Origin of the sequence: Vibrio sp. OPT18 (assembly GCF_015163615.1) — a bacterium.
Taxonomy (GTDB): Bacteria; Pseudomonadota; Gammaproteobacteria; order Enterobacterales; family Vibrionaceae; genus Vibrio; species Vibrio coralliirubri.
The window spans coordinates 79,626-130,998 of sequence record NZ_JADDYK010000075.1 but is presented as its reverse complement, the minus strand read 5'-3'; the positions used below and the strand labels follow the sequence as shown (position 1 = coordinate 130,998).

The window sequence follows — 51,373 nt, the reverse complement described above, 5'->3', positions numbered from 1 at the left end:
TCATGAATAAGAATAGGCCTAGCAGCCAAACACCAATGGACAAATCCATAATATAGAGTCCTTTTAAAACTTACTTTTTGTTGGGTTCACAAAAAAGATCAAACGTATTCATGACCAAATAGATGAGGATGATAACGGCTGAAATCGGCAATATTGAATACACCGTCGACATCGGTAATTGCAGTGCTGGAGAGAGTTGTTGTGTGGTTCTTCCCATTAAGGCGATGCCACCTTGAAGCATTGCCAGAAATACAAATGCGCCAGAAATCACATTGATGAGTAGATGTAATGCTATGTGCGCTTTACCCTTAAGATAACCATCCAATAATGTTATTGCTAAGTGCCCTTTGATACCGAATAAGTAGCTTGCTCCTAATAATCCAAGCCATACCATCGCATAACGAGCAAGTTCATCAGTCCAGTTACTTGGGTCATTCAAAACATAGCGACTAAAAACCTGCCAAGTGACAGTAACGACAAGTAACATTAATGCAAAAGAAGAGACAAAAAGAATCAACCTATCAAGTAGGTTTCTGAAAGTTGCTAACATGGTGTGATACCTCAAAAAATTTTGCCTTAGCAAAGCCAAGGCAAAATTATATTTTCACTAAGACTGATTAAAGAACTTCAATTTTTTCAATGAATGAAGCTAATTTAGGGTCTTTTTTCGCTTCATCAATCATAGGTTTAACAGCGGCACGGAACGGGGCTTTATCAACTTCAACAAACGTTACGCCTGCTTTCATTCCTTTCTCTTTGTTCATGTCATCAGTTGCGTCCCAGATTTTGATCTGCTCTTCAAGAGACTCTGCTGCTGCTTCTTTTAAGATTTTTTGCTCGTTAGCCGTTAATGAACCCCATTTGTATTCTGAAATGATGATCACGTCAGGTGTCATCATGTGCTGGTCCATAGAGTAAAATTTGGCAACTTCGCTGTGTTTCATTTCAACTAAGCTAGAAATATTATTCTCAGCACCATCAATTACACCTTGTTGCAATGCCGTGTATACCTCATTGAAAGGTACAGGCGTTGCTTTACCACCAAGTAGGTTAACCATTTCCATCATGGTTGGAGAGCCAGGAACTCGAACTTTCATGCCAGCTAGATCTGCTGGTGAGTTGATGGCTTTCTTAGCGTAGAAGCTACGTGTACCTGAGTCATAAAACGTAAGACCGATGAAGCCTTTACCTTCACTTGAAAGCAACATCTCTTGTGCAGCTTCACTTCGCATGAAGGTTCTCATATGTGGAACGTCACGGAATAAGAAAGGCAGTGCATTAACCTTAAACGTTGGTTCAAAAGATTCGGCTAACCCACCATTGATTTTGGCCATATCAATCGCGCCAGTAACAACTTGCTCCGCTTGGTCACGTTCAGAGCCTAATTGACCGTTTGGAAAGATCTTAATCGTAAGGTCACCATTCGATTTTTCTTTTACTTTATCAGCCATGATCACCATGCCTTGGTGAGCTGCGCTTTCTAATGACATTGCATGCCCTAACGTCAAAGTTTTTGCTTGAGCGCCAAATGCCATAAGAATTGAAGCCGCTGCAATCGTCAGTAGGTGTTTTTTCATGTTCTTCTCCAGAATCCATTTTGTAAGAGGTACAGTTTTTATATGCAACGCTATAGCTAAGTTTGAAATCTAACGTTCTATTGCACATCGCTCATAGCAGTAACGTTTCATTACAACATTCTTACCCTCATGAATTTTGTATTACAATACTATGTGTACATTTTGTGAACTAAGGTTTATCTATTGGCCTGAGAACCTAATTGATTGTGATATCAATCATATTTGGGACTAATTGGACCATTAAGCACCCCTACTTTGTATTTTGTGGGAAGTTCGATTACTTTCAACTGCTTTAAGAACAATCTCTTAGCAAAAAATCATCGATATATTCATGTTATTTTAAGACATTAAATTCAGTTATGGAGCACGACAAAGAAGTTCTTCTCGTTCGAACACGCGAGTCGTGAACAGTGCTTTGTGAGGTGATGAAGGCAAGGTTTTCGGCTGGATTCAGGCAACAAAAATAGATAAAGGCAATAGAGAGAAGCTTGAGAGGATGAATTATTTGTAACAAAAATCCGAGCGCCTTACAGCCCTCGGATTTTTGTTTTTGGTGTTCTAATTTTTAGGCGTTAGACGAATTACAAATCAGCGCCATAGATATCAAACGTAAAGTACTTAGCAGCGATCTTGTCGTAAGTACCGTTTGCTCTGATCTCTTCAATCGCGGCATTGAATTGTTTCGCCAATTTTGAATCCTGCTTTCTTAGTGCTAACGCCGTACCCTCACCGATGTAGGCTTTGTCGGTAACTGCTTTGCCTTTGAATTCAAAACCCTCGCCTTCTTTCTTATCTAAGAAAGCCAATGACAGTTGATCTGAGTTGCCGAAGGTTAGATCTAGACGACCGTTTTGCAGATCCAGATACACTTCATCTTGCCCTGTGTAACGCTTAATGTTAGCAACACTGCCAAACTTGTCGGTTACGTAGCGATCGTGAATCGTACCTTGCTGAACACCGATGGTTTTGCCTGCTAAGCCTGCCTCATCGACGCTGAACTCCGCGCTTTTGGCTGCAACAAATACGGCTGGAGTTTGGTAGTACTTATCAGTAAACAAGATCTTACGCTTACGCTCTTCGGTGATACGCATCGACGCCATGATCACATCTGACTTTCTTGCCAATAAGCTTGGAATTAGCGAGTCCCAGCTTTGTGAAACCCAAGTACAATCGAGTTTAGCTTGCTCACACAAGGCATCAGCTATCTCAATATCAAACCCGACAGGCACACCGTCGCTGTTTTTATAGTTGAATGGCGGATACGTAAAGTCCGACGCCAAACGGATTTCTTTCGCCTGTACCGTTGTACCAAGTAAAGCGGCCGCACAAGCGAGTCCTAGTATTATCTTTTTCATCATTGCCATCCTAGATATGATCTTTATCGAGTTGAGATTGAGTTTCTTTATGTTGAACTTGTTGAATTTGTTTGCCTTGTTGACTCTGTTCTAATTCGGTTTGGTAACGTGTTAGTGACGTTATCACTTCTAGCATGCTCTCTTGGCTACCAATACTGATTCGAACACAGTTACGCAAAGCAGGTTCATGGTTTTGGTTCCTTGTCACAATGCCATCCTTCGCCAAGACACTGAACACTTGGTGCCCAGCTTTTTGACGCAGCAAAATGAAGTTTGTAGATGAAGGGTAAACAGACTCGATGAAATCAAACTGCGTTAACTCACAAGCAAACCAGTTACGCAGCTCAACCAGATTCTGCGTCGCGTCTTGCATCACTGAGACTCGCTCATCAGACAACGCGTCTAATACAATTTGAGATGAGCAATCTGGCATCGGATAAGGTGGAATCAGCTTCGCAACATACTGCATCACATTTTGACTCGCTAAGATAAAACCACAACGAACCGCAGCCAATCCAAATGCCTTAGACAAGGTTCTAATCACAACCAAATGTGGATAACGCTCGATAAGGCTAACGGCTGACGTTTGTGGTTCAAATTCGATATACGCTTCATCGACGACCACTAGCGACTTCCCAATCGTGCCTTCCAGTACCTGAATCAAATCCGATTTAGGAATCACATTGCCCGTTGGATTGTTTGGTGAGCAAAGAAACACGATATTCGCCAGCTCTGCCTTATTCACAATATCAGCAACATTAAGACTAAAGTCTTCCTGTAATGGAGAGTCCAAGGTATTAATCGCCAATGCATCAGCGCAAAACTCATACATCGCATACGTTGGAGAGCAGATAAGTATGTTGTCGCACGCCGGTTTACAGAATGTTCTGATCAGCAAATCGATCGCTTCATCTGCACCACGAACAGCGACAGTCGCAGCATCAGTGCCACAGTAATCTTGGTAAGCCTTAGCAATATCTTGTGGTAAGAAGTCTGGGTATCGGTTGTGGCTTGCTTCTCCGAGAAACAGCGAGCTTTCCAATTCATTAGCATTTAGCCAGACACGTCCATCACCACCAATTCTTCTTGCCGATTGATAAGGTATTAATTTTTTTACAGCCTGAGGCACTAAGCTATCAATAAAAGATGTCAAGAAGCTATCCCTTTCACAAAATCACAATGTCTTCATCATTGCCTTCATATTCAAAAAATGTGATTTATACACATATTGAATCACTAATGATGAGTAAGTATTTATATTCAAACAGAACACTATTGATAAATGAATCGAAATAATCACATAATAGCCATGATAAAAAGTCATAGGTAATAATATGAATCGTACACTTCCTTCAACCAAAACCTTGCTCGCGTTTTTGTCTACGGCAAGGCATCTCAACTTTACACGCGCGGCACATGAGCTCAATGTTACGCAAGGTGCAGTGAGTCGTCAGGTATTGTCGTTTGAAGAAAGCCTTGGCTGTGATCTCTTCTACCGCCATGCTCGCGGGTTGTCTTTAACGCCGAAAGGAGAAGAACTGGTTCCTCTTATACAAGGAACGATTCATCAGCTGCAATCGGCTCTAAATCAAGTGGCTAGCTCTCCCTCCAAGATCAAACTCAACGCACCGAGCTGTATTACCTCTTGGCTACTACCTAAGTTGATGTCTTTTCAGCAAGCCTATCCTGAAATTGATGTCGAACTCACGTCGACCATCAAGCACGTCTTCGAACCAAGCTTTGATCCGTTTGACGCCGTAATTACCTATGGTAAGAAGCCAAACCAACAATCGATTATCAGCCAATTATTGTTTAACGAGCAGCTAGCGCCCGTTTGCCAAGCGCAAAGTATTACGCAAAGCCATCTTGTAAGTGACGCGTCGACCATCATCAAGCCACACAAGCTTGCCCAATACACTTGGCTACACGCCAACAATGAGCAGAGTGATTGGCGACTTTGGTTAGAACACATAGGCAGCCACGACCTTTCAAGCAAGAACAACCAACAATTCGCAACACTCGATCAAGCGATGAACGCCGCCATTCAAGGGTTTGGTATTGCAATCGGTGACATCACGCTTGCTAAGCAAGATATTGATTTGGGCAGATTGGTGAAAGTGAGTGAAGGCAGTGTGTTTTCGGGAAATGGATACTTCCTATTACAACCCAAGAACCGTCAGAATGCCTCGCTATCAACCTTAGTCGATTGGCTAGTCGATTAACGGTTATCAAATTGCCAATTCAGGAGCCTTAAAGCTTCAGTAGATCGTCATAATGAGAATTTTATCATTCTCAAAATAAAACTATTTTTCGTCAGCTCCGTATTGGTGTTTAGAGAATAGAACGTACGTTCCTTTAACTAATTGAAAAGAAATTCAATTCTATTTGGTCGGGAATTTGTTCTGTTCAATTGGAAAAAATGGCATTCGAATTGCTTTGTCATAGATAACCCAACCAATATACAGCAGGTTGCATCATTTGAACTGCAGCTTGTCACGGAGGATAGGCTATGACCTTACAAAGACATACGTATTACGGCTTGATTCACCATGGAATTAAAACCCTATTAATGGACAGAATTGGCCACTTCACAGAACGTGAATATCACGAGTATCTCGACTTAACGACCGGTAAATCGACATGTTTTGCCATGAGCGAACAAGAACTCGAAAACACATTAGACAGCTTGAAAAGCGAAGGTTACCTTGAAGACATCAAGAAGCTAATACCTCGCTATCAAACCTCGTCAATGCGATAACCTGCTTAAACTCTTTAAACACGATGAGTGGTTAGATTGAATTAATTGGCACCCAATTGTCTCGGGCTATTTAGCATCGAGACAGTTTTCGTTAGACTGTCAGCAACTCAACTAACTGGATAGTCAGTGTCTCATGAAACAAATTCTTGATTTCATTCCTCTCATTATTTTCTTTGCGCTTTATAAGATGTACGACATCTATACCGCGACCGGTGCTTTGATCGTTGCCTCTGCAGTTCAAATTATTTTGACGTACGTCATCTACAAGAAAGTTGAAAAAATGCAGATCATCACCTTTCTGATGGTTGCCGTATTTGGCGGCATGACCATATTCTTGCACGACGACAACTTCATTAAATGGAAAGTCACCATCGTTTACGCACTGTTTGCGATTGGTCTGACGGTCAGTCACATCATGGGCAAATCAGCGATTAAGGGTATGTTAGGCAAAGAGATCACACTGCCTGATTCGGTATGGGGCAAGATCAACTGGGCATGGACTCTATTCTTTACTCTATGTGCCGTTCTCAACGTTTACGTTGCTTTCAGCCTACCGTTGGATGTTTGGGTTAACTTCAAAGTGTTTGGTTTGCTCATCGCTACCTTGCTCTTCACTTTACTTACGGGTGTATACATCTATAAGCATCTACCAAAAGACCAGCAAAAAGAGTTAACGGATAATAATACCGACGAGAAATAGCCCTTAGGGATGAGTCCTCATACCCTATTTGATACAATTATTATCAATATGCGATTGGCCAATGATACTCGTGATCATTGGCCACTGATTATTTGTGTTCGGTGAAGACGTTAAAAATTCGACCACCGCGAGTCTCGTAAACACATCTATTTTTATATAAAACAATCAATACCATTAAGAGTACGACAATGACTATTCAATCAACTTTGAACCCGATTGGTTCTTTACTTCTTCGCACATTAGCGATGCCTTCTGATACAAATGCAGCGGGCCAGATTTTCGGTGGTTGGATAATGTCTCAGCTTGACCTTGCTGGCGGCATATTGGCAAAAGAGATCTCTAACGGCAAGATAGTCACGGTTTCAGTATCGAGTATCGAGTTCAAACAACCGGTTTCTGTGGGTGATGTTGTGTGCGTTTATGGTGACTGCACTAAGATTGGTCGCAGCTCGATGAATATCGACCTAGAAGTATGGGTTAAGCCTGTACTTGACCACGGTATTGGTGACCGCTACAAGGTATGTGGCGCGACATTCAACTACGTTGCGGTTGATGAAAGTGGTAAACCTCGCCCAATCAATAAATAACACCTTTTATTAAGCGTGTGGATTCGATGGTCTTTAGTTTTTATAAATGAAATTACTAGGGCGTATTGATCTTTCGAGCTGATTTTTGCAGCGAGTTGCTGGGTATTTATACAAGGCAGAGGCGTCGATGTGTAGCTAGCCTACATGAGAAGCCGATAACGTAGTAGAAATGACCAGCAAACGCTGCCCGAAGGGTTCGGCTAAAAGCGTTTTACTCTTTGTTGAGGGAGATTTGCTTAGAATGACTAGGCGACTTCCCCCTCGCCGCGATTAAAACGCTTTTGACTAGGCGTCCCCATCCGAACAAAATTTAACCACGAAAGGTCAACACGCCCTAACGACCATACAACTCTCTCGCACCAATTCACAATTTCTTATCATTAGCCCTTCCAATACCAATTAGTTCGCGTAAATTAGCAAGATAGCGAATTTAAACGCCCCAAATTTAGTGAAGTAAAATAAGGATATCTCAATATGTGGTACGTGATTTTTTCTCAAGACGTCGAAAATTCATTAGAAAAACGCCTAAGTGTTCGCCCACAACATCTAGAACGCCTACAAACACTTCACGATGAAGGCCGACTGTTAACAGCAGGCCCAATGCCAGCTATTGATTCAGACAACCCTGGCGAAGCGGGATTCACAGGTTCAACTGTAATTGCCGAATTTAACTCTTTGGAAGACGCTCAAGCATGGGCAGACGCTGACCCGTACATTGATGCTGGCGTTTACCAAAATGTGATTGTAAAACCATTCAAGAAAGTATTTTAACGTGAAAAAATGGATTATTGGCTCACTGGCTTTAGCTCTGCTTGCAGGCTGTGCTTCAAGTGAGCAAGACGAACAAAGACAGCTAGAGATGATGGCGCAGCACCGAGCTGGCGTTTTATCTGCAGGCCTGCCGATTGAATATGGTCCACTGTCGGTCATGCGCGTGCTAGCAAAAAACACGGTTATCGAAATCATGATGATCTACAACCAAGATGCAAAAGGTGCTAAGCCTTTAAACCAAGTTGTAGACATGAGTGTGAATAGCTACTGCACCAACTCTGAAGTGAGAGCAAACCTCGATATGGGCTTGGCTTACAACATCAAGATTCGCAACACTCGCGGACAACTGATGGTTGAGAAGTTGATCAGCAAAGAGACGTGTCAGAGCAGCAGCTAGATTCGATCGAACAAGTATAAAACCAGAAGGCCTCGCATTTGCGAGGCCTTTGTTTTATGAAGCAATCAAAATCCTAGACTGAATTATGCCTCCGCTGATTCCCACTCTTTACGCAGTGCTTTAGTTGCCGAAACTAAGTTAGTCAGCGCCGCTTCCGTCTCTGCCCAATTACGCGTCTTCAGCCCGCAATCAGGGTTTGCCCACAAACGTTCCGCTGGAATTTTCTCTGCCGCTTTCTTAAGTAAATCAACAATCCACTCTTCTGAAGGAATGTTTGGTGAGTGAATGTCGTAAACGCCAGGTCCAATCGCATTCGGGTAGTTGAACTCTTCAAACGCTTTCAGCAGTTCCATGTTCGAGCGAGAAGTCTCAATGGTAATCACATCGGCATCTAGCGCGGCCACTGAATCAATGATCTCGTTGAACTCGCTGTAACACATGTGGGTATGAATCTGAGTTTCTGGTTTAGCACTTGCCGCTGAGATCTTAAAGGCATCGACCGCCCACTCTAGGTATTCTGCGTGGTCGCGCTTTTTCAGTGGCAAACCTTCACGAATCGCTGGTTCATCGATTTGGATAATGTTGATGCCGGCGTCTTGCAAATCAGACACTTCATCTCGCAGCGCAAATGCCAGTTGATTAGTGATCTCTTTACGTGAGATGTCTTCACGTGGGAATGTCCAACATAAGATAGTTACAGGGCCTGTCAGCATTCCTTTCATCTGTTTCGAGGTCAGAGATTGGGCATAGGTCGACCATTCCACCGTCATTGGTTTTTCTCGTTCAATATCCGCGACCACAATCGCCGGTTTCACGCAGCGTGAGCCATAGCTTTGTACCCAACCAAACTTAGTGGTTTGAAAGCCTGCTAGGTTTTCTGCAAAGTACTCCACCATATCGTTACGCTCGGCTTCACCATGAACAAGTACATCCAAATCTAAAGCTTCTTGGCGCCTAACAGCATCCGCAATATGGCCCTTCAATGCGGTTGTGTATTCCGCTTCACTCATTTTACCAGTGCGGTAAGCGCTACGTTGAACACGGATCTCGCCTGTCTGTGGGAACGAACCAATGGTTGTAGTTGGCAGTAACGGTAAACCCAACACCTCCGACTGATGCGCGGCACGTTCTGCGTATGGAGCAGTGCGCTCTGCTAGCGCTTTGGTAATCGTGCTAAGACGAGCTTGAACTTGCGGCTTGTTCACATGAGTCGCGCTCTTGCGAGCAACAATCGGTTGGCTGTAAGTCTCACACGCTAAAATGGCATTTTGGTCGCCGTCTAACGCCGCACCCAATAAGCTCACCTCTGTCACTTTCTGTTTTGCAAAGGCAAACCAACTCTTCACTTCTTCACTAAGCGTCTCTTCTAACTCAAGGTCAACCGGGCTATGTAGCAGTGAACATGAACTTGCGACCCAAAGTTTATCGCCTAGCTTGTCTTTCACAGGTTGCAGCAACTCAAGCTGCGCGGCTAAGTCAGCTCGCCAAACATTGCGTCCATTGATTGCACCCACAGAAAGCACCCAATCTTCAGGTAGCTTATTCACCACTTCATCGAGTTGCTTCGGTGCGGCAACCAAGTCGATGTGCAAGCCGTTGACGGGCAGTTCTACAATTTTGTCTAACGTATCAGTCACAGAATCAAAGTACGTAGTAAGGAGTAGCTTCACATCGCCTTGAATCACTTGATAAGCCAATTTGAATGAATCAGCCCACTTAGTTTCAAGCTCCAGAGAAAGGATAGGTTCATCGATTTGAACCCACTCAACACCCAACTTGGCCAGTTTTGCCAGAATCGCTTGGTACGCTGTAAGCAAACGTGGAAGCAAGGTTAAACGGTCAAAGCCCTCTTCCACTTCTTTGCCGAGATATAAGTAAGACAGTGGGCCGAGAAGAACTGGCTTCACTTTATGCCCCGCTTTAATCGCTTCACTCACTTCATCGAACAGTTGTGGCCAGCTCACCTCAAACGAATCGTCTTTGCTGAACTCAGGAACAATGTAGTGATAGTTAGTGTTGAACCACTTAGTCATATCTGATGCTGCTGCACCATCTTTAGCGCTTTCAGAGCCGTGTTTACCGCCACAACAAGTGGATTGTGTTTGAGATTGACCGCGACCAACGCGGAACAAGGTATCTAAGTCTGGGAAGGCTTTTTCGTCTTCACTACCACCAGCGTGTCGCTTAGGTACATGACCTAGAAGTAATGTCGTTGTTAGAACATGGTCGTACCATGCGAAGTCACCCGCAGTTGCAAAGCTTAGGTTCGCGTCGGCTTGTACGTTCCAGTTACGATTTCTCAATTCACTGCCGATCTGCTTGAGCTCAGATTGACCAATCTCACCGCGCCAGTACTTCTCAAGTGTGAATTTAAGTTCGCGTTTTTCGCCGATACGTGGGTAGCCAAGAATATGCGTTGTTGTAGTCATGAGCCTGTTCCTTATTCAATAATTATTAGTATCTGTTCAGACTGCCTGTCATGGTTTTTACTTTCACAAAAAGGCGTCTGGATGGCTAAAATATCCACCTAATCTGAACGATGAACAACGTCCAAATATTCATCTTGTTTATTAAAAATATTCATCTTGAACGGAACTAAGATGAACAAACCAAATCCATCTGGACATCTAGACGTTTACAAATGACAAAAAACCCCGTAGGGTGATTATTAAGAAATATTGAATTGGCTTAGGGAATATGAGGAATACTCATGATAGAGCTTAAACACCTTCGAACATTAACGACCTTAAGAGACAGCGGCTCACTGACAGCAACTGCAACCTCTCTTCACCTGACTCAGTCGGCACTTTCTCATCAATTGAAAGACCTAGAGGCACGTATTGGTGGTCAGCTTTTCCTGCGTAAAACTAGGCCAGTGAAGTTCACCTCAGAGGGTGAGATCTTGCTTAAGCTCGCGGATGAGATACAACCGAGAATCGCTAAAGCAGAGAATGAGTTGGCGAGTCTGAAAGAGGATGTGAATGGTCGATTGCACATGGCGATTGAGTGTCACTCATGCTTCCAATGGCTAATGCCTGCTTTGAAGGAATATCAAGTTGCTTGGCCAAGCGTGACCCTAGATTTCTCGTCAGGGTTTGGTTTTGAACCCCTGCCCGCACTAATGGCAGGTGAACTCGACTTGGTGATCACATCAGATATACAACCTCGCTCTGAAGTTCATTACGAACCGCTTTTCGATTTTGAGATGCGTCTTATCACCGCGATCAATTCGCCTTTAGCTGATAAAGCGAGCATTGATCCGCAAGATCTTAGCGATCTCACCATGCTCTCCTATCCTGTTCAAAAACAGCGTTTAGACGTCGTGAAACACTTTTTGCAACCTGCTGGCGTTGAACCAAAGAAATGGAAGCAAGCAGACAACACCTTGATGTTGGTGCAAATGGTATCGGCAGGTTTAGGTGTCGCAGCATTACCCAACTGGGCGATCAGTGAGTTCTCAAGACAAGGTTTGATAGCCAGTAAACCACTAGGTAAAGGGCTTTCAAGAAGACTGTTTGCCGCAGTAAGAAACTCAGAAAAAGATAAACGTTACCTGCAGGCTTTCTTTAGCACAGCAAGACAGCAAAGTAAGAGTCACTTAGATGGCATTGAGGTCGTTTAAGAGGTTCATTATTGGGCTAGCTTAAGCCTGTGTTACATCGGATAGGCAAACGCCAGAAACAAAAAAAGTCACAGATAACCTGTGACTTTTTAGTTTCAGTACCGATAATTTTCGATATCTGTTGATTCGCGAAAATAGACTATCTTGGATAAGACTTAAACTGGTTAGTCAATGGGTCATATTGATAGCCAAGCATATCGAGCTTGCCCACGACACTTTCTATATCCATTTCATACATACTGATCAGCTCTTCAAAGCTATCGCACTCTAGGCGAAGTTTTTCATTCACGATTCCCAGCAAGATAATGCTATCGAAACCTTTGACGTTGCTTAAATCCATCTCGTACTCCTTACGAACACACCGACTAGAATTAAGTTTAGAACGCTTACCAACGCCATGCTAAAAAACTGATCACACTTCTTAAATAGAATACGTGATTAATGAGCGTACGTAATTAATGAAAGTACGCGATTAAAGCGTCCAAACAGGCGTTAAACCCACAGCCGCCGCCAATAACATCAGTAACGAAATCGTCAGTTGCAGCTTTTCCGGGGGTTTAACAAACAGTAAATGCCAACACCACACCACGATAGCTGAGATTAGCAAAGCAAAGCTGAACAGTAGCGTTGAAATCACAGGCTCTAGTTGAGCTTCAGACAGAGAATAAACACTCACGACTGTCGCCAAAACCACCAACATCCCCGTCAGCACACCAACAACGGGCAGAACTCGGTGAAACGCCTGCAAGCGCGTTCTTGCAATCGTCAGTAGCAAATGACCAAACGCTGAGCCTAACAGAGCCACTAGTAATACAGTAGTGATAATACCGACAGTGGTTGCTTGTTCAGTCGCTTGAATAGCCACGTAAGACAATGCCAAACCACAAGCTAAGTACATCACCCAAATAGGGCCAGAATCGCGTGTCTTCTTGGTTTGGACTTGAGAATAGAAATAAAAGGTCGCAAACACGACCAGAAAGGCTTCAATTTTTACTGAAGCGACGGCAAGCCACAGCACGCCAATCGCAGGTAACATCTTGTGGATACGGCCACGCTGCCCTGGACAAATATCCCCTTTCACCAAGATAAGGGTTAAGATCAGTTGGGCTCCTAAAAGCATCGGAGCAAATTGTACTAATAATGTTTCGACCATTGTGGATCTACTTCTTCAGACTTATTTTCGCGAATAATATCAAAAACTGCTGCGAACACTAATCAAAATCACAAATTAGCGACGTTATTCAAGGCTTCAACTATGCTGTTGTATGGCTCTTTTGTCGCCATTTACCGTAAAAAGACGAAAGACACCAGAACTAACAGGGGCATGTTCTACTGGCTAGTCTAGGCTCATGCCGCTATAATTCCCGCCTCAAAAATCAGAGGTTGAAATATGTACAGCGATATCACTCCTATTCACGAACACAAAAAATACTGGGCCGAGTGCTACGGAACTGCACCCTTTTTGCCTACCAGTAGAAAGGAGATGGATGCTCTTGGATGGGATAGCTGTGACATTATTATTGTAACTGGTGACGCGTATGTCGATCACCCGAGCTTTGGTATGGCTATCATCGGCCGTCTGCTTGAAGCTCAAGGTTTCCGCGTGGGCATTATTGCTCAACCAAAGTGGGACAATAAAGACGCCTTCATGAAGCTAGGTAAACCTAACCTATTCTTCGGCATCACAGCGGGTAACATGGACTCCATGATCAACCGCTACACCTCTGATCGCAAATTACGTCACGATGATGCTTACACCCCAAACAATGAAGGTGGCAAGCGTCCTGATCGTGCAACTCTGGTTTATTCTCAACGTTGTCGTGAAGCTTACAAAGGCACGCCAATCGTGCTTGGTGGTATTGAAGCGAGCTTGCGTCGTGTGGCTCATTACGATTACTGGTCAGATAAGGTTCGTCGCTCTGTATTGTTTGATGCAAAAGCTGACATTCTTCTTTTTGGTAACGCTGAGCGTGCACTGGTTGAAGTAGCACACCGCATTGCCGATGGTGAAGACATGTCTACGCTGACCAATATCCGCGGTACTGCTATCAATCTTCCTGCGGCCCCTGAAGGCTTCAAGATCATTGACTCTTCTCGTATCGAAAAGCCGAACAAAGCGTATGTTCCGGTTAACCCGTACGAAGTTGAAACCCAGTGTGATACCAAGAAAGACGAAAAAGAAGAAGTAAAAGCGCAACCTATTACTATTCGCCCTTCTCGTCACGATGCAAAAACTACAGCGGTTCGTATCCCAGGCTACGAAAAGCTAAACAATGACCGTATTCTTTACGCTCACGCTAGCCGTATTCTGCACCTCGAGACAAACCCGTACTCAGGTCGTGCTCTGATTCAACGTCACGGTGATCGCGAGCTTTGGGTTAACCAAGCGCCAATTCCATTGACCACAGAAGAGATGGACTACGTATTTGGCCTTGCTTACAAGCGTGTTCCGCACCCTATGTATGGCAAAGCGAAAATCCCTGCATACGACATGATCAAAACCTCGGTTAACATCATGCGTGGTTGTTTTGGTGGTTGTTCTTTCTGTTCAATCACAGAGCACGAAGGTCGTATCATTCAGAACCGTTCGAAAGAATCTATCTTGGATGAGATCGAAGACATTAAAGATAAAGTACCGGGCTTCACAGGTACTATTTCTGACTTGGGCGGCCCAACGGCGAACATGTACCGTTTAGGTTGTTCAGACCCAAAAGCTGAAATTAACTGTCGTCGTCCATCATGTGTGTTCCCGAAAATCTGTGAAAAGCTAAACACAGACCATCAACACACTATCGACCTGTACCGCTCTGCGAGAAAAGTACCGGGCGTTAAGAAGATCATGATCGCTTCTGGTGTACGTTACGACTTAGCGATTGAATCTCCAGAATACGTTCGTGAGCTTGTGACTCACCACGTGGGTGGTTACTTGAAGATTGCTCCAGAGCATACTGAAAAAGGCCCACTGGACCTGATGATGAAGCCGGGCATGGGCACTTACGACCGTTTCAAAGAGATGTTCGAGAAGTACAGCGCTGAAGCCGGTAAAAAACAGTACCTAATTCCTTACTTCATCTCTGCTCACCCGGGCACAGAAGATGAAGACATGCTTAACCTTGCAATGTGGCTGAAAAAGCACAACTACGAGTGTGACCAAGTACAGAACTTCTACCCATCGCCAATGTGTAATGCAACGTCGATGTACTACTCAGAGACCAACCCTCTGAAACGCGTGAAATATAAAAAGCGTGAAGATGTTCCTGTACCGAAAGGTGATCGTCAACGTCGTCTGCATAAAGCACTGCTTCGTTACCACGATCCTGAAAACTGGAAAATCATCCGTGAAGCACTGATCAGCATGGGTAAACAACACCTAATTGGTGACAAAGCAAACTGCCTAGTACCAGCAGAAGATTTTGATGCGCAAACACCTGCACAACGTCGTAAATCTGGTCGTCACGGTTCACAGCGCTTTGCGACTAAGCACAGTAAATCTCAGCCAGGTCTTGGTGGCGAAAGCCCACGTAACCACTCTGGTAAGAAACCGGGTGGCAAGAAGCCGACTGGTAACGGTAACGGTAACCAAGGCAATGCTAACCAAGGTAGCGGAAAGCAAAACGGTGGCGGTAATGGCAACGCTCGTAAACCAGCAACTGGCTTCATTAAAAAAGGCCCTGGTGGTCAATCACAAGGCAATGGTGGCGGAAACCGCAACAAAGCCGGTAATGGTCAAGGTGGTAAACCTGCAGGTAACGGAAAGAATCGCCAGCGCGCAACACAGCGTTAATATAGCGACCCCATTTACTTGGTTATCATAAAAATACAAAGCGCAGCTATTTAGCTGCGCTTTTTTGTGTCTGCTACTAGGGAGCTTAACGAGCAAACACCCAATACTGACTAAGTAGATAATTACTGACCATTCCCACCAAGATGCCTACCGCCATTGCGATAAACACAGCCCCAGTAAAATTAGGAAGTAACTCCGTCATCAGCTTAAAGCACAGCAAATTAGGTATCGCCGATATCGATGCAGAGAACATGAACTTTTGCCACTGAATCAGCTTTTCGTACCAACTCCCCTGACCTTTGAATTCAAAGGTCAGCACTCGATTTCCAAACCAAGTTGTCGTTGCAGCTACGATGAAAGAACCAATTCGAGCACTCATCAACGGCAGTCCAATAACGTAATGCAGCAATGCAAACACGGCACAATCGACAACAAACCCACCCGCCCCCACCATAGCGAACTTAATCATCTTATGGTGAGGTTGTAGTTTTTGGTTTAGCGCGTCGAACTTGTGGCTAAACAGTCTCGATGACGAGTTAAAATTGAACATCGCCATCACTTCGAATATGGCTCAACGATAGATTTGGTTTGATGTTTTGGCTATGACAACTAAATAGAGCGCGCTTGATCTTCACCGTCGGTTCTAAAATACAGGTCAACGCGTTGTCTTTAATCTTGGTTTCCACTTCCGCTCTTTTACCAATCAGATAGAACTTGTCGATACCATCTAACTGTTCAACATCGAGTAACTTTTTCGCTTGTCCATGACTGTAAAATTGCCCAGAGAATGGTCGTTTACCGACATAAAAGCTCGGCGCTTCATCCGTAATCTGTTCAAAGATAATACGGTCACTTTTCTCGTTCGCTTTACCTAAATTCAAGTAGACCATCGCAATCATTAACAGCACAGGTAGCACCAAAGCCACACTCGAAAACCACTTCTTATCTTTTTCTACCACAAGCATCGCCACCAGCAAGCCAAGGGCTGGAATACCCGGTAGGACGTAAGCTGGAAGAATATTACCCGCCATAGTGAAAAGAATTAGAGGAGAGACTAACCAACACACAAGGAATGAAAATAACCCATTATGTTCAGCGTTAACTTCTGCGATTTTCTTACGACGGGCGAAAGTCAAAATAGGCAACACAATCGACCACGGCGCAGCCGCTTGAAGCCAAAACAGCCAGATCATGCCTCTTGCTTGGTCATGGGCAGAACCGTATAAATCGCCCTCCCAGCCACTCACAACAAAACGCTTAAAGTGCTCGCCAACAATAAAGTAATCGATAAAGCCCGGTGTTGCCATTTCAGCCATGATGTACCAAGGCAAAGCAATCGCCAGCATCACACCTAAGCCAGACAACAGTGGAAAGCGTTGCCATAGCACTTTGAAAGCGCCAAAGAAGCCATGTTGCAATACTAACCAAGGGAAAACAGCGATACCCATAATCACAATCGCTACCGGCCCTTTTGCCAGCAAGCCTAGTGCTAAACCAATGAAACCAACATAACCCCAAGATCGATTAGTCTGCGAACTACCTTCTCCCTTCGAACCCTCTCCTTCTAACCAACATAGGTAGAAACCTAACATGGCAATGGTCATCGCTAACGTTAACGCCATGTCGGTCATCACAGCACCCGCCGCGATAGAGAAAATCCCACATGTCGCCAATACCACAGCCGCCACCAAGGCACTTTGTCCGGTACGCTTGGCCATGTACGCAACCAACAGAATCGTCGCGAAACCGGCTAACCAGTGTGGCGCACGCACAGCAAACTCACTCAAACCAAACAGTTCAATCCCCGCTGCGCTCATCCATGTGAACAACGGTGGTTTACCCCAGAAAGGGATGCCGTAATCAAATTGAGGGGTTAACCAATTGCCGGTTTCTACCATCAAGCGAGCCATTTCACCGTAGCGCGCTTCCGTGGTATCCATTAAAGGGTATGTCGCCAGAGATAAAAGCCTTAGAACCAATGCAAAAGCCAACAAATACCATAGGTGCGTTCGGTTCAGGCTCATGCTGACTCCTCTAATTTAAAATGTGTTTTCAATGCAGGGGTATCAACCACCGATTGGATCAGATACAAAGGACGGTTCTTGGTTTCGATGAAGATACGACCTATGTACTCCCCCATTAAACCAATACTCAGAAGTTGAATGCCGCCAAGGGCAAGTTGAACCACCATCATGGATGGGTAGCCCGTAATAGGCTCACCAAACATCATGGTTTTGAACACGATGAAGACGCCATACACGAAAGCAGTAAGCGCCACTAACCCACCAACGGCCGTCGCAATACGCAGTGGGCGGATAGAGAATGATGTGATGCCATCCATCGCCAATCCGATTAACTTGAGGTAGTTCCACTTGGTCTCGCCACAGAAGCGAGCATCGCGCTTAAACTGAATCGTTGCTTGTCTAAAACCTGGCCATGAAAAGATGCCTTTCATGTAACGGTTACGTTCAGGCAGTTGGTTGATATGGTCGACAACCTCTCGGCTTAACAGTCGGAAATCACCCACATTTTCTGGAACATCGATCTTCGCTGCCACGTTCATGACTTTGTAAAAGCTTGCTGCTGAAAACTTCTTAAACCACGTTTCACCATCACGTTGGCTACGCTGCATATTGACCACGTCATAACCTTCGCGCCATTTGGCAATCATTTGAGGAATCAGCTCGGGTGGATCTTGCAGATCGGCATCGAGCAAGATCACCGCTTGTCCCCGGCAGTGCTCGAGGCCAGCACTCATCGCGGACTCTTTACCAAAGTTACGGCTTAAACCGATCACAGAAATTGAGCTATTGATTGAAGTGAATGAACTCACCAAATCCAAGCTGTTATCTTTGCTACCATCATCGACATAAACAATTTCACTGGTGATGGGTAAGCTATCCAGCACCTTGGTTAAGCGAGAATGAAACTCTTCTAACACCTCTTGTTCATCGTAAAACGGCACAATGATCGATAGTGAAACGGCAGGATTGATCCGTGATGTGGAGACTTTAGGTCGGCTAATATGAAGTTCAGACATAATACGTTCTTCTATTTTTTAATCTGAATCCAATCTACCCCCTCATAAGTGAAAGTTATGTTATTGACATATTTTTCACGCTCACTCAGGATAATGTTACCGTCTATTTCTGTATGAGAATCAAAATGAAACGAGTTCTATTAGTCGAAGATAACCGCGAAATTGCAGGCGTATTATTTGATTATTTTGAGTGCATTGGGATGGATCTCGATTACGCGGACAACGGTGAGCTTGGCCTGCAACTCGCGATGGATAACTCTTTTGATATCATCATATTAGATCTGATGCTGCCAAGAATGGACGGCCTAACGGTTTGTAACAAGCTAAGAGACCAAGGCAATACCACTCCGATCCTGATGCTTACCGCGCTTGATAGCCGTGAAGACATGTTGAAAGGGTTTGAACATGGTGCCGATGATTACCTAACCAAGCCTTTCGATTTGGATATTTTAGAAGCGAGAATGAACGCACTAGTTCGTCGTTACCGCGGAAAAGTGGCGTCTTCTAAATTGCAGTTTGATGAACTCACCATCGACCAAAAAACACGTAAAGCCTACCGTCAAGATAAGCTGCTCGCACTCAATCCAACCACTTACACCATCCTTGAGATGTTGTGCCAAAAAGCACCAGAAGTGGTAACTCGCGAAGATATCTCCTACAAACTCTGGGAAGAAGATGAGCCCAACAATGACGTGTTGCGCAGTCACATCTATCAATTACGTAACCAACTCGATAAGCCTTTTGACACTCAGATGTTGATTACCGTCCCTAAAGTTGGATTCCGTCTGGAGTCATCGAATTGATTTTAAATGTTCTCACGAGCACCAAAACCCTAACCGGCCGCTTGGCGGTTTTCTTTGGGTTAATGGCCGTGATTGTATCGGCCTTTGTCTATTTAGTTTTTGTTGCTGCACTCTACATGTCAGAAGATCGCGTCGGTGAAAGACGCATCCTGATCGACCGTAACTATGCGGTTGGTTTATTCCAAGCAGGCGAAAGCGGTGAGTTAAGAATTGATGACCTGACAATCGCCTACAACGATCTTTCATTGATACCTGCAGAATACCTCAAGTACATTAAAGGCAAAGAAAGCTTTGTTGGCGAGGTGGGTGAAGAGCCTAACTCTCGCATGGTGTATGTAGGTGAGTATTCTGATAAAGGTCAAACCCACCCAATCGTTCTGCTTTCCGAGATCGACCGCGTCGAGTTTGAGATTTACGAACTGGTTTATGCGACCACCTTTGTACTAACGTTACTCTCTATTCTAATTTTTAGCTTTGGTGCTCTGCTCTATCGATTATCTAAACGACTGATTGAACCCTTCAATTCTATTTCCGAACAATTGGAAGCCAACAAGCTTAACCTCAATGAAGAATTTAGTGTCAATGACGATGCAGCGATTGAGTTTCGCCAACTCACAGATCAACTCAATCAATACCGAAGAGAAATCAATTCTTTGCTCAAACGTGAACAAGCGTTTGCTCGTTACTCAAGTCACGAGTTAAGAACACCGTTAACGGTCGCTCGTGGCGCAAATAAATTACTGCTAAGAAGTGAAACCACCGAATTTCAATCTCGTCAAATTGAACGCATTGATGAAGCCATTATTCAGATGTCTGAAATGGTCGATGCCCTGCTTGGTTTAGTGCGTTATGAAAGAAACAGTGACGATGCACCGCTACGCTTATTTAGTCAGCAAGAGCTAGAGACAATCGTTTCGAAAAACTCAGCACAGGCGGATGAGAAAGACGTCGAAATTTCCATGCATGTTCAATCCGAACCCACCATTCAAGCCACCAGCGCGATAATGAATATGTTGGTCGGAAACTTGTTGAGAAATGCCATTGCAGCGACCAATAGTGGCACCGTAACGGTCACTCTGTCCCAAGAGAGTGTTGTGATTGAAGATCAAGGCGAAGGCCTGCAAGAACAGTACAATCCGAATGGGCATGGGTTAGGTTTATTGATTATCGAGGACTTATGTCAACGCTTCCAATGGGGCTTTGAATTGGTCAATCGCAGTTGTGGTGGATGTACCGCTAAAATCACCTTTCAAACCGATCTATCCACATCAATCCCAGAGCAAATGAATTCGTAGTTCGCGGTTCAATATCGAGCTAAAACTTGATTTAGTAGGTTTACAGCGGTCCCTGGCTACTAGATACTCGTTAGTCCTATTTGAACTATAAATGCCGGCTCTTGAGTCAGTATTTTGTCTAAGTGCGATGAAACTAAATAATAGCCCTGTAACTCAACATCAATACAACGACCACACCTTTTTCTTAAAGCGTGACGATCAGCTTCACTCCCACTTTTGCGGCAACAAAGCCAGAAAATTCATGAAGCTACTGGAAGACGAGCACCCAAACACCACCACTCTAATAAGCTATGGTTCGGCTCAAGCTAACTCCTTGCTCTCACTCGCCGCACTTGCAAAAATCAAAGGTTGGACGCTTGAGTTTTACGTCGACCACCTGCCTCAATGGCTACAAGAACGCCCACTCGGCAACTACCGTGGCGCTATCGATCTCGGGGCTAAGGTTATTTCAGTCAAAGAAACAGGCTCTGAGCTTCATCCACAAGAGTATATTGAGCAAGTAAGACAACCTGACTCACAATGCATTGTGTTACCAGAAGGTGGACGCTCTCAGCTTTCTGAATACGGCGTGAAGCAACTGGCGATTGAAATACTCAGCTGGACGCGTTTCGAAAACAAACACGATTTCGTGGTAGCACTCCCCGCAGGGACAGGTAGCACAGCTCTCTATCTTCATAAGCATTTAAAGCTGCACAACATCCCGGTATTAACGTGTGCTTGTGTTGGTGGCAGCGACTATTTAACGCAGCAATTTAATGAGCTAGGTGAAACCGAACATCCACAGATCTTATCGCTCGAAACCAAACACCACTTTGGAAAATTGTATCAACAGGATTATCAAACTTGGTTGGATCTACAAGAGCAAACCGACATCGAGTTTGACCTGCTTTACGACCCATTGATGTGGCAATGCTTAGAACAATGGCAAGAAGATAACCCAACTAAAACCATTATCTACATTCACCAAGGTGGTATCTTAGGTAACGAATCGATGCTGCCACGCTATCAGCGAAAATATCCAGATATGTGCCGTAGCACGACTAACGCTTCCTGGTAATTGCCCCGTCACACCGAGCTCTGGATATTCGAATTTCCGTAATCTGAGAACACCGTCATACAGCCATCACACTTGATCGTGATGGCTGTTTTAGCGTTTCACTTTCATATTTTACCTCTACTCTTACACTTCAAATTAAAGACAAAAATCTGGCGAGAATCATCGCGTTATCTATACTGTCGATTGGAACGTCATTGTCTTCTGAAGGAATAACGCATGCGAAAACTCACTACACTCGGCCTGTTTTCAATCTTACTACCCTTTTCAGCTATTTCTGGAGAAAACGTCACTTACCAAGTCGACGGGATGGACTACGAAGGTTATTGGAGTGAAGCCAGTGACCAAGCGCCTTTGGTACTGCTAATTCACGATTGGGATGGCTTAACCGATTACGAAAAGAAGCGTTCTGAGATGCTCAACGAACTCGGTTACAACGTGTTCGCTATCGACCTGTTTGGTAAAGGCATTCGCCCAACCGAAGTGAAAGATAAAAAGCAACACACAGGCGAGCTGTATAAAGACAGAGAAAAAATGCGTGCGCTACTCAGCGCGGGAGCAATGGAAGCGAAAAGGCTTGGTGGTAACTTAGATAACAACGTGATGATGGGTTATTGTTTTGGTGGCGCAGCCGTTTTAGAAGCCGCTCGTGCGGGTATCCCATCGAAAGCTTATGTCACCTTCCATGGCGGTTTATCAACACCAAAAGGACAAGACTACTCTGAGACAAAAGCTCCTGTTGTCGTGTTCCATGGCACAGCTGACGCCATGATCTCAATGGAAGACTTTGGCAACCTCGCCGCTCAGCTTGAAACAACCAAAGTTCCGCATGAAATGATCACCTACAGTGGTGCGCCGCATGCCTTTACCGTATTCGGCTCAAACAACTATCAACAAGAAGCTGACCAAAAATCATGGGATAGATTTACCCATGTGCTAGAAACCACCACCAGATAATCTTCTCCCTCAGAACCCACAACCCCATCCTAAAGCTTAAGAATGGGGTTGTTTTAATTATCACTGCATCATCTCACTACAAATAGCGGTGGATACTTAAGTCATCAGTTTTAATATCACTAGCTGAGCCACTGACCACGCTTGCCAAAATCTTTCCTGAGCCACATGCCATCGTCCAACCTAGAGTTCCATGGCCCGTATTGGTAAATAGGTTCTTGATAGGCGTCTTTCCTATGATAGGCGTACCATCTGGTGTCATTGGTCTTAACCCAGTCCAGTATTCAGCCTTAGAAAAGTCACCTGTTTGTGGGAAAAGATCTTTAATCACCATATCAATGGTAGCTTTGCGTTTTTCAGGGATAAGGTAATTAAAGCCCGCAAGCTCGGCCGTCCCTGCAATGCGAATACGATCATCAAATCGCGTCATCGCTACCTTGTAAGTTTCATCCATCACAGTCGAGGTTGGTGACTTATCTGCATTCACGATCGGCAGTGTTAGCGAATAGCCTTTCACTGGATAAACCGGGATCGACAAATCGACTTGCTTCAACAGTTCTCGAGAATAACTTCCTGAAGCAACCACGTAAGCATCCGCTTTAAACTCGCCTTGAGTCGTTGTAATGCTCTCAATGGCTTGATTCAGATGATTGAGCTTAACCACTTCAGTATCAAACACGAACTGAACGCCGAGTTGCTTGGCTTTTTCTGTCAAGGTTAAACAGAACTGATGACAATCACCAGTTTCATCGTGCGGTAAATACAGGCCGCCCACCAGCTTATCTTTCACGTCTGCTAAACCCGACTCCACTGCCAGACACTGTTCAACATCAAACAGCGAGTGTTCGATTCCACTCTCTGTTAATAGCTTCATATCCTGCTGAATAGCATCGAGTTGCTTCTCGCTTCTGAATACTTGCAAGGTGCCTTTCTGCCTACCTTCATAAGCCAGTTGTTCACTGGTTCTTAGATGAGTCAGACAATCTCGGCTATAGTTAGCGACTCGCAACATGCGCGATTTATTCTGTGCGTACTTGGCTTCATTACAGTTGGCGAGCATCTTCGTCGCCCAAGAAACTAACTCTGGGGAAAGTGACGGCTTCACTTTTAACGGGGCATGTTCTTGGGTAAGCCATTTCATTGCTTTCAATGGAATACCAGGCGCCGCCCATGGTGAAGAATAACCGTAAGAAATTTGCCCAGCATTAGCAAAACTGGTTTCTTTGCCACTGCTATCTTGACGATCAATAACCGTGACCGAGTGACCTTCTTTTGCCAAGTACCATGCGCTGGTCAATCCAATAACACCACTGCCAATTACAATAACTTCCATTCTCTTCCCCTAATGCCCGACAAAGCCAAACCTGTCGAACACAGCTGTCAGTCTAAAACTCGTTTCGTTAATGATTTGTAACTTATTCCGCACTTGTTGACTAAACAATAGAGAGAGCGTTGACAAAAAATCAATTCGACTTAAAAACGAATTCGGCAGTTTGGAAGTGTGATATTGGCGGTATTTGTAAGCTTAGGTAGGAGTCGCTAAGTAAACTGATTAAGCCTAGATATTGTAAGCGTCATGGCTCAAGAAAGTGGCGTTCTCGAGTAAGAAATCTAACAAGGTTTCCGCTTGTAGCGTGAGTGCACGGCCTTTCAAAGATTGAACCTTAACCGTCGCCTTCGATAGCATCTCCAACTCGGTCGCAACCACTTCAATCTGCCCTGACTTTATCTCATCGATCACGGTGAGCTTGGGCATAAAGGTGACGCCCAACCCTGCTGATACAAAGTTAGTCAGTGCGGTCACCGAATTGGTTTGAAGCTTTGGCTGCAGGGTAAGATGGGACATTTGTTCGGCCTGCTTTACCAGCCTCCCCATACCTGTCGAGTTATCGATCAAGGCGAGAGAAGCGTCTTGAATATCTTGCATTACCACTGGTGCTTCTTTCATCGTAAGGAAGTGCCCCTTAGGAGCAATCAATTCGAGCGGATGGCTGCGTTCTACGTGGGAGTGCAGTTTAGGGTGCGGTGCAGAGGCATAAGTTATCGCAAAGTCTATCTGCTGATCTTCCAACATCTTGACTGCATCCAATGCCCCAGCAATCTCAATAGAAAGATTAATATCAGGATAACGAGTCATGAAGGTTTGCATCGGCTTTGACACCAAGTTGGTAATAAACCCTTCACCGATGGCAATGCTGACATTACCTCCTTTGAGGTTTTTAAGCTTGGTTAGTCGAGCAAGTACAGCGGCCTCTCCACGAACAATTGAACGGTAGTAATTCAACAGTTCATTACCCGCTTCGGTTAACAGTGATTGGCGGTTGTTGCGCTCCCATACTTTCATTTCCGCTTGCGCTTCTAACTGTGTCAGCATTCTACTCATTGCCGCAGGATCAACATTCATCATCTTAGATGCCTTACGTAACGACCCGTATTTCGATAAAGCATTAAGGTATTCCAGCGCGCGGATATTAAAGTGGTGCATTCAACTTCCTTGTAATTCAACTGACACTTAATCAAGCGTCTCACAATTTTCTCATTTGCCCATCTAGGAATTGAGTTACCGGCACAACAAGTTTGCAAGTTGTGGGCTGAGTCACCAACACAAGCCCTTTAAGAGCGATAGGCACGATATAGAAAAAGTATGCATTCGCGCCAAAGAAAACAAAAACACAGCTCAATTCAACGAAGAAAAGAGCTGTGTTTAATGTTCACAATCAGCTGTTTGAAGCCGATAAACGGTCGCTATTTTAAGGCAAGCAGCTTATCGACAAACTCTGAGAAACCGTATCCGCCCGGCTTGCTCATCACCACTGATGGGTGATGCTCAAGTCGCGCCCAATAATGCTGGATATTTGCCACACCGACACTGTTAGGCAAAATTTCAAACATATATTGGTCGTTCATTGAGTCACCGACATAGCAACTACGCTCTACTATCTCTTGGTCAGATAGCCCCTTCTCTTTAAGAAAAGCGGTCGATGTTGCTTTCTTTGAGTGCTCACCATACCAAGCATTAATGTGAATAGAGCTTGCTGTGGCATGTGCGCCTAACGCGTGAATCTTAGAGACAATCTCTTCAATAATGGCATCGTCGACTTTTGGACGGTTTTGACCGATGTCGATCGCCACCTCACACAGGCGGTAAGACTGATCCAGCGTTAAACTGAGCTCTGGGTAATCGCCCAAAATAGCCAATACTTGCTCTTTCAGCTTACTCTGATTGGCACTGATTTCTGGTAAAGGAACATCAGAACGCAATGTCAGATAGCCATTTTTCTTTTCCATAATAAACGCGCCGTTCTCGCCGAGAACCGCATCAACAGGCCACAACTGAGCAATGTGATCACTCCAACCTGCACAAGCGCCCGTTACCGCAACCACTTTTTTCCCTGAATCACGAAGCTTGCTTAACGCGATCAAGGTTTCAGGCGGTAGTTGACCTTGCCACGTTAAGGTGTCATCCACATCGGTTAACACCCAATCTATTTTTTTCCAATTTTGGTTCAATTCATTCGATACCGAATTCATTTCTACACCTCTAAATAATCAATCACTAAACAGTGTTAAAGCAAATTCGGTAAAAACATCACCAAGCTTTCAGAGAAAGTCAGCAACATCAGAACCGTGAGTAGTGCTAGCAACAAAGGAGCCACTTCTTTCACGAAGTCGACCATACGAACTTTTAAAATCGAGCAAACCGTAAACATCATCGAGCCAAATGGCGGAGTCACACCACCAATCATGATATTCACAATCACGATAATGCCGAAGTGAACTGGGTTAACGCCTAGATTAAGTACAGCAGGAAGCAGCAATGGCGTGAGTATGATCATTGCCGCGCCGCCTTCGATGAACATGCCGACCACTAACAGCAATACGTTAATCGACAACAGCAAAACTAACTTGTTGTCGGTAAGCTCAATCAAAGCAGAAGCAACATTGTGAGGGATCTGCTCTAGCGTCATGTAGTAACCGAAGACCATGGCACCAATAATGATGAACATAACGCTACTTGTGCCCTGCACGGTTTCACGCATGATGAGCGGGATATGACGTAAACCCAGTTGACGATAAACGAAGATGCCAATAATCGCACAAAGCAATACGGCGATAGCCCCCGCTTCGGTAGGCGTAAACAAACCAAAACGCATGCCTAAAATAATGCCGAACGGGATCAGCAGTGCCGGAATCGCTTTTAGGAAGTAATGAAAACGCTCTTTGGCAGACGCAGGCTCCGAACGAGAAGGTTTGTAACGACGTTTACGCGCGATAAACGCAATAGTGACCATCAGCGACAGCGCCATCAAAAATGCAGGGACGTAACCCGCAATAAACATTTGATGAACCGACACGTTCGCTAACAACGCAAAAATGATTAAGTTGATACCCGGTGGAATCACAGGGCTGATACTTGAAGACGCAGCTGTCACAGCGGCCGTGAATGGCAAGTCATAACCACGCTTGGTCATCTCAGGAGCAAGAATCTTCGACTGCATAGCCGCATCCGCATTTGCAGAACCAGAGATACCGCCCATCAATGTACTCAGTGCGACATTTACTTGAGCAAGACCGCCAGTTTTATGGCCAATCATTGAGTCGGCAAAGGCAAGCAAGCTTTTACTGATCCCCGCATAGTTCATCACCGAACCCACCATGATAAAGAACGGAATGGCCAACAACGGAAAGGACTCAGCAGAGCTAATAAAGCGCTGCATGACCAAGCTAACGGGAATAGAGTCATTGATAAAAAGAAAGTAAACCATCGCCGATGCGATCAGAGAAAACGCGATGGGTATGTTCAATAGAAATAGAACAAACAGAATAAGGATTGGAAGATAGCTTTCCATGAATCGTACCTACTTAGAAGAGCGCTTTAGAGAAGCGACATCGCTCGCGATGAATCGAACGGTGTGAATCGCCATCAATGAGAAACAAAGCAACAGCACGCCATTAATAACAAAATATGACACGCCCATTACTGGCGTTACCTTGTTAGATAGCATGAGATACTGATAACTCAGAACAGCCATTAAGATGTTGAGAGCCAGTAGGAAAACGGAAACACATAGCCTAAATGGGATTTTTGCTTTTTCTGGCAACATGGCAACCACCACATCGACTCCCATATGAAGCTTGTGTTTGTAACAGGAGCTAATTCCTAAGTAGACAGCCCAGATAAAGCAAATAACCGACAGCTCTTCACTCCAAGGGACAACAAAGCCAAATCCATAACGCAAGACGACGTTAACGATAACAACCAAAACGGTGATCGAAATAGCGATAGAAGCGAGGATTTCTTCAATATTTTTCAATAAAAACAAAAGACTTCTCCAACGAAATACCTAATACAACGTGGGTATTTCAGGAATAAAACGGCCTAAAGATGTTTAGGCCGTAATCATTAACTAATTAATTTTACGTGTGCAGGACTACTGTGCCGCTCGAATCGTTTCCAACTCTTGCATGATCGTTGCGTGTATACCTTCGCTCCATGTTGGAAATTGGTTGTATACGTCCGCAGTCAGTTGGTTAAACTCATCAGAATTCACTTCATTGAAGGTAACGCCTAGCTCTTCAAGTTTCTGAGTGTATTCAACATCCAGTTTAACTAGCTCAGCAGTGTTAGATTCAGCGCCCGCTTCTAACTCTTCATTGATGATCTGCTGTTGCTCTGGCGTAAATTTGTCCCAAAGCGTTGGTGAAATGTAGATGCCCACAGTACCTAGGAAGTGCTTAGTCAAAGACATGTTCTTTGCTACTTCATAGATTTTAGTTGAGTACATGGTCAGGATAGAACCTTCAAGACCATCAACAACACCTTGTTGAACGCCTGCATAGGTTTCAGGGAATGGTAGAGAAGCTGGAGCTGCGCCCATTGCTGAAAGCGTGCTAATGAATAGCTGACTTTGTGGAACACGAATACGCATGCCTTTCATGTCTTCAGAGTTCACGATCTCTTTATTAGTGATCATGTGACGGAAGCCAAACATGTAGTCAGCATTCAGTACTTTGATGCCTTTCTCTTCAGCTTTAGCCTTTAGGCCTGCGACAAATTCAGTGTCCATCATCGCTAAGTATTCATCGTAAGTGTTGTACAACATTGGGCCAGCAAGGGCTGCGAAATCAGGTACGTAATCACCTAGGTAAGTCAAATCCTCTACAGCGATCCAGTTTGCGCCGTTAACCACTTGTTCCAAGTTATCTTTATAAACCGGTAATTGACCGCCAGGGAAAACTTTAATGTTGACCGAGCCTTCGGTTCTTTCTCTAATTTTGTCGGTCGCTTTGATAAGTTCTTGTGTTAACAACTCATTTTGAGTGAATACAAGGCTCATGTTGATATTAATCGGCTCATCTTTAGCTTCAGAACTAGCCTTGTCAGCTTCACCACAACCAACAAGCAGCGTTGCCGCCATAATTACTGTACCTAATAGCTTTTTCATTTCTAATCACCTTTTCTTGGCTATCGTTTTCTAAAATATAGAGGGTGTTATTAAGTTTTCGTAGAGTATGCAAGTGAATTATTACATTCATATGAACATTATTCTTAGCGACTTGAACATTGTGAGTATAAGGTCTCACTATTTTATAAACTCTATACAACACCTTTAAGCTAGCTCTCATTTAAAGTAAGCCGATATGGCGGGTAGATAATAAATCTGTAATAAAGTAGAGATACTGTTTCCTGAATTTTCAAATGAACATCGAGATTGAATTATGATCACAGGCCACCGCGGTGCCGCTTCTTTAGCACCAGAAAATACGTTAGTGAGTATTGAACAAGCCGCGAAAGCTGGTGCTAAATGGATTGAAATTGATACCCAGTTAAGCGCTGATGGCACCCCAATGGTTTTTCATGATAAGACGGTAAATCGTTGTACCAACGGGACGGGCAATATTGCAGACTTAGATTTAACCGCACTCAAGGTGCTAGATGCTGGCAGTTGGTTTGGTAGCGAGTTCGCGGGGACAACTATTCCTACGTTGAGTGAAGCGCTCGACAAGTGCCTAGAGCTCGATGTGACTTTGAACCTTGAAATCAAAATTTACGACGATAAGGCTATCCAACCTTTAGTTGAGAAAGTCGCGGCACTGATTGAACAAAAGCAGTTCCCTACTGAAAAGCTACTCATCTCAAGCTTCAAAAAGGAGGCACTAAGCCTTTGCCAACAGATGATGCCAGAAGTTAAACGTGGCTTTATCTGCGAAGTGTGGAATGATTACAGCTTGGAATCACTCAAATCACTCGACCTTTACAGCATTCATATCGACCACCGAGTTCTTGATGAGAAAACGGCGAAGGCGATCAAAGCTTCAGGCGCGGTTCTGAAAATATGGACTTTGAACGATCCACAATTGGCGGCTAAATATTTTAACCTTGGCGTCGATAACATCATCACCGACGTACCAAACCAATTTTAGTGAACTTCTATGGAACTGAACCATCGTCAGAAAGAAATACTCGCAACGCTTAAGGCTAACCAAGATATACAGATCGACCACTTAGCCGAGTTGTTTTCTGTCACCACTCAAACCATTCGTCGCGATGTAAACCACCTGTGTGAGCAAGGGCTAGCGCGAAGAGTGCACGGAGGCGTGAGCTTACCCACAACGCTCACCAACACGAGCTACAGATTCCGTGCTGGTGTGGAGTCAGAGACAAAAGACAGTATTGCGATGGCGGTTGCCGACGCGATACCTGAAGGTTCAACCGTCATGATGGGAATTGGTACGACCGTTACTCGCATCGCTCAGTATTTGTTGGCAAAGCCCGCATTGCGAGTGATCACCAATAATCTACAAGTGGCCCGTATCTTAGAAGCAAACGAGCAAATTGAAGTGTATTTGGCTGGCGGTTTGTTCAGACGAGAACACCAAGATATGGTGGGCAGTAGCGTGGTCCACTTCTTTTCCGATTTTGAAGCTGACATTGGTATTTGTGGGTGTGGCTCAGTAACAGACAGTCATTTCGCTATGGAACATGAGCAAGTTGAGGCTGACCTATCCAAGTCAATCATAAAGAACAGCCGCGAAAGCTGGCTTGTCGCGGATGCCAGTAAATGGGGACGATTTGCCGCTCTAAAGGTAGCGTCACTGAATGACTTTGACCGCATATACACCAATAGCAGCCAATTACCTTCGGAGCTAAACATACACTTAGTAGAAGAGAATGCTCATAGTTGAATACAACAAAGCCTAGCATCACCGCTAGGCTTTTTGTGCTTAAGACTATTGCTCTTAATTAGCGCTACATACCAACAAAGAAACTGATCACAAGCGCATTAATCAAGTCGACAAAGAAACCACATACTAATGGCACCACAATGAATGCTTGTGGGCTTGCGCCATAGCGATGAGTTACTGCGGTCATGTTCACAATTGCTGTTGCGGTCGAGCCTAGAGTGATACCACCGAAGCCTGAGCATATCACCACAGAGTCGTAGTTTCTTCCCATCAAGTAATAAACGACAAACACAGTAAACAGCAGCGAAAGTAAGATCTGGATACTCATGACCACAGAGATATAGCCAAACAACCCATCAAGATCCCAGATGCGAAGTCCCATCAATGCCATGGTTAAGAACATGCCTAAGCAGATATCAGAGATCATCGCTAAGCCTTTTCGGCCTTGAGCGATTTTCTCTTGCGTGCGACGCTTCTTAAACAATGCGCGACCGACGTTTCCGATTAGGATACCTGCGATTAAACAGCTAACGAATAACGGCAGTTTTAGGCCCATCGAGTCGATAACTTCACTCAAGCTGTAACCAAGCATTAGTGTTAAGTTAAGAATCAACCACGCCCACAGAACGCCGTAGTGGCTTAGCTCCGTTTTTGTTTCACTCTCTTGGAATGCACCAACCGTAACCTCTTCTTCATTAGAAGGGCTCACTTTGTGTTTATTGAGTAGGTAGTTGGCAATCGGACCACCAATCACACACGCTGCAATTAAACCAACCGTGTTTGAAGCGACACCAAGTTCGAGCGCGTTAGCAATACCAAACTCTTCCACAAACATTGGCGCCCACGCTAACGTTGTGCCTACGCCGCCTATCAAGCTAACAGAACCGGATAGTAAGCCTGCTTTCGCATCCATTCCAAAACCAGAAGCGACTGCCATTCCGACTACGTTTTGCAACACGATAAAAATGGCAGCAAGACACAGTAGGATGAACAACGGTCGCCCGCCTTTAATCAGTGTTTTAATATCCGCTTGGAGCCCGATGCCAGCAAAAAAGTAGAGAAGCAAAAAGTCTCTGACATCTAGGCTAAAAGTGATTTGGATTTCAAAAATATAGTAAAGCGCCGCTACGGTCGCTGCGCAGACAAAGCCACCAATCACAGGCTCTGGCAGTGAATACTTTCTTAATACTTCAGATCGCTCAATCAAACCTTTACCGATAAACAGTAACGAAATCGCGATCGTAAAAGAGAGCATTGGAGAAACTAGGGTTTCTGTCATGAGGTTATGGATTCCTAATAGTTAGATTATTCATAATATTGCGTACTATTAATAATCTAGGTTCATGCCAAAAAATCAAGCGATTATCGATGATAAAAACACCTAATATGGTTAATTCTGCGACGGTATTAATAGAGGTAATAACTATAAAGAAATGATAAAGGAACGGATACTAGGGAGATATACAGACGAGGTGGAATATAGGGGCTCTAAAACGAGAAAACCCCAGCATTTCTGCTAGGGTTTTGAATAGTGGTGGAAGGATGGGGATTTGAACCCCAGATACGCTATAAACGTATACTCGCTTTCCAGGCGAGCGCCTTAAGCCACTCAGCCATCCTTCCACAAATTGTGTGTTGAGCATGTCACTCAACGAGGCGCTACTTTATTGATTCTGCTTGCTTTGGTCAAGGGGCATTCTCAAAAAAAGTGCCTTTTTCGGTTTGTTCGATTACAAATTAACTCATTAGATCAAAAACAAACCAAATTTCATTCTTTCGCTGCATTTACGCTTGTTGCTTTTCTTAAGCTTGTTGATAGTAGCCTGGAACTCGAAACCATTTGCGACACATATCGAGGAAGTAGCCGTAAAGTACGCCCATACCGCACGAGATAACTGCATTACTGGTTACAGCCGTAACGATTTGGTCGCCTGAAGCACCCACTGCCAACAAAATACCCGCATACACAGGAGACTGGAATAACACGTATGCCATCAAATCAGACAAGTTTTTCATCAATGAGCTTTCTGAAAGCTTTGCACCATTGCGCAAGAACCAATCACGAAAAACGCCATAAGGCCAAGCGATAGCAATGTTTACCGGAATAGATAATGTTCGAGAAGCAAGAGATTGCTCAAACGTCATACCAGAAATAAACACTTCTACGATCATGCCAGAAATAAAACAGAAAACGACCATAGCAAATGTATCCGCAGCTGCGTTTCGAATACAAAATGGACCACGAGACTTCATTGACGACAAACCTAAAATATATCACTGCTTAATTAGTGATTTAATAACATATAAACAAGGCACATTTGCACCTCACCAGATAATGTCGCTATTAAATCACAAGATTAGTAGTCATACATTCCAAATTAAAAATCAAGTTGTAAATTAACAACCAAAAACCACTTTAAAAGCAGTCACTTTCACCAAAAAATCCAACCAAGGTCAAATATTGGACAATTCGTCATTTACTTACCGTAATTAAACAACATTTAAGCCATAGGTAGATTTACAGTAATGATATTAATGACATCTTGTGTAGGTGGTGATCCTAAAGCAACCTGCTCTAACGCTTTATCGACTTGATAAGTAAGTTCAGCGTTGTTCATAGGTTCAACGTGGACACGTAGGCTCTCTAGTGCAAATTGAATCAGTTCTAGGTTGTTGTCTTCTAGCGCCACATACAGCGTCACTAACAGCTCTTCAGTGTTATCTTTGTTTCGAAGAGCAGGTTTAGGCAGTGACTCGCTTTTACTTTTCGAATCGTGTGGTTTTACGTCTTGGCTTTCGAGCTCATCCGCTTTCACTTCATGGTATTGGTAAAGCTTATTTGAATAGCGGAACAAGGCATCATCCAGTTCACGCTCATCAATCGGCTTAGCGATAATATAATCCACACCCGCCCCCAGCATACGCTCGCGAGTCTCTTTAAAGACATCAGCCGTACAACCAAACACCAATACCGATGACACGTCGCCTATCAAAGCACGAATCGCAGTGGTTGATTCAACGCCATCCATCACAGGCATATGGTTATCCATGAGCACCAAATCAAAGCGCTCAGCAACGACGGCTTGTATTGCTAGTTCACCGTTTTCGACGCTCTTACAAGTAAAGCCTTTACTGCTCATGAAGGTTTCAATGATCACCGTGTTAGTTCGGTTGTCCTCGACGATCAGTACTTTTAAGCCTGAGTAGTCCAACTTCTTGTGTGGCAAGCTCTCGATTTCACCTGGCTGACATGGTTGAATCTTCAAGCGAACATCAAAGCTCGTGCCTATCCCTTCCTCACTGGTGACGGTAATACTGCCATCCATCAACTGGGCAATTTTCTTCACAATCGCGAGGCCAAGACCAGTACCGCCAAAACGCCTTGTGGTCGAAGACTCCGCTTGTTCAAACGGTTTAAAAATACGCTTCTGAGCTTCTTTAGAGATACCAATCCCTGTATCACGAACTCGAATGCTCAGATAGGTGTCACTCCCCTCAACCACTTCTTTAAGGTACACCTCAACAAAGCCTCTGGAGGTGAACTTCACCGCGTTGTTCAATAGATTAAACAAGATTTGGCGAAGGCGAGCTTTATCTGAGAAGTACCAACGACCCGAAGGCACCTCAGAGTACACTTTGAATTGAAGCCCTTTCTCGGAAGACAATGTGTAGTAAACACTGTTAATACTGCCGATGATCGAATCAAGCGGGAAACGCGTTTCATCAAGATCCAACCTGCCCTGCTCGATCTTCGAGAAGTCTAATATCTCGTTGAGTAGAGTCATCATATGATCGCCTGACTCATACAAGCTCTTAAGGTGTTTCTCTTGTTCAGAATTTAGAGGTGTTTTCAATAGGATCTGAGCAGTACCCAATACCCCATTCATAGGGGTGCGAATTTCATGTGACAGGGTCGCAAGGAAAGCGGTTTTTGCATTGGTGGACGCCTGAGCTTTAACCTTTTCCGCTTCGAGATAAATGGTCTTTTCGTTGAAGGTTTTAATCAAATGACCGATTTCGTCATCACTCGAGTAATCCACATCAATGATTTCGCCGGCTTTCGAGCTATCAACCTGCGCAGCAATCCTTGTGATTGGACTAATCAAATAACGGTTTAATAAGTAATACCCCGCCATGACACAAAGTAGCAATAGCGGAACAATACCGCCTTCAATACTCATCACCTGACGAAACACTTCGTCTGCTACTCGTGATTTGGAGTTCACCACATCCACTTGCCAGCCAAAATCACCAAATTGATTGCTACTGATATAGATGCCTTCAACAAGATTGAAATTATGCGAAACCAGCACTTGGTTGAGCTTGTCTCTGAGCGTAATGCCAAGGTTGTATTCTTCGGCGTGGTTCTTGATAAAACCAAGCAGCTCTTCGAGCGAGAGATCCACCGTGGCAACACCGGCAAAAGTACCGTCGTAATAATAAGGGGAAGACGCCGTAATCATTCGTACGTGTGTGTATGGGTCGATATACACATCGCTCCAAGAGATCGTGCCTTGTTTTTGGTTGACGACAGAGGTGTACCAATACTCTTCTTGATAAGGGGCATTTTTGGGGTTGTTGTAAGAATATATCTGATCGATTCTTCCATCGTCGGCTTTATTAAAAAAGTAACTGTTGAGAAGCTTTTTAGAATCGAGCGCATAAGGTTCAGGCCAAATACCGGCACTGACAATTGTATCGTCGCTCGCCGCCAGCATGGACTTAAAGAGGGGAATAACATCATCACCGTTGCGATGTGCTTGAGCAAACCCAACGAGACTGTCTACAAAGCCTTGAGAGCTGCTGAGTGGCTCTGTAATCAAGGCGGATAATAATTGCGTACGCAAGTCGAGGTTTTGTTGTAATTTGGCGCGCACAGGGGATTCTACGACGTAATACGTCACACTACCGACAATGGCAATAAACATCGCAAGGTATAATCCAAGCGCTACCATGCTTTTTTTCTTTAAAGACGACCGTATCTGCATAATTCTTTTATTGTTTTCTTTTCTGTTAAACCTAGTGTTTATCATCCATGACATCAAGCCTTTTTAGATTGAAGCTTGATTGGCACAAGTTCATTGGTACTATAAGCGCAAATATGTTCCCTTTTACGGTACCTCACTTTGACTTTACAAGATATTCTTGCGCTTCCAGAGTTGGAAGGAAAGCTAATCACAGAACACAAAACAATGGGCTTTGTCACTGCAATGGCAGCGGCACCGAATGTGTTAACCCCTCATGAGTGGCTACCGTTCTTATGGGGTGGCGAAGAAGTCGCACCTTTTACGGATGGTGAACAGCTAGAAAGCTACATTGAAGTTATCATCGAGCTTTGGAATAAAACCCGCCCTGAACTGATTGAAGGGACTTGGGTTTGGCCTGAAGCTTGCCAATTAGACGACGAAGAAGTGGTGAACACTGCCGCTCGTGATTTTTGTGAAGGCTTACTTCAAGGCTGGCAGATTGCCCGCGACGATTGGGAAACACTGATGCCTGAAGAGAGCGAAGATAATGCGCTCGTTGGCGGTGTGTTGCTTTCACTGAGCATGCTTTACGATCCAGAAACGTCAATCGCGACGCTTGCAGAGCAAGGCATCGAAGGCCTAGAGCAGTTCGAAGAGATCTTTAATGCTGTACCTGTAATGCTTTGCGGTCTAACGCAGCGCGGTATTGCGCTGGCTGAAGCTCAATAAAAGTTAGCTTTATACATGCCATAAGGCCTCATTATGAGGCCTTTTTTAGTTTCTAGACGAGATGAAAATAGTCGCTTTAGAAGCCTTTCCAATCGAAGTCATCAATTCGCTCATCGGCAATATAAAACAGCTTAGTGCCACTGCTGACCACTTGGTCTAACTCTGGGTTGAGTTCAATACCACTCCCCGTATCAATGGCGATCAGTGTTGCTTGATACTTCTCTTTAAACACAGAGAAAATAGGTGCGACGGTGACAGGCTCAGCGTCTTTAGGGAAATACGTTGAATACTGTGTCATGCCTCTTGTTGAGCTCAATAACTCTTGATGAAGCGCACTTGATCCTGGGTCTACTGCAGCCTTTGCTAGCATCTCAGCACCCACCGCTGGAATACATTCTGAGTTAGGACAGTGCTTGTGTAACAAATCACTCAGCGCTTCATCTTTAAAGTAAACAAGAAGATGTGCCTTAGGGTTTCGGTTGGCACAGTAAAGCGCCGCAGATAACGTAATGTCGTCTTCTGGATTATCAATCAGGATGCAACTTGCAGACTCAATGCCCGTTTTCTCCATCTCTTTGCCATCGGTGTAGCTGTTTACTTTAACGAAATTGATTTCACCGGGCAACGGGTTCTCGATATCTGAACGCGTACATAACACGATTGGTCGCTTACCCGTCTCTTCATGTTGTAGCATGCGGATGAGATGAATGGTTCTTTGCTCATTCCACCCCAACATCAAAATGTGGTTGTCCACTCTAACTCTCCTTTTTCCTAGCAAGCCCGCTCGCCAATATTCAACACCTTCTGTTGCCACTTTACCGAGTAACGCGGCGAAAAGGCTCAACCCGCCTGGAATCACAAATAGAATAACGATCCACTGCCCCGCTACCGTGGTCGGTGATAAATCACCATAACCAACTGTAGAAGCCGTCACCACTAAGTAGTAAGCGAATACAGTAACCGAACTGGTTAAATCTGTTTCACCCGCCAAATACAGCATCGACCACGATAGAGCGATGTAGCCAAGAAAAGTGAACAGTAAGTTTTTGCCGTTCAAAACAAAGATGTTTGCTTTGATCCAGCGTTTGAGTTGTAACCAGATTATCATTCGAGCCTCTAATCCTTCGATCTTACTTACATGCTAGAAAAAATACTTGATATCAACAAGATGTATCATCAGAAAAAGATACATGACCACAAGATTGATATTGGCGGCCTATACGCAGGTACAAAAAAACCAGCACTATTGGCTGGTTTTTGGGGTTAGATAAAAGAACGACTTACGCGTTACCTTTTACCTGTACATTTAACTGCTCTGCAAAATCTAGCATGCGGTTCAATGGAATAAGAGACTTCACACGTAGTTCGTCAGAAACGAAGATTTCGTGTTGCTCACCACCATTCTCAAGCGCGTTTTCAATCGCTTCAAGGCCATTCATTGCCATCCAAGGACAGTGTGCGCAGCTACGACACGTTGCACCAGCACCCGCTGTCGGCGCTTCAATCAGCTCTTTTTCAGGAACCAATTGTTGCATCTTGAAGAAGATACCTTTGTCTGTCGCAACAATCATCTGTGGATGAGGTAGCTCTTTTGCTTTCTTGATCAGTTGGCTTGTTGAGCCTACAGCATCAGCCAGCTCAACCACACTTGCTGGTGATTCTGGGTGAACCAAGATAGCCGCGTCTGGGTATACCGATTTCATTTTCTTCAAAGCATCAGCTGAGAACTCATCATGAACGATACACTCACCTTGCCAAAGCAACATGTCAGCGCCAGTTTGATTTGCGATGTAAGAACCTAGGTGACGGTCTGGACCCCAAATAATAGGTTTGCCTTCAGCGTCTAGGCTTTCAACGATTTCTAAAGCGATGCTCGACGTAACTACCCAGTCTGCACGAGCTTTAACAGCTGCAGAGGTGTTCGCATATACAACCACGGTGTGGTCAGGGTGAGCATCGCAAAATTCTGTAAATTTGTCGGCTGGACAGCCAAGATCAAGCGAACATTCAGCTTCAAGTGTTGGCATTAGAATGCGTTTTTCAGGAGTAAGAATCTTTGCAGACTCACCCATGAAACGAACACCAGCGATGATCAAAGTGCTTGCTGAGTGACGGTTACCGAATTTAGCCATTTCTAATGAATCGCCAACGAAACCACCAGTTTCTTCTGCCAGTGCCTGAATTTCAGGATCGGTGTAGTAGTGTGCAATTAGAACTGCATCTTTTTCTTGAAGTAGTTTTTTGATGTTTGCGATGTGGGCCTGTTTCTGAGCGTCGCTCAATGGAACTGGCTTAGGCGGAAACGGGTAAACTGTATCGATTTTATCTAGTATATGACTCATTGCTCTTGCTCTACGCAACTTCTTCCGAGAATTAGAGTATTCTACACAGGACAGCGATTGGGATCAAAAAGGATTGGTTGCAAGCGGTGGCTAGCTAATGCTTAAAACGCATAAACAAGGCAATGCGTTGGCATCACTAACAAGATGAGTAAACACTAATCGGAATTGAATAGGTATAAAAAAGAGGCGCCTAAGCACCCCTATTTTGTTTTACAAGTGGGTTTTAGCCACTTTAGCCGAAGCACTGTTTGGGTACTCGGTTACGACTTGTTGGTAATATTTCTTAGCTTGCGTCGCGTTGTTGTTGCGCGCAGCTATGTCACCAAGCTTAACCAGTGCATCTGCTCGCTTGTTTGAGTCTTTGTAAGACACAACAGCAGCGAAGCTCTTCACCGCTTCTTTATCTTGCTTCTTAGCGAAATAAAGCTGGCCTAACCAGTAGTGTGAGTTAGGTGTGAAGGTAGAATCTGGGAAGTCTTTTTGAAACTTCTGGAATGCAGCGATAGCACCCGTGTAGTCTCGTTGCTTTAGAATCATATCTACAGCATTTTGATAAGCAGTTTGCTCATCCACATCAGTACTGAACGTACCAGAAGCGTCTTTAGAGCCTTCGCTCGCCGCCACTGCTACCGTTGCTGTTCCTGCTGCTTTCACCTCGCCTCTTACGCGGTCCAGTTCAATGAACAGTTCACGCTGACGCTCTAGCATTTGCTTCATATCGTAGCTGTTTCGTTCCAGCTCACCACGAAGTTCACTGATCTCCAGTGCCATGTCGTCGATTTGCTGTTGCATTTGAAGCTGAACGAGATTGCGATTTTGAAGCAGGCGCTCTAAACGCTCAATATCTGATTCGTTAGATGCTGATCGAGAGGAAGATGATGAATTGGTTGCGGTGCTATTGAGATCGGATACTGGAGCTGGTGCAGCGAACGCGGTGTTCGCTGCACTTGCCAGTAACGAAAGCAAAATGACTCGCTTTGTGTTACTGAACATGAGGCAATTCCTCAATTATATAGTCTACTAAAATTAGTAAACTAGTACTGCGCGACGGTTTTTAGCGTACACATCTTCAGATTGACCTAGAAGAAGTGGCTTCTCTTCACCGTAGCTTACGATAGAGATTTGGTCAGCTTGAACACCTAGAGCTTGTAGGTATTTCGCTACAGCTTGTGCACGACGCTCGCCAAGTGCGATGTTGTACTCAGGAGTACCGCGCTCATCAGCGTGACCTTCGATAGTAACGTTCATGTCAACGTTCTTAACTAGGTATGCTGCGTGAGCTGCTAGCATTTCTTCGTAATCGCCAGCGATAGTAGAGTTATCGAATGCGAAGTAGATTGTTTGAGTTTCACGTAGCGCTTGCTCTTTAAGCTCTTGCTCAGACAGTTGACCGTTAGCGTCAATTGGCGTTACAACAGTTGTGTCTACGTTGCCTTCTGAACCTGAAGTTGTTTGGTTGCTTTCTGTACCAGATGTTGCAGATGTTGCTTCATCAGTTGAGCTACATGCCGTTACTGCCATCACTGGTAGTGCAATCATCAAGCCTTTAAGAACTTTGTTAAGTTGCATCTTTTTTTCCTTACGTTATCAAACTTAGTTTCTACAGCGACTAAGAGTGCTATAGATAGTTAAATGCCACAATAGTTAACACTATCAATAGCTAAAAGAATATGTAATTTTTCCTAGAGGAACGGTGACCATGCAGGCGCTCTTACGCGTCCGTTAGTTGCCGGTAATCTAGCTTTAAAACGGCCATCGATAGAAACCATCGATAGTACATTTGTTTTGTTGTAAATAGAGCTATAGATAACCATACCTCCATTCGGTGCAATACTTGGAGACTCATCTAACAATGTTTTTGTTAATACTTGAACCGCACCGGTTTCCAAATCTTGCTTAGCCAAGTTAAAACCTGAGTTGCTGCGATTCACCATGATCATGAATCGACCATCAGGAGTGATCTGGCCACCTAAGTTTTGGCTACCTTGCCAAGTAATACGAGAAGTCGAATTATTGGACAAATTTACATTATAAATCTGTGGTTTACCACCACGATCCGATGTGAAAATAAGAGACTTGCCATCTGGGTGCCAGAATGGTTCAGTATTATTAGAACGGCCGCGGGTAATTTGAGTCAGCTTACGGCTAGCAAGGTCAAGTGTGTACACCTGAAGGCTGCCTGTTTTCGACAATACCAATGCCAATGTTTTACCATCTGGCGAGAATCTTGGCGCACCATTATGACGAGGGTATGACGTCACCTTCTCACGTTCACCAGTGTAAATATTCATGATGAATATTTCCGCTTGGCCATTTTGGAAACTCACATAAGCAAGCTTTTTACCGTCTGGTGACCATGCAGGTGACATCAGAGGTTGCTTAGAACGAAGGACTAAACGCTCGTTAAAGCCATCGTAGTCAGCAACACGCAGTTGGTATGGGTATTGGTCTTTGTCGTTCACAACTACGTAAGAGATACGAGTTAAGAACGCGCCTTTCTCACCGGTTAGCTCTTCATACACTAAGTCCGAGATACGGTGTGCATACTCTCTCAAGCGTTTACCAGGCACTGTCGCTTTCTTGTTGAACAACACGTGATCTTTAGAAAGTACCAATTGGCCTTCATCGCTTAGTGCGCGGCTTTGTCCTTTAGTCAGTTGACCACGAACAATGTCGATCAGTTGGTAGTTCACTACATACTGCCCTTCGGCATTTTTAGTGATGCTACCTGTTAGCAGTGAATCAACGCCTAGGTTAGTCCAAGCATCAAAATTCACCTCACCTTCGCTGTAAGGCGTTTGAGGCATTTTGCTAGTTGCTACTGGGCTGAATTTACCACTGCGTTGTAAGTCAGAAGCGATAACCGCTGATACATCGTGTGGCAATGGCTCTGCGCCTTCCCAACGGAAAGGTACAATAGCGATAGGTCTTGCAGAGTTAATACCGTCTGTAATAACCAGCTCCAGCGCTGCATGTGCAAACTGGCTGCTTGTAGCTATTAAGAAAACAAAACTCAGTAATAGTTTCTTTAACACAAGTTCGTCCTTTTACTCTGGTGATACAGTTAAGTTAATGTCTTTCAGTGAGTTCACAATGTCTGGGTCTTTAGGCAACGGGTAAGATTGCACTTGTGCCACCGCACGCTTGGTTGCTGCACACAAACGGCTATCGCCATCTAAGATACTCAAGCTACCCAATATCGCATTAGAGCCCGTTGGAATCAGCTTAAGGTTCACTCGACATGAGCGTCCTCGATAGCTGTCTTCTAACAACAGGTTCTGTTGAATCAGTTGGGTATAAATAGCACCGTAACGTTGCGCTTCATCACTAATAAATTGTTGTCTTGCTGAAGAGTTTTGAGTCGCTTCCGTTTCAAGGCCAGCAAAGATATCGTTCAATGCGGCTTCTTGTTGTTTACGCTCTTTTTCTGCTTTTGCTGCAGCTTCTTTAGCCTTACGGGCTTTCTCTGCTGCGGCTGCCGCTTCTTTCTCTTTCGCTATGCGTTGCTTTTCAGCGCGTTCAGCGGCTTCTTTCTCTTTACGAGCTTTGTCTGCTGCCTCTTTCGCGGCTTTTTCTTTTGCCACGCGTTCTTGTTCAGCTTTTGCGATTGCCGCTTCTTTGGCTTTACGCTCGTTCTCGGCTTTCACTAACGCTGCTTCTTTCAACTTGCGGTCAGCTTCTGCTTTAGCGGCTTTCTTTTGCTCTTGCTGTAAACGCGCTTCTTCAGCTTTGCGTTGCTTCTCTTTCTCAACTCGGCGCTTTTCAGCTTCACGAGTCGCTTTAGCTTCTTTCGCCTGCTGTTCTTTTAGCTTGCGAATATTTTCTTCTTCAGCTTTACGATTCTTTTCAAGTCGTTCGCTTTCACGTCTTAGTTTGTCTAGACGTTCTTGCTCTTTCTTGCTCGCCGCTTCTCTTTGTTGACGAATCTGTTGAGCTTGCTGGCGAACCAACTGAGGATCAATCACCACAGCTTGAACCATCTGCCCTGTAGGCTTTGGCTCTGACATCGTGAAATCCGCTCCCCAAATGAGCGCAACGAATAAAATGACGTGCAGCCCAAGAGAAATAAGAAGCGGTGATCTGAAATTATTGGATTTTTTATTATTCGCTTTCATGAATGCTACGGAGCTATTCCCTTATATCCGTTAAAAGGCCAACCTTTGGCACACCTGCACGGCTTAATTCATCAAGTAATAAAACCACTTCAGCGTATGGCGTTGCGGCATCACCACCAACCGCCACTGGAGAGTTTGGCTTCAAAGACAACTCAGCTTTCACTCGGACGATAATATCTTCCATAGATAAGCCACGCTGTACTTCTTCGTCATTAACGCTCAAACCAAGTTCACCGTCTTTGTTCACTTCAACGATGATGAAACTTGCGTTGTCGTCACCCAATAGGTCTTGTGCCGATTTAGCCGTTGAAGCCTGAGGCAATTCAACGTCAACGCCTTGAGTAACAAACGGCGAAGTCACCATAAAAATGATCAGCAAAACAAGCATAACGTCGATGTAAGGTACAACGTTAATCTCTGCTGTCATTTTGCGTTTTTTAGGTTGGTATCCAGCCATCTATTATTCCCTGCCAGCCATCGCTTGACGGTGAAGAATACTGTGGAACTCTTCAGAGAAAGTCGCGTAGTTGTGCTCTAACTTGCCTACTCGGCTGCTGAAGCGGTTGTACGCCATTACCGCTGGAATCGCAGCAAATAGACCCATTGCCGTTGCGATCAGTGCTTCTGCAATACCAGGCGCAACCATTGCGAGCGTCGCTTGCTTCACTTCACCTAATGCGATGAATGAGTGCATGATGCCCCAAACCGTGCCAAATAGGCCGATGTATGGGCTGATAGAACCAACGGTCGCTAAGAAAGGTAAGTTAGTTTCTAGTTCATCGACTTCGCGAGCAACGGCAACGCGCATCGCACGGCCAGTGCCTTCCATGATGAAGTCAGGTGATGTTGCATTCGATTTACGAAGGCGAGCGAACTCAGTAAAGCCTGCGTAGAAAATTTCTTCAGTACCAGAAAGCTCGTCTTTGCGTTTATTGCTCTCTTGATACAATTTAGCAAGATCAACGCCTGACCAAAATTTGTCTTCAAACACTTCTGTTTGTTTAGAAGCTTTAGATAACACTTTACTTCTTTTTATGATCATCGCCCAAGAAACAACAGACATGCCCATAAGAGTCAGCATGACCATCTTAACTAGTAAACTAGCTTCTAAAATTAGGCCTAAGATTGAGATTTCAGCAGTCACTATTCGTTAGCTCCGTAAGAATAAATGTTGGCATTGCCTTTGGTTTCATTTTTTGATTGTCGATACATGCTACCTTAACCATTGCTTTACACAATGCTTTGCCATCAGGATTTACGATCTCTTGACAGAAGACCAAGGTAGCTCGCTTCAACTCGTAAATATTTGTAATGACTTGTAAAGAATCATCAAGACGCGCGCCTTGAATAAAATCAATGTCCATATGTCGGACTACAAAACCGATGTTTTGTTCTAACAATACTTGCTGAGAAACGCCAATTGAGCGCAACATCTCAGTTCGAGCGCGTTCGAAAAACTTAAGATAGTTTGAATGGTATACAACGCCACCCGCATCGGTGTCTTCGTAATACACTGTCACTGGCCACGTAAATGGCTTAGATAATCCCTGCAATTTGATACCACAATCCCAAACGATAAAGATCTCACTATAACCTAACTCCTTATCATTAATAGTATATCGCTGTGAATTTTTTGATTTGAGAGACGAAAAAAAAGGCCATCTGTATAAGATGACCTCTTTTTGGCTAAAAACCCAACAAGTATAAAGATTCACGTTGTTATGAACCTAAATCCTTTGCCTTTTATAGAAGGCGCAGCGTCGTTAGGTAGAGCAAAATTGTGAGTGAAACATATGGGCTAAACAGTAGCTGCCACATCCAAGCTCTTGGCTTAAATCCGATACCGTAAACCATGCTTGAGCATACTGCCCAAATGAACATTGGCCCGATGATCGCGTTAAAGCCACCGATGCTTGTCGCATACGCTTCAGGATCCCACATCACTAAACCCACATGCATGAAACCCAATACTAGGGATAAGGCTCTAAGCAGAGTCTTATCCATTGGTTGATGCAGCTTAGCGATTTGCTCTGCGAGATTACTCACTGTCTTTGTCCATCATTTCTGAATGCTCTAGCCATAGAGCATTGATGATGCCGAATGCACATGCTAGAAGTACACCCAAAATCCATGCGAAATACCACATAAAATTTCTCCTAAGTTATTTAACTTCTAGCTTAGTAAGCTGAAACGTCGTTATCTTCGATGTGTTTCTTATCTAGACGACCGAACATTTTGTAGTATGTCCAAGTTGTGTAGCCAAGAATCACAGGAACCATCACCGCCGCAACGACAGTCATAAGACCAAGCGTTAGCTCACTCGCTGTTGAATCCCACATAGTCAAGCTTTGGTTAGGGTTCAGGCTTGATGGCATTACGAATGGGAACATTGCAAAACCAGCCGTTAAAATAACACCAGCGTTCGATAGGCTTGAGAACAAGAATGCGAAACCACCACGCTCAAAGCGAGATGCAATCACAGCAAGCAGTGGCATTGCTACACCAAGGATCGGCGCAGCCCACATTGCTGGATATGTTTCGAAGTTTGTCATCCAAGCACCCACTTGAAGTGATACTTCTTTGTTTAGTGGGTTTGAGTCAGCAAACGTATCGATAGTGCTCGTAATTACATAGCCTTCGATAGATTGAACCCAGAAACCACCAATAACGAACAGAGCAATAGCAATTAGGCCAGTGATCTGAGCAACGTTACGAGCACGAGCGTGCAGTGCTTCTGTTGTCTTCATTTGAAGCCATGTTGCACCTTGCATCACGAACAACATTAGCGCCAACACACCACATAGCAATGCAAATGGGTTAAGCAGAGCGAAGAACGTACCATGGTACTTAGACATCATAAATTCGTTCAGTTCAAATGGAACACCTTGTAGTAGGTTACCAAATGCCACACCGAAAATGATTGGTGGTACTGCGCCACTAAAGCAAAGTGCGTAGTCCCAAGTTTTGCGCCATTTTGGATCTTCGATCTTAGAGCGGTAGTCAAGTGCAAGTGGACGTAACCAAAGCGCTGCTAACGTCACGTACATTGCGAAGTAGAAGCCAGAAAACGACGTTGCGTAAACCAGTGGCCATGCAGCAAACAATGCACCACCCGCAGTGATAAGCCAAACTTGGTTACCATCCCAGTGAGGGGCAATCGTGTTTAGCATAATACGACGTTCAGTGTCGCTCTTACCGATAACAGATGACAGAGCGGCAACACCCATATCAAAGCCATCAGTTACGGCGAAACCAACCAGTAGAACACCGATCAATACCCACCAAATAAGTCGTAAGCTTTCGTAATCAAACATAATATTCCCTCACTTATACTTCAACTGAACGGCTAACTTTGTCTTCAACAGAGTTATCGTTTTGTTCGAAGTGGTAACGGCCTGTCTTCAAGCTACTTGGACCTTTACGTGCGAATTTCAGCATTAGGTAAACTTCAGCAATCAAGAACACTGTGTAAAGTGCCAGGATAGCGAATAGAGAAGTCCAAAGCTGTCCAATAGTCAGTGCTGATGCAGCAACGTTAACCGGTAGGATTTCACCAACCGCCCATGGTTGACGACCAAACTCAGCAACGAACCAACCTGCTTCAATCGCAATCCAAGGAAGTGGGATTGAGAATAGCGCAGCTTTAAGTACCCATGGTTTCTGTTCGATTTTCTGACGACACGTTTGAACAAACGCAGCACCGAATACAAACAGCATGATGAAGCCACAAGCAACCATCAGACGGAATGACCAGAATAGAGGCCAAACTGTTGGGATAGAATCATCCGCAGCCATTTGGATTTGGTCTTCTGTTGCATCAACAACGTCGTCTGTGTAGCGCTTAAGAAGTAGACCGTAACCTAGGTCACCTTTCACTTCGTCGAACGCAGCCATGTTTTCTTCAGACTTATCGCCTGCACGTAGCTTTTCAAGCAGCTCGTACGCGTACATACCAGTACGGATACGATCAACGTGGTCATCACGTAGGTCACGTAGGCCCGTTACTTCAGTATCAAGCGAACGCGTTGCGATGATACCCATTACGTAAGGAATTTTTATTGCGTAGTCAGTATCCATTGTTTCTTGGTTTGGAATACCAAAAACAGTAAATGCGGCTGGTGCTTCTTCAGTGTGCCACTCTGCTTCAATAGCTGCTAGCTTCACTTTTTGAACTTCACCAAGCTCGTAACCAGATTCATCACCTAGCACGATTACTGACAGGATCGCTGCCATACCGAAAGATGCTGCAATCGCGAAAGAGCGACGAGCAAAGGCAAGGTCACGACCTTTAAGAATGTAGTATGAGCTGATACCAAGGACGAACATTGCACCCGTTGTGTAACCAGACGCTACTGTGTGTACGAATTTAACCTGTGCTACTGGGTTTAGTACAACTTCAGCGAAGCTCACCATTTCCATACGCATAGTTTCAAAGTTAAATTCCGCACCCACTGGGTTTTGCATCCAGCCATTAGCTACCAAGATCCAAAGCGCAGAGAAGTTAGAACCAAGTGCTACTAACCAAGTTACCGCTAAGTGTTGACGCTTCGACAATCTGTCCCAACCGAAGAAGAAAAGACCAACAAAAGTAGACTCTAGGAAGAATGCAACAAGCGCTTCGATAGCCAGCGGAGCACCAAAGATGTCGCCAACATAGTGAGAATAGTAAGACCAGTTAGTACCGAACTGGAACTCCATGGTTAAGCCTGTCGCTACACCAAGAGCAAAGTTAATACCAAACAATTTACCCCAGAACTTAGTCATGTCCTTGTAAATTTGCTTGCCAGTCATTACATAAACTGACTCCATAATGGCAAGTAGAAATGCCATACCTAGTGTCAGTGGAACAAATAGGAAGTGATACATCGCTGTAAATGCAAACTGCAATCGCGACAGATCAACAACATCAATCATGGTAACTCCTTTGTGTCGGCTGAATGACACTTGTGTGATTAATCACCGCAAAAATCCATGTTAAAACAATTTGTGTAATTGTTATTACAAATTGAAATTTGTAGCAAAAACGTACCGTTATAGTTAGATTATTGTTAAGCATGAGCTAATATAGCTGGCGCTAATATTACTGGTAAAATCAGTATGTTTCAAAAGGTTTATAGGAGAACCTTGCGTTGATTTGTATCAATTTTATTCGAGCAAATTAGAGTTATTTTTGAACAATCATGATTAAAATCACACCAATTTAGCCTCAGTTAATAACAGCGCATGATATCTGTGACAAAAGCTCAGCACCGCCTCAACATACGAATTACAACTACCTATAAAGTATTAACAAAAAATATGACAACTTATTTCATTTTTTGTTAGCCAAATCAAACCTGCAATCAAAGTTTTCATTTTTGATGACCGCTATTCAGTCTTTTTATCGACTCGCTCAAAGAGTTGTTATTCAATAAAAAGCAAAAAATCCCAGCGCTTATGCAACTGGGATCTTTAAAAATGAATAATTTAACGATTAGACGGCTTATCTATTCCGAAGTGTAAATACGCTCTGTCGGTCGCGATTCGTCCTCTTGGGGTTCTTTGTAGGTAACCTTGTTGAATCAAGTAAGGTTCTAACACATCTTCAATGGTGTCTCTCTCTTCACCAATCGCGGCAGCCATGTTGTCGATACCAACCGGACCACCACCAAACTTCTCCATAATCGCCAGCAGAAGCTTTCTATCCATGTAGTCGAAACCTTTAGCATCGACATCCAACATGTTTAGCGCTTTGTCAGCAACCTCTGGACAAATATGCCCGTCGCCTTTTACTTCCGCATAATCACGAACACGGCGCAGTAGACGGTTAGCAATACGTGGCGTACCACGAGCTCGGCGAGCAACTTCTAGCGCCCCTTCGGACTCCATAGAAAGACCAAGGCAATCTGCACTGCGCTGAACGATATTTTGTAGGTCTTCAACCTTGTAGTACTCAAGACGCTGAGTAATACCGAAACGGTCACGTAACGGCGATGTCAGTGAGCCAGCACGAGTGGTTGCGCCAATCAAAGTAAAAGGAGGAAGGTCGATCTTGATAGAGCGTGCCGCTGGGCCTTCACCAATCATGATATCTAATTGGTAGTCTTCCATTGCTGGGTACAACACCTCTTCAACTACAGGGCTTAAGCGGTGAATCTCATCGATGAACAGCACATCATTTTCTTCAAGGTTGGTCAGCAATGCCGCCAAGTCACCTGCTTTTTCTAGAACAGGGCCTGAAGTCGTACGAATGTTGACGTCCATTTCATTGGCAACAATGTTCGCCAATGTGGTTTTACCCAAGCCTGGAGGGCCAAATATCAACAGATGGTCGAGCGCCTCGTTACGCAGTTGTGCCGCTTTGATGAAAATCTCCATCTGGCCACGAACGTGATCCTGACCTTGATAGTCAGCAAGTGCTTTAGGGCGTATTGCGCGATCAATGACATCTTCATCTTTGAATACTGGGTTATCCGGTGCAATAAGGCGATCGGCTTCAATCATAAATTCTGCTATTCCTAACTATGCTCTTGTTGACTCTGCGCTTCTTGACTCTGTGTAAAGGCAAAGTGAATGAGTCTATTTTGTCGAACAAGTATATTGGGTATTAAACCATCGATTTCAGAGCTTCGCGAATCAACTGTTCGCTGGTCATGCCATCTTTAGCCACTTGAGAAACCACCTTAGAAGCTTGAGTCGGCTTGTAGCCTAATGCAAGTAGTGCACTTACCGCTTCTTCTTCCGCGTCGTGAACGGTAGGCATAGAATCAATCGGAGCTGCATCCGTCGCTGGAGTAAATAGGTCACCTGCGCCCCACCCTTTCAGGCGGTCTTTCATTTCAACAACCAGACGTTCAGCGGTTTTCTTACCCACACCCGGAAGTTTAACCAGCGTCGAGATGTCTTCACGCTCAACACTCTGCACAAATTGACTAGCTGTCATGCCTGAAAGTATGCCAAGGCCAAGCTTAGGACCCACACCGTTTGCTTTGATCACTTCACGGAACAGCGCACGCTCTTTAACCGTGTTAAAACCATAAAGTAACTGCGCGTCTTCACGTACAACAAAGTGCGTGTAGATGATTGCCTCTTCGCCTACGTTTGGTAATTCGTAAAAACAGCTCATTGGCATTTGAACTTCATAGCCAACGCCACTCACTTCGATTAGTAATTCTGGTGGCTGTTTTTCTATTAATGTACCGCGTAGACGTCCGATCACAATTCACTCTCTTGATGGAATATAATTTGAGGGACAGAATATAAAAGAACTGGATGCTTATCCAGTTCTTTGTGTTTATTAGGATGATTTATTTAAGCTTGCTTAGCTTGGGAAACCACGCTGTTTAAGCTTTCGACCAGTTCTTTTACTGAGGTGACATGCCCGGTCAGTTCAGAACCATAATTAGCGACTAAACCTGACACGGATTTGGTTTCTGCAACGCTCTGTGCCACTTCTGAACTGGCGAGATCGAGTTCTTTCAATGAGCTCATCTGCATCGCCATAATATTAGTCAGTTGATTAACGTCAGTCGAGATAGTCTGAACCTCGGAGATAATGCCGTTCATTTCATTAGCCGTGGTTTCAATGATTGCTCTGCCATGCTCCACTTCTTCTTTACTTCGGTCTAATAAGGTTCGAATTTCTATCGCGGAGTGACTACTTTTCGCCGATAGCTCTCTCACTTGGTCAGCGACGACAGCAAAGCCTCGTCCTTGCTCCCCGGCGCGTGCTGCTTCTATTGCTGCATTGAGTGCTAATAGGTTGGTTTGCTCAGCAACCGAGGTAATCAAGTCCGCGACTTTCATGATCTCTTGATTACTTTGAATGATCTGGGTGATTGCACTGGTTGAGGCTTCTAGTGATTCTGAGCTCTTCTGCGCTTTCGTTCCCACAGCTTCACTGCGCTCTTTCAGTTCACCCACGAATGAATTGGATTCTTCGATGCCTTGAGTCATTTGATGCAGTTGTTGGCTCATCTGTTCTGCTGCACTCGCCTGAGATTCGCAATTGATGTTCAACACTTCAACTTGAGCATGTAGGTCTTGAGACTGCTGGTCTAAATGAACAGATACGCCCTGTAAGCTTTCAGAGTTTGAGTTCGCTTGGTCAAGGACAATGGAAAGGCGACCTTCACTTTGCGTCGCTTGATTGGCAATCTGTTGGCTTTCCGAAATCGCATCCTCTGCCATTTCAATCGCCACTTCTTTTTGCTTAGCAGTAAAGGCTTGAGCAATACAAATGACCACCAGCGGCATGATCACACCAGACCACGTTTCAACCACTATGGCTTCCGGAGTAAGTACTAACTGCGGAAATTCAAAGCCATCAAGATGAGCTGAAGTCATCACCAATGAAA

At 44.4% G+C, this 51,373-nt stretch carries 50 protein-coding genes and 1 tRNA gene; 15 read left to right on the top strand and 36 right to left on the bottom strand.

What is annotated here, in order from left to right:
• Positions 1-70 precede the first annotated feature (70 nt).
• The 4 genes from IQQ51_RS20065 to hisC all read right to left on the bottom strand — a co-directional run bounded on the left by IQQ51_RS20065 (position 71) and on the right by hisC (position 4,085).
• Positions 71-550 (bottom strand): TRAP transporter small permease, encoded by a 480-nt coding sequence (locus IQQ51_RS20065; protein WP_048613908.1) that lies wholly within the window; start codon positions 548-550, stop codon positions 71-73.
• Between the two features lie 67 nt (positions 551-617).
• A complete protein-coding gene (locus IQQ51_RS20060; protein ID WP_050654376.1) occupies positions 618-1,577 on the bottom strand; it encodes a TRAP transporter substrate-binding protein in 960 nt (319 codons plus the stop codon).
• Positions 1,578-2,158: 581 nt separating this feature from the next.
• Positions 2,159-2,932, bottom strand: a complete 774-nt coding sequence (locus IQQ51_RS20055; protein WP_029235360.1) for an ABC transporter substrate-binding protein — start codon at positions 2,930-2,932, stop codon at positions 2,159-2,161.
• A 10-nt stretch (positions 2,933-2,942) separates the two neighbouring features.
• Complete coding sequence (hisC, locus tag IQQ51_RS20050; protein WP_050635136.1) at positions 2,943-4,085, bottom strand: histidinol-phosphate transaminase; 1,143 nt, start codon at positions 4,083-4,085, stop codon at positions 2,943-2,945.
• A gap of 181 nt (positions 4,086-4,266) precedes the next feature.
• On the opposite strand from hisC, the gene IQQ51_RS20045 reads away from it, so the two are divergent.
• The 6 genes from IQQ51_RS20045 to IQQ51_RS20020 all read left to right on the top strand — a co-directional run bounded on the left by IQQ51_RS20045 (position 4,267) and on the right by IQQ51_RS20020 (position 8,145).
• On the top strand, positions 4,267-5,154 hold the full coding sequence (locus tag IQQ51_RS20045; protein WP_059020654.1) for a LysR substrate-binding domain-containing protein: 888 nt from the start codon (positions 4,267-4,269) through the stop codon (positions 5,152-5,154).
• Between the two features lie 287 nt (positions 5,155-5,441).
• Positions 5,442-5,690 (top strand): hypothetical protein, encoded by a 249-nt coding sequence (locus IQQ51_RS20040; protein WP_017069991.1) that lies wholly within the window; start codon positions 5,442-5,444, stop codon positions 5,688-5,690.
• A gap of 133 nt (positions 5,691-5,823) precedes the next feature.
• A complete protein-coding gene (locus IQQ51_RS20035) occupies positions 5,824-6,390 on the top strand; it encodes a septation protein A (protein ID WP_193841921.1) in 567 nt (188 codons plus the stop codon).
• Between the two features lie 188 nt (positions 6,391-6,578).
• Positions 6,579-6,977 carry an acyl-CoA thioester hydrolase YciA gene (gene yciA / locus IQQ51_RS20030; RefSeq protein ID WP_017061510.1) on the top strand — a complete coding sequence of 133 codons (399 nt, stop codon included), beginning with the start codon at positions 6,579-6,581 and terminating at the stop codon, positions 6,975-6,977.
• A gap of 474 nt (positions 6,978-7,451) precedes the next feature.
• Positions 7,452-7,748 (top strand): YciI family protein, encoded by a 297-nt coding sequence (locus tag IQQ51_RS20025; protein ID WP_004741234.1) that lies wholly within the window; start codon positions 7,452-7,454, stop codon positions 7,746-7,748.
• Position 7,749: 1 nt separating this feature from the next.
• Positions 7,750-8,145 (top strand): GspS/AspS pilotin family protein, encoded by a 396-nt coding sequence (locus tag IQQ51_RS20020; protein WP_017062026.1) that lies wholly within the window; start codon positions 7,750-7,752, stop codon positions 8,143-8,145.
• Between the two features lie 83 nt (positions 8,146-8,228).
• On the opposite strand, the gene metE is transcribed toward IQQ51_RS20020, so the two are convergent.
• Complete coding sequence (gene metE, locus IQQ51_RS20015) at positions 8,229-10,574, bottom strand: 5-methyltetrahydropteroyltriglutamate--homocysteine S-methyltransferase (protein ID WP_193841920.1); 2,346 nt, start codon at positions 10,572-10,574, stop codon at positions 8,229-8,231.
• Positions 10,575-10,855: 281 nt separating this feature from the next.
• On the opposite strand from metE, the gene IQQ51_RS20010 reads away from it, so the two are divergent.
• On the top strand, positions 10,856-11,767 hold the full coding sequence (locus tag IQQ51_RS20010) for a LysR substrate-binding domain-containing protein (protein ID WP_050621806.1): 912 nt from the start codon (positions 10,856-10,858) through the stop codon (positions 11,765-11,767).
• 139 nt (positions 11,768-11,906) lie between these two features.
• Here IQQ51_RS20010 and IQQ51_RS20005 read toward each other — a convergent pair whose 3' ends face one another.
• Positions 11,907-12,107: a DUF4250 domain-containing protein gene (locus IQQ51_RS20005; protein ID WP_004736508.1), complete on the bottom strand. Its 201-nt coding sequence runs from the start codon at positions 12,105-12,107 to the stop codon at positions 11,907-11,909.
• Positions 12,108-12,239: 132 nt separating this feature from the next.
• On the bottom strand, positions 12,240-12,920 hold the full coding sequence (locus tag IQQ51_RS20000; protein WP_193841919.1) for a hypothetical protein: 681 nt from the start codon (positions 12,918-12,920) through the stop codon (positions 12,240-12,242).
• Between the two features lie 237 nt (positions 12,921-13,157).
• Here IQQ51_RS20000 and IQQ51_RS19995 point away from each other — a divergent pair, with 237 nt between their 5' ends.
• The gene (locus tag IQQ51_RS19995) at positions 13,158-15,551 is read left to right on the top strand and encodes a YgiQ family radical SAM protein (RefSeq protein WP_193841918.1); all 2,394 of its coding nucleotides are present in this window, start codon (positions 13,158-13,160) and stop codon (positions 15,549-15,551) included.
• Positions 15,552-15,636: 85 nt separating this feature from the next.
• Here the strand turns inward: IQQ51_RS19995 and IQQ51_RS19990 are convergent, their stop codons facing one another.
• From IQQ51_RS19990 to IQQ51_RS19980, 3 genes are read right to left on the bottom strand one after another with little or no spacing between them, the layout of a single operon-like run.
• On the bottom strand, positions 15,637-16,101 hold the full coding sequence (locus IQQ51_RS19990; RefSeq protein ID WP_193841917.1) for a GtrA family protein: 465 nt from the start codon (positions 16,099-16,101) through the stop codon (positions 15,637-15,639).
• Complete coding sequence (locus tag IQQ51_RS19985; protein WP_193841916.1) at positions 16,088-17,575, bottom strand: ArnT family glycosyltransferase; 1,488 nt, start codon at positions 17,573-17,575, stop codon at positions 16,088-16,090. Before IQQ51_RS19985 ends, IQQ51_RS19990 begins: the two co-directional genes overlap by 14 nt.
• Entirely contained in the window at positions 17,572-18,591 is a 1,020-nt protein-coding gene (locus tag IQQ51_RS19980; RefSeq protein WP_050634924.1) for a glycosyltransferase family 2 protein, read from the bottom strand. The genes IQQ51_RS19985 and IQQ51_RS19980 overlap by 4 nt, the downstream gene beginning before the upstream one ends.
• A 125-nt stretch (positions 18,592-18,716) precedes the next feature.
• Here IQQ51_RS19980 and IQQ51_RS19975 point away from each other — a divergent pair, with 125 nt between their 5' ends.
• The 4 genes from IQQ51_RS19975 to IQQ51_RS19960 all read left to right on the top strand — a co-directional run bounded on the left by IQQ51_RS19975 (position 18,717) and on the right by IQQ51_RS19960 (position 22,700).
• Positions 18,717-19,394, top strand: coding sequence for a response regulator transcription factor (locus IQQ51_RS19975; protein ID WP_193841915.1), 678 nt, complete (start codon positions 18,717-18,719; stop codon positions 19,392-19,394).
• A complete protein-coding gene (locus IQQ51_RS19970) occupies positions 19,391-20,689 on the top strand; it encodes a sensor histidine kinase (protein WP_193841914.1) in 1,299 nt (432 codons plus the stop codon). The genes IQQ51_RS19975 and IQQ51_RS19970 overlap by 4 nt, the downstream gene beginning before the upstream one ends.
• Before the next feature lie 127 nt (positions 20,690-20,816).
• A complete protein-coding gene (locus IQQ51_RS19965) occupies positions 20,817-21,746 on the top strand; it encodes a pyridoxal-phosphate dependent enzyme (RefSeq protein ID WP_193841913.1) in 930 nt (309 codons plus the stop codon).
• 216 nt (positions 21,747-21,962) lie between these two features.
• Complete coding sequence (locus IQQ51_RS19960) at positions 21,963-22,700, top strand: dienelactone hydrolase family protein (RefSeq protein WP_193841912.1); 738 nt, start codon at positions 21,963-21,965, stop codon at positions 22,698-22,700.
• A 76-nt stretch (positions 22,701-22,776) separates the two neighbouring features.
• On the opposite strand, the gene IQQ51_RS19955 is transcribed toward IQQ51_RS19960, so the two are convergent.
• The 6 genes from IQQ51_RS19955 to IQQ51_RS19930 form a co-directional block, all read right to left on the bottom strand.
• The gene (locus IQQ51_RS19955; protein ID WP_193841911.1) at positions 22,777-24,030 is read right to left on the bottom strand and encodes a D-amino acid dehydrogenase; all 1,254 of its coding nucleotides are present in this window, start codon (positions 24,028-24,030) and stop codon (positions 22,777-22,779) included.
• A gap of 225 nt (positions 24,031-24,255) precedes the next feature.
• Complete coding sequence (locus tag IQQ51_RS19950; RefSeq protein ID WP_065675504.1) at positions 24,256-25,182, bottom strand: LysR family transcriptional regulator; 927 nt, start codon at positions 25,180-25,182, stop codon at positions 24,256-24,258.
• Between the two features lie 260 nt (positions 25,183-25,442).
• The gene (locus IQQ51_RS19945) at positions 25,443-26,228 is read right to left on the bottom strand and encodes an HAD-IIB family hydrolase (RefSeq protein ID WP_193841910.1); all 786 of its coding nucleotides are present in this window, start codon (positions 26,226-26,228) and stop codon (positions 25,443-25,445) included.
• Between the two features lie 35 nt (positions 26,229-26,263).
• Positions 26,264-27,547 (bottom strand): TRAP transporter large permease, encoded by a 1,284-nt coding sequence (locus IQQ51_RS19940; RefSeq protein ID WP_193841909.1) that lies wholly within the window; start codon positions 27,545-27,547, stop codon positions 26,264-26,266.
• Between the two features lie 9 nt (positions 27,548-27,556).
• The gene (locus IQQ51_RS19935; RefSeq protein WP_052879053.1) at positions 27,557-28,021 is read right to left on the bottom strand and encodes a TRAP transporter small permease; all 465 of its coding nucleotides are present in this window, start codon (positions 28,019-28,021) and stop codon (positions 27,557-27,559) included.
• A 108-nt stretch (positions 28,022-28,129) separates the two neighbouring features.
• A complete protein-coding gene (locus tag IQQ51_RS19930) occupies positions 28,130-29,143 on the bottom strand; it encodes a C4-dicarboxylate TRAP transporter substrate-binding protein (RefSeq protein WP_193841908.1) in 1,014 nt (337 codons plus the stop codon).
• 274 nt (positions 29,144-29,417) lie between these two features.
• Between IQQ51_RS19930 and IQQ51_RS19925 the strand changes: the two genes are divergently transcribed.
• Both IQQ51_RS19925 and IQQ51_RS19920 read left to right on the top strand, forming a co-directional pair.
• Positions 29,418-30,122, top strand: coding sequence for a glycerophosphoryl diester phosphodiesterase (locus IQQ51_RS19925; protein WP_193841907.1), 705 nt, complete (start codon positions 29,418-29,420; stop codon positions 30,120-30,122).
• Between the two features lie 9 nt (positions 30,123-30,131).
• Positions 30,132-30,884: a DeoR/GlpR family DNA-binding transcription regulator gene (locus IQQ51_RS19920; protein ID WP_193841906.1), complete on the top strand. Its 753-nt coding sequence runs from the start codon at positions 30,132-30,134 to the stop codon at positions 30,882-30,884.
• A 64-nt stretch (positions 30,885-30,948) separates the two neighbouring features.
• Here IQQ51_RS19920 and gltS read toward each other — a convergent pair whose 3' ends face one another.
• From gltS to IQQ51_RS19900, 4 genes are all read right to left on the bottom strand, one after another.
• On the bottom strand, positions 30,949-32,163 hold the full coding sequence (gltS, locus tag IQQ51_RS19915) for a sodium/glutamate symporter (RefSeq protein WP_048612760.1): 1,215 nt from the start codon (positions 32,161-32,163) through the stop codon (positions 30,949-30,951).
• 253 nt (positions 32,164-32,416) lie between these two features.
• A tRNA-Ser gene (locus IQQ51_RS19910) sits at positions 32,417-32,507 on the bottom strand.
• Positions 32,508-32,687: 180 nt separating this feature from the next.
• Positions 32,688-33,137: an L-alanine exporter AlaE gene (locus IQQ51_RS19905; RefSeq protein WP_017062062.1), complete on the bottom strand. Its 450-nt coding sequence runs from the start codon at positions 33,135-33,137 to the stop codon at positions 32,688-32,690.
• 248 nt (positions 33,138-33,385) lie between these two features.
• Positions 33,386-35,839 (bottom strand): hybrid sensor histidine kinase/response regulator, encoded by a 2,454-nt coding sequence (locus IQQ51_RS19900; RefSeq protein ID WP_193841905.1) that lies wholly within the window; start codon positions 35,837-35,839, stop codon positions 33,386-33,388.
• Between the two features lie 171 nt (positions 35,840-36,010).
• On the opposite strand from IQQ51_RS19900, the gene IQQ51_RS19895 reads away from it, so the two are divergent.
• Positions 36,011-36,580, top strand: coding sequence for a UPF0149 family protein (locus tag IQQ51_RS19895; protein WP_017062064.1), 570 nt, complete (start codon positions 36,011-36,013; stop codon positions 36,578-36,580).
• 76 nt (positions 36,581-36,656) lie between these two features.
• Here IQQ51_RS19895 and IQQ51_RS19890 read toward each other — a convergent pair whose 3' ends face one another.
• The 16 genes from IQQ51_RS19890 to IQQ51_RS19815 all read right to left on the bottom strand — a co-directional run.
• Positions 36,657-37,688, bottom strand: coding sequence for a potassium channel protein (locus IQQ51_RS19890; protein ID WP_193841904.1), 1,032 nt, complete (start codon positions 37,686-37,688; stop codon positions 36,657-36,659).
• Positions 37,689-37,860: 172 nt separating this feature from the next.
• Positions 37,861-38,922, bottom strand: coding sequence for a quinolinate synthase NadA (gene nadA, locus IQQ51_RS19885; RefSeq protein WP_193841903.1), 1,062 nt, complete (start codon positions 38,920-38,922; stop codon positions 37,861-37,863).
• Between the two features lie 210 nt (positions 38,923-39,132).
• Positions 39,133-39,915 carry a tol-pal system protein YbgF gene (gene ybgF / locus IQQ51_RS19880; protein WP_048612755.1) on the bottom strand — a complete coding sequence of 261 codons (783 nt, stop codon included), beginning with the start codon at positions 39,913-39,915 and terminating at the stop codon, positions 39,133-39,135.
• A gap of 33 nt (positions 39,916-39,948) precedes the next feature.
• Positions 39,949-40,491: a peptidoglycan-associated lipoprotein Pal gene (gene pal / locus IQQ51_RS19875; RefSeq protein WP_017062069.1), complete on the bottom strand. Its 543-nt coding sequence runs from the start codon at positions 40,489-40,491 to the stop codon at positions 39,949-39,951.
• A gap of 113 nt (positions 40,492-40,604) precedes the next feature.
• Positions 40,605-41,957, bottom strand: coding sequence for a Tol-Pal system beta propeller repeat protein TolB (gene tolB / locus IQQ51_RS19870; RefSeq protein WP_050621820.1), 1,353 nt, complete (start codon positions 41,955-41,957; stop codon positions 40,605-40,607).
• A gap of 12 nt (positions 41,958-41,969) precedes the next feature.
• A complete protein-coding gene (gene tolA / locus IQQ51_RS19865; RefSeq protein WP_048612753.1) occupies positions 41,970-43,037 on the bottom strand; it encodes a cell envelope integrity protein TolA in 1,068 nt (355 codons plus the stop codon).
• Positions 43,038-43,050: 13 nt separating this feature from the next.
• Positions 43,051-43,494, bottom strand: a complete 444-nt coding sequence (gene tolR / locus IQQ51_RS19860) for a protein TolR (RefSeq protein ID WP_017062072.1) — start codon at positions 43,492-43,494, stop codon at positions 43,051-43,053.
• Positions 43,495-43,497: 3 nt separating this feature from the next.
• On the bottom strand, positions 43,498-44,181 hold the full coding sequence (gene tolQ, locus IQQ51_RS19855) for a protein TolQ (RefSeq protein ID WP_193841902.1): 684 nt from the start codon (positions 44,179-44,181) through the stop codon (positions 43,498-43,500).
• Entirely contained in the window at positions 44,171-44,614 is a 444-nt protein-coding gene (gene ybgC / locus IQQ51_RS19850; protein WP_086970839.1) for a tol-pal system-associated acyl-CoA thioesterase, read from the bottom strand. Before ybgC ends, tolQ begins: the two co-directional genes overlap by 11 nt.
• 166 nt (positions 44,615-44,780) lie before the next feature.
• A complete protein-coding gene (gene ybgE, locus IQQ51_RS19845) occupies positions 44,781-45,083 on the bottom strand; it encodes a cyd operon protein YbgE (protein WP_017067532.1) in 303 nt (100 codons plus the stop codon).
• Positions 45,076-45,183 carry a cytochrome bd-I oxidase subunit CydX gene (gene cydX, locus IQQ51_RS19840; RefSeq protein WP_000270284.1) on the bottom strand — a complete coding sequence of 36 codons (108 nt, stop codon included), beginning with the start codon at positions 45,181-45,183 and terminating at the stop codon, positions 45,076-45,078. The genes ybgE and cydX overlap by 8 nt, the downstream gene beginning before the upstream one ends.
• A 31-nt stretch (positions 45,184-45,214) precedes the next feature.
• Complete coding sequence (gene cydB, locus IQQ51_RS19835) at positions 45,215-46,351, bottom strand: cytochrome d ubiquinol oxidase subunit II (protein WP_193841901.1); 1,137 nt, start codon at positions 46,349-46,351, stop codon at positions 45,215-45,217.
• Positions 46,352-46,364: 13 nt separating this feature from the next.
• On the bottom strand, positions 46,365-47,951 hold the full coding sequence (gene cydA, locus IQQ51_RS19830) for a cytochrome ubiquinol oxidase subunit I (protein WP_048616295.1): 1,587 nt from the start codon (positions 47,949-47,951) through the stop codon (positions 46,365-46,367).
• A 552-nt stretch (positions 47,952-48,503) separates the two neighbouring features.
• Positions 48,504-49,520 carry a Holliday junction branch migration DNA helicase RuvB gene (gene ruvB / locus IQQ51_RS19825; protein WP_017062078.1) on the bottom strand — a complete coding sequence of 339 codons (1,017 nt, stop codon included), beginning with the start codon at positions 49,518-49,520 and terminating at the stop codon, positions 48,504-48,506.
• Between the two features lie 103 nt (positions 49,521-49,623).
• Positions 49,624-50,235 (bottom strand): Holliday junction branch migration protein RuvA, encoded by a 612-nt coding sequence (gene ruvA, locus IQQ51_RS19820; RefSeq protein WP_017062079.1) that lies wholly within the window; start codon positions 50,233-50,235, stop codon positions 49,624-49,626.
• Positions 50,236-50,327: 92 nt separating this feature from the next.
• A partial coding sequence (locus IQQ51_RS19815) for a methyl-accepting chemotaxis protein (RefSeq protein ID WP_228013047.1) occupies positions 50,328-51,373 on the bottom strand: 1,046 nt, incomplete at its 5' end.

Coding starts and splice junctions, on each gene's coding strand:
- metE (WP_193841920.1), bottom strand. CDS start 10,574: ATGACTACAACAACGCATATTCTTGGCTACCCACGTATCGGCGAAAAA.
- ruvB (WP_017062078.1), bottom strand. CDS start 49,520: ATGATTGAAGCCGATCGCCTTATTGCACCGGATAACCCAGTATTCAAA.
- cydX (WP_000270284.1), bottom strand. CDS start 45,183: ATGTGGTATTTCGCATGGATTTTGGGTGTACTTCTAGCATGTGCATTC.
- IQQ51_RS19945 (WP_193841910.1), bottom strand. CDS start 26,228: ATGAATTCGGTATCGAATGAATTGAACCAAAATTGGAAAAAAATAGAT.
- IQQ51_RS19925 (WP_193841907.1), top strand. CDS start 29,418: ATGATCACAGGCCACCGCGGTGCCGCTTCTTTAGCACCAGAAAATACG.
- IQQ51_RS19980 (WP_050634924.1), bottom strand. CDS start 18,591: ATGTCTGAACTTCATATTAGCCGACCTAAAGTCTCCACATCACGGATC.
- IQQ51_RS19930 (WP_193841908.1), bottom strand. CDS start 29,143: ATGAAAAAGCTATTAGGTACAGTAATTATGGCGGCAACGCTGCTTGTT.
- ybgF (WP_048612755.1), bottom strand. CDS start 39,915: ATGTTCAGTAACACAAAGCGAGTCATTTTGCTTTCGTTACTGGCAAGT.
- IQQ51_RS19890 (WP_193841904.1), bottom strand. CDS start 37,688: ATGATAATCTGGTTACAACTCAAACGCTGGATCAAAGCAAACATCTTT.
- IQQ51_RS19960 (WP_193841912.1), top strand. CDS start 21,963: ATGCGAAAACTCACTACACTCGGCCTGTTTTCAATCTTACTACCCTTT.
- IQQ51_RS19990 (WP_193841917.1), bottom strand. CDS start 16,101: ATGTTCAATTTTAACTCGTCATCGAGACTGTTTAGCCACAAGTTCGAC.
- IQQ51_RS20005 (WP_004736508.1), bottom strand. CDS start 12,107: ATGGATTTAAGCAACGTCAAAGGTTTCGATAGCATTATCTTGCTGGGA.
- IQQ51_RS19920 (WP_193841906.1), top strand. CDS start 30,132: ATGGAACTGAACCATCGTCAGAAAGAAATACTCGCAACGCTTAAGGCT.
- IQQ51_RS19950 (WP_065675504.1), bottom strand. CDS start 25,182: ATGCACCACTTTAATATCCGCGCGCTGGAATACCTTAATGCTTTATCG.
- IQQ51_RS19940 (WP_193841909.1), bottom strand. CDS start 27,547: ATGGAAAGCTATCTTCCAATCCTTATTCTGTTTGTTCTATTTCTATTG.
- IQQ51_RS19975 (WP_193841915.1), top strand. CDS start 18,717: ATGAAACGAGTTCTATTAGTCGAAGATAACCGCGAAATTGCAGGCGTA.
- IQQ51_RS20025 (WP_004741234.1), top strand. CDS start 7,452: ATGTGGTACGTGATTTTTTCTCAAGACGTCGAAAATTCATTAGAAAAA.
- IQQ51_RS19985 (WP_193841916.1), bottom strand. CDS start 17,575: ATGAGCCTGAACCGAACGCACCTATGGTATTTGTTGGCTTTTGCATTG.
- IQQ51_RS20055 (WP_029235360.1), bottom strand. CDS start 2,932: ATGAAAAAGATAATACTAGGACTCGCTTGTGCGGCCGCTTTACTTGGT.
- IQQ51_RS20065 (WP_048613908.1), bottom strand. CDS start 550: ATGTTAGCAACTTTCAGAAACCTACTTGATAGGTTGATTCTTTTTGTC.
- tolR (WP_017062072.1), bottom strand. CDS start 43,494: ATGGCTGGATACCAACCTAAAAAACGCAAAATGACAGCAGAGATTAAC.
- gltS (WP_048612760.1), bottom strand. CDS start 32,163: ATGACAGAAACCCTAGTTTCTCCAATGCTCTCTTTTACGATCGCGATT.
- cydB (WP_193841901.1), bottom strand. CDS start 46,351: ATGTTTGATTACGAAAGCTTACGACTTATTTGGTGGGTATTGATCGGT.
- yciA (WP_017061510.1), top strand. CDS start 6,579: ATGACTATTCAATCAACTTTGAACCCGATTGGTTCTTTACTTCTTCGC.
- IQQ51_RS20045 (WP_059020654.1), top strand. CDS start 4,267: ATGAATCGTACACTTCCTTCAACCAAAACCTTGCTCGCGTTTTTGTCT.
- IQQ51_RS20000 (WP_193841919.1), bottom strand. CDS start 12,920: ATGGTCGAAACATTATTAGTACAATTTGCTCCGATGCTTTTAGGAGCC.
- IQQ51_RS19995 (WP_193841918.1), top strand. CDS start 13,158: ATGTACAGCGATATCACTCCTATTCACGAACACAAAAAATACTGGGCC.
- IQQ51_RS19905 (WP_017062062.1), bottom strand. CDS start 33,137: ATGAAGTCTCGTGGTCCATTTTGTATTCGAAACGCAGCTGCGGATACA.
- IQQ51_RS20040 (WP_017069991.1), top strand. CDS start 5,442: ATGACCTTACAAAGACATACGTATTACGGCTTGATTCACCATGGAATT.
- IQQ51_RS20035 (WP_193841921.1), top strand. CDS start 5,824: ATGAAACAAATTCTTGATTTCATTCCTCTCATTATTTTCTTTGCGCTT.
- IQQ51_RS20010 (WP_050621806.1), top strand. CDS start 10,856: ATGATAGAGCTTAAACACCTTCGAACATTAACGACCTTAAGAGACAGC.
- IQQ51_RS19900 (WP_193841905.1), bottom strand. CDS start 35,839: ATGGTAGCGCTTGGATTATACCTTGCGATGTTTATTGCCATTGTCGGT.
- IQQ51_RS19965 (WP_193841913.1), top strand. CDS start 20,817: ATGAAACTAAATAATAGCCCTGTAACTCAACATCAATACAACGACCAC.
- IQQ51_RS19955 (WP_193841911.1), bottom strand. CDS start 24,030: ATGGAAGTTATTGTAATTGGCAGTGGTGTTATTGGATTGACCAGCGCA.
- pal (WP_017062069.1), bottom strand. CDS start 40,491: ATGCAACTTAACAAAGTTCTTAAAGGCTTGATGATTGCACTACCAGTG.
- IQQ51_RS20060 (WP_050654376.1), bottom strand. CDS start 1,577: ATGAAAAAACACCTACTGACGATTGCAGCGGCTTCAATTCTTATGGCA.
- cydA (WP_048616295.1), bottom strand. CDS start 47,951: ATGATTGATGTTGTTGATCTGTCGCGATTGCAGTTTGCATTTACAGCG.
- nadA (WP_193841903.1), bottom strand. CDS start 38,922: ATGAGTCATATACTAGATAAAATCGATACAGTTTACCCGTTTCCGCCT.
- tolA (WP_048612753.1), bottom strand. CDS start 43,037: ATGAAAGCGAATAATAAAAAATCCAATAATTTCAGATCACCGCTTCTT.